Source organism: Micromonospora sp. NPDC000207 (assembly GCF_040300925.1).
GTDB lineage: Bacteria > Actinomycetota > Actinomycetes > Mycobacteriales > Micromonosporaceae > Micromonospora.
Genome location: NZ_JBEPEQ010000033.1, coordinates 1 through 50,020, shown reverse-complemented (window position 1 = coordinate 50,020; position 50,020 = coordinate 1). Strand labels below are relative to the sequence as shown.

Sequence of the window (50,020 nt, the reverse complement as noted above, 5' to 3'; positions counted from 1 at the left end):
CCCCTCCCACCCCCCACCCCCCACCCCCGCCCTCCCGCGCGGACGTCCGCGTTGATCAAGGGATTTGCGTCATCTCCGGGCTGTCCGGTGACGCAAATCCCTTGATCAACGCGCCTTGGGCGCAGGTCGGCAGATCGTTCGGATGTGGAGAGCTGATTCCGGCAGCGTTCGGGCTGACCGGCTTCTACTGGCCGGCACTGCTGCAGGGCGGCAACGGACCACGTGACGCCGGCGGGCTGGGCGGGGTGATTCAGGCGGCTGGCGGGTGATGCAGGCGGCCCAGCGGGGTGATGTGGGGCATCAACTGTGGAGCTGGTCCCACGAACGGGGCGGTGTCGGATTCGCTGGATGTTGGCCTCGGGCCGGTCCTGTTGGACGGGGTTTGCTTCGGAAGCGCTGGATGTTTGCCTTGGGCCGGTCCTACGGATGGGGCAGCTCCACAGTCAATCCGACCGACGTCCCCGGCTGGCATCCCGGTAGCTGAACCGGGTGACATTCTCGACTGGCACCAGGGCAACTTGCCGGTGGGCCGGGCGGCCGGGGGCTGCTCGGCGTCGGGGAGGGGGAGGTCGCAGGGGGTGATCTCCTGAGCCGCTGCGAGTCGCCGCCGGGCGCGGCAGGATGGAGTGCGTGACGACTCCAGAGGCAGTGGGCTACCGGATCGAACGCGACTCGATGGGTGAGGTGGAGGTGCCCGCCGACGCGCTGTGGCGGGCGCAGACGCAGCGGGCGGTGCAGAACTTCCCCATCTCCGGGCGGGGCATCGAACCGGCCCAGATCCGGGCGTTGGCCCAGATCAAGGGGGCGGCAGCCGAGGTCAACGGAGAGCTGGGGGTGATCGACGCGGACGTGGCGGCGGCGATCGCCACCGCGGCTGCGCACGTGGCCGACGGGGGGTACGACGACCAGTTCCCTGTCGACGTGTTCCAGACCGGGTCGGGGACCTCGTCGAACATGAACACCAACGAGGTGGTCGCCACCCTCGCCGGTCGGGAACTGGGCCGGGACGTGCACCCCAACGACGACGTCAACGCCTCCCAGTCGAGCAACGACGTGTTCCCCTCCTCGATCCACCTGGCCGCCACCGAGGCGGTGACCAGGGACCTGTTGCCGGCCCTGGTCCACCTGGCCGAGGCGTTGGAGGCGAAGGCGGCGGAGTTCGAGACGGTGGTGAAGGCCGGGCGGACCCATCTGATGGACGCCACCCCGGTCACCCTCGGCCAGGAGTTCGGTGGGTACGCCGCCCAGGTCCGGTACGGCATCGAACGGCTGGAGTCGGCCCTGCCCCGGTTGGCGGAGCTGCCGTTGGGCGGCACCGCCGTCGGCACCGGCATCAACACTCCGCTGGGCTTCGCCGCGGCGGTGATCGAGAAGCTTCGCGCCTCGACCGGCCTGCCGGTCACCGAGGCCCGTAACCACTTCGAGGCCCAGGGTGCCCGGGATGCGCTGGTGGAGACCTCCGGGCAGCTGCGTACCGTGGCGGTGGGTCTCTACAAGGTCGCCAACGACATCAGGTGGATGGGCTCCGGTCCCCGCGCCGGCCTGAGGGAGCTGCGGATCCCGGACCTCCAGCCGGGCTCCTCGATCATGCCGGGCAAGGTGAACCCGGTGGTCTGCGAGGCGGTCCGGCAGGTCAGCGCCCAGGTGGTAGGCAACGACGCCACGATCGCCTTCGCCGGGTCCCAGGGCGACTTCGAGCTGAACGTGATGCTGCCGGTGATGGCCCGCAACATCCTGGAGTCGATTCGGCTGCTCTCGGCCGCCGGCCGGTTGCTCGCCGACCGGTGCGTGGTCGATCTGGTCGCGGACGTCGAGGTCTGTCTTGCGTACGCCGAGGGGTCGCCCTCGATCGTCACCCCCCTCAACCGGCACCTCGGGTACGACGAGGCGGCCTCGATCGCCAAGGAGGCGCTGGCCAAGCAGGTCTCCATCCGCGAGGTGGTCGTCTCCCGTGGTCACCTGCGCAACGGGAAACTCACCGACGAGCAGCTCGACGAGGCGCTGGACCTGCTCCGGATGACCCACCCCTGATCCGTTTCGGACCGTTCGGGGCGGCCCAGCCGGCAGGTCGGGCCGCCGCGGCCCGGTGGTGGAGCAGCGGTACCGTGCCCCGTCAGCCCTTCTCGGAGGCGGCCTTGCGGGCCCGGTAGGCGCTGACCGCCGCCCGGTTGCCACACCCTGCGTCGCAGAACCGTCGGGACCGGTTGCGGGACAGGTCGACCAGGACGTTGTCGCACTCCGGGTGGGCGCACCTGCGCAGACGGGTCAACTCGCCGCTGCGGACCACGTCGGCCAGGGCCATCGCGGCCTCGACCGCCATCCGTCGGGCCAACGGCGCGTCGCGGGGCACGGCGTGCAGGTGGTACGGCTCGTCGTCGTGCCGGATGAGCTGCGGCAGCGCCTTCGTCTCCCGGAGGAGCCCGTTGACGACGGCGACCGTCTCGTCCTCGTCGGCGTACCAGACGCGACGCAACTGGGGACGCAGTTCGCGTACGGCGCGCAACTCCGCCTCGGTCCGGTCGTGTCGACCGGTGAAGCCCTGCGCCGTGACGAAGGCGGCCAACGTGGTGACGTCGGGTAGCCCCTCGCTTCGGCCGGCAGTGTTGACCAGGGCGGCGGCGGTGACCAGCGCGCACTCTGTGTCATGGGCGAACAGCAACTTGACTCCCGTCGTGGGGGACACCTAGCGTCATCGCCGAATCGTAGATCGCTCATGACGGCTCGCCGAGTCGAGGAGATTCGATGCATTCCCGTCCGGTAGTCGGTCTCGGTCTCGTCCTGGTGCTGCTCTCCGCCCTGACCTTCGCCACCTCCCCCATTTTCGCCCGGTCTCTGATCGACGCCGGATGGTCGCCCGAGGCGGCGGTGATCGCCCGGGTAAGCGTCGGCGCCCTGGTGCTCGCCGTGCCGTCGGCGATCGCGTTGCGCGGTCGGTGGTCGGTGTTGCGTCGCAACCTCGCCGCCATCGGACTCTTCGGGGTGCTCGGGGTGGCGACGGCGCAGGTCTGCTTCTTCTATGCGATCCGGTACCTGCCGATCGGGGTGGCCCTGCTGGTGGAGCACCTCGCCGTCGTCCCGGTGGTCCTCTGGATGTGGCTGGCGTACGGTCAGCGTCCACGTCGTCTGACGGTGGCCGGCGCGGTGGTGGCCGTGCTCGGCCTGGTGTTCGTCCTGGACCTGACCGGCGCGACCCGGATGGACCCGGTCGGGGTGCTCTGGGCGTTGGCGGCGGCGGTGGGCCTGGCCGGCTACTTCGTGCTCTCCGAACGGATCGACGGCGAACTGCCGGCGGTGGCCCTGGCCACCGGTGGAATGGCTGTCGCGGCCGTCGTGCTGGGGCTGCTCGGGGCCATCGGGTTGGTGCCGTTGAACGTCAACTTCGGCGAGGTCTCCTTCCTCGGGCAGCCGACCAGTTGGCTGGTGCCGGTCGCCGGGTTGTCGCTGGTCACGGCGGTGGTGTCGTACCTCACCGGGATCGCCGGCACCCGGATCCTCGGTGCCCGACTGGCCTCCTTCGTCGGGCTGATCGAGGTGGTGTTCGCGGTTCTCATCGCCTGGCTGGTCCTCGCCGAGCTGCCCACTCTCGTCCAGCTCTTCGGTGGTGTCCTGATCGTCGGCGGGGTGGTCCTGGTCCGGTTGGACGAGCTGCGGGGCGTACCGACCGTCGGCGGGGTCGACCTTCCGTCGCCGGAGAAGGCGACCACCCGCAGCGGGCCCTGACCGTCGTCGGGGCTGTTCGGCCCCGGGTGGCACCCTTGCCTGCATGCTGACCCACATCGTGTTCGACGCCGACGAGACCCTGCTCGACCTGCGCTCGGCGGTCACCGGGGGGCTGGAAGCCGTACTGGGTCGGATGCGGCAGCTCGACCCGGCGGCGGCCGAGGTGACCCTGGGGGACCTGGAGTCGGACTGGGATGCGGTCTTCGACGGGATGAGCGCCGCCCCGGTCGCCGAGATCAGGCGGGCCGCGCTGACCCGGTCCGTGGCCCGGGCCGGACTCGACGAACACCTCGACGCGATCGCGGACCTCTTCTTCGAGCGACGCTACGCGCTCACCCGTCCGTTCCCGGACGTGCTGCCCGCCCTGGCCACCCTGCGACGGCACCACACGCTCGGCTTCGCCACCAACGGCAACAGCCGGGCAGAGCGGTGCGGCCTGGCGGGTGAGTTCGCGTTCGAGGTGTACGCCCACGAGGACGGCCTGCCGAAGAAGCCCGCCCCGGAGTTCTTCGGGGCCGTCGTGGCGGCGGCCGGGGTCGCGCCGGACCGGATCGTGCACGTCGGTGACTCACCCGCCCACGACGTCGTCGCCGCCCGACGGGCCGGCCACCGCGCGGTCTGGCTGAACCGGGCGGGCCTGCCCCGCCCGGCCGACCTGCCCGCCGACGCCGAGATCGCCACCGTCACCGAACTGGCGGCGGTCGTCGCCGAACTGTCGGCCGGTTAGCCGGGGACGCCGCCGGTCACCGGTCCAGCCCCGCCCGGTCAACGCGGCGCGGACCTCCTGCACCAGCGCCGGAAACTCCCGCTGCGACCGACGGGCGGTCACGGGCAGGACCAACCACCCCGCGCGGGAGAGGTGATCGTCGCCGGGGTCGCCCCGGCCCGACAGCGGGTTCCCCGATGTGGCGTACCGGATGGCGACCCGGAACTCGGGCCAGGCCAGGTGCGCCGACACGGCGAGGCCGGACGGCAGCTCGACGGGGTGCCGGGACACCGGCCGGGGCAGTCCGGTCAGGGTCAGCCGGACCCGCAGGTGTGACTCCGTCGGGGACCGGGCGGTCGGGTCGGCCAGACCGAAGACCCAGCGGGCCCGCCGTCCGCCAGGCCGGTCGCCGTTGCGCCGCAGCAGGGCGTCGAGCGCGTCCGGCGTGGTGAGCCCGCGTCGCAGCAGGGAGTCGACGACACCGACGGCGAGCACCGGTTCGAGCCACACCGCCGTCTCCCAGGCCGCCTGGGTCGGATCCGTGCGGGGCGGGCCGTCCCCCCGCTCCGGCGGGCACCCCACCGGTGGCGACGGGTGGGGGTACGAGCAGGAGTGCACCCGGAGTCCCTGCTGGCGGCGGATTCCGGCCCGGGGCGGGACGAGGACGTGGACGTCGTCGCCGAAGCCGGCGGCGTGCTCCACCCCGTGCAGGTAGGCCGCCGAGGGGCCGGCGACGGCCGCGCCCGCTGGTAGTTGGAGGGCGACCGCCCGGCAGGCGAGACGGTGGTCCTGCGGCAGGCGGGAGTCGGCGTACACGTCGCGGCGCAGTCGCACCCACTCCGTTCCCCGGAGCCGGTACGCGGTGAGCAGACCGCGGCGGACCACGTCCGACCCACGGAACACCTGCCAGGCGAGTTCCTTCGGTCGATCGGTGTGCAGTGGCATACCGGCAGCCTGCCGCTCGTGACCCGCCGTCGGACACCCCTGTGGACAACCGGCGCTCCACCCGTCACCCGCCCCTGTGGACAACCCCTGATCGACAGCCGGAGTGTGGTATCAGGCGAGGGCGGCGGCGATGGTGGTGGCGGCGGCGCACACCTGCCTACCCACCTCGTCGACGTCGAGCGGGGCCAGGGCCACCACCCCCACGCTGGCCTCCAACCCGGGGACCCCGAGGACCGGCGCGGCCACCCCGTACGCACCGGCCTGCAACTCCCCGGCGGTGGTGACCGGCCCGGCGAGGCCGTCCCGCCCGGCGAGGATGGCCTGCCCGGCGGCACCACGGTCCAGCGGGTGCCGGACGCCGGCCCGGTACGCCACGTGGAACGTCGTCCAACTCGGTTCCACCACGGCGAGGGCCACTCCCTCGCCCCCCTCGACGACCGTCAGGTGGGCGGTGGCACCGGACTGCTCGGCGAGGCGGCGCAGGGCGGGCAGGGCCCCCTCGGCGAGCAACGGCTGGGCGCGGCGGGCCAGGTGCAGCAGCCCCGCCCCCAGGCGCAGCCGACCCTCGGTGTCGCGTCGCAGCAGGCCGTAGCCGGTGAGCGGGCCGACCAGCCGGTACACGACGGCCCGACCGACGCCGAGCCGGTTCGCCGCCTCGGTGACCGTCAGCCCGCCGGGGGCGTCGGCGACCAGATGCAGCAGTCGAAGCCCCCGGTCCAGCGTCTGAGCCGATTCGCCACCGACCGGGGAGAGGGTCGGATCCACTCCAGGAGCGTACGACCCGGTTCCGGGAACACTGGCCAAGTCACCGACAGCTACCCTTGTGCGGTGACACTGCGCCTGTACGACACAGCGACCCGAACGGTCCGGGACTTCGTTCCCCGGCAAGCCGGCAGGGTGAGCGTCTACCTGTGTGGTCTCACCCTACAGGCGGCACCGCACATCGGGCACCTCCGCTCCGGCGTCAACTACGACGTGCTCCGCCGGTGGTTGCAGGCCAAAGGCCTGGAGGTGACCTTCATCCGCAACGTCACCGACATCGACGACAAGATTCTGGTCAAGGCGCAGGAACAGGGTCGCCCGTTCTGGTCGATCGCGTACGCCAACGAGCAGATCCTCGCCGAGGCGTACCGGTCACTCAACGTGTTGCCGCCGACCTACGAGCCCCGGGCCACCGGACACGTCCCGGAGATGCACGAGCTGATCGCCCGGCTGATCGACGAGGGGCACGCCTACCCGGCCACCGACGGCTCCGGGGACGTCTACTTCGACGTCGCCTCCTGGCCGGCGTACGGTGCGCTCTCCGGTCAGTCCCCGGCGGACATGCAGTCCGCAGGGGACGCCCCGGACCGGGGCAAGCGCGACCCCCGGGACTTCGCCCTGTGGAAGGGGGTCAAGCCGGGCGAGCCGACGGACGCCTACTGGCCGTCGCCGTGGGGGCGGGGTCGTCCGGGTTGGCACATCGAGTGCTCGGCGATGTGCTGGCGTTATCTCGGTCCGGAGTTCGACATCCACGGCGGTGGGCTCGACCTCACCTTCCCGCACCACGAGAACGAGATCGCCCAGTCCCAGGCGGCCGGGTTTCCGTTCGCCAGGTACTGGGTCCACCACGGGCTGCTCAGCCTGGACGGGGCCAAGATGGGCAAGTCGGCAGGCAACGCCCTCGACCTGGCCTACGTCGCCCGGCTCGGGGTCCGCCCGGTCGAGCTGCGGTACTACTTCGCCGCCGCCCACTACCGTTCCCGGATCGACTACACCGAGGACAACCTGCGCGACTGGGCTGCCGGTTACCGCCGCCTGGAGGGCTTCGTGCAGCGGGCCACCGAACGGGTCGGCGCGGGCGGACCCGGCGAGCTGCCGGACGGCTTCGTCGCCGCGATGGACGACGACCTCAACACCTCCGCCGCCCTCGCCGTTCTCCAGGAGTACGTCCGGGAGGGCAACAACGCCCTGGCCGTCGACGACGCTGTGACCGTACGCACCGCGCTGGCGGCGGTCCGGGGAATGCTGGATATCCTCGGGGTCGACCCCCTCGACCCGGTCTGGTGCGGTGGTGGCCGGACCGAGGATCTGCGCGACGTGGTGGACTCCCTCGTCGCGTTGGCCCTGGAGCAGCGCGCGCAGGCGCGGGGTCGCAGGGACTGGGCAGCTGCCGACGCGGTACGCGACCAGCTCAAGCAGGCCGGTGTGGTGGTCGAGGACACCCCGCAGGGACCGCGTTGGACTATTGGAGAGCAGGACTGATGGCCGGCAACTCAGAGCGCCGTGGCCGGCGACTGACAGCGAAGAAGGGCGCCGCCAAGGGCTCCGGTGGCAAGAACCGGGACTCCCTGGCCGGGCGGGGGCGTACGCTGCCCGCCGACGAGCGTCCCTGGCACAAGGGTTACTCGGGCACCGAGCAGCTTCCCCAGCGCACCGCCTGGAAGCAGGACAAGGAGCGGCGGGCCGCCGCCGAGGAGGGGCGGGCCCCGAAGGTCGGGCAGCCCGGCACCAAGGACACCACCTGGGGCAAGGGCAGCCGGGCCGGGGTTCCGTTCAAGCCCGGCCGGAGCAGGGCTCCCGCCGGTCGGGGCGGTGCGGGGCGCAGTGGCCCCCGGGTCGCACCGGGACGTAAGTCCAACCCGGCCAAGGACACCCCGGAGCTGCTGGTCGGCCGGAACCCGGTACTGGAGGCGCTGCGCGCCCAGGTGCCGGCGACGGCTCTGTACATCGCGCTCGGCATCGACATCGACGACCGGGTCAACGAGAGCGTCCGGACGGCTGCCGACCGGGGTATCGCCCTGCTGGAGATCAGCCGGGCCGAACTGGACCGGATGACCGGTGGCGTGCTGCACCAGGGCATCGGGTTGCAGGTGCCCCCGTTCGCGTACGAGGACTTCCAGGACCTGATGACCGCCGCGCTGGAGCAGACCGCTCCGCTGTTGGTGGCTCTGGACGGGGTGACCGATCCGCGTAACCTCGGCGCGGTGATCCGTTCGGCCGCCGCCTTCGGCGCGCAGGGGGTGTTCGTGCCCGAGCGGCGGGCCGCCGGGATCACCGCGACGGCCTGGCGGACCAGTGCCGGTGCGGCGGCCAGGGTGCCGGTCGCCCAGGTCACCAACCTGACCCGGTCGCTGAAGGCCTGCCAGAATGCGGGCTTCATGGTCGTCGGGCTGGACGCCGACGGCGACACCGACCTCTACGACCTGGAGGCGGCGGTGGGTCCGCTGGTGGTGGTGGTCGGCTCGGAGGGGCGTGGGCTGTCCCGTCTGGTGGGGGAGACCTGCGACCTGACGGTGAGCATCCCGATGGTCTCGGAGGTGGAGTCGCTCAACGCCAGCGTCGCCGCCGCTGTCACCCTGGCCGAGGTGGCCCGCCGCCGCGCGAGCGCCTGACCGGCGGCTCCCCGGGGGCTGGGGCCGTGGGGGGACCGGAGCCGGTCACCGCAGACAGAACGAGAAGGGGTGGTACGCCGTCAGGCGTACCACCCCTTCTTCGTCGGTGCTGATCCGTCGGTGCTGATCAGATCCGGTGGCCGGTGGCGGCGTTGAAGACGTGGCTACGTCCGGTGCGCGGCTTGACGAACACGGTGTCGCCCATGTTCGGCATGGACCGGCGGTCGGTCCGCACCACGAACCGCTCGTTGGAGCCGTCCAGGGCGGCGTGGCCGTAGATGTTGGCGTCCGAGCCGAGGTCCTCGACCAGCTCGACGACGACCGGCAGGCCACCCTCGGTCGGGCTGACCAGGTCGCAGTCCTCGGGGCGGAAGCCCACGGTCACCTTGTCGTTGCCACCCTCGGAGCGGGCCGCCGCGACCTGCTCCCGGTTGAGCGGGACCAGCATGTCGGCGAAGGAGGCACCCTGGTCACCGAGCGCGACGGTCTTGATGTTCATGGCGGGGGAGCCCATGAACCCGGCGACGAAGACGTTGGCCGGGGTGTCGTAGAGCGCCCGGGGGGTGTCGACCTGCTGGAGGACACCGTCGAGCATGACGGCGACCCGGTGACCCATGGTCATGGCCTCGACCTGGTCGTGGGTGACGTAGACGGTGGTGACGCCGAGGTTGGCCTGCAGCGACGCGATCTGGGTACGGGTCTGGACCCGCAGCTTGGCGTCGAGGTTCGACAGCGGCTCGTCCATGAGGAAGACCTGCGGCTCGCGGACGATGGCCCGGCCCATCGCGACCCGCTGACGCTGACCACCGGAGAGCGCCTTCGGCTTGCGGCCGAGGTACTCGTCCAGCTGGAGGAGCTTCGCGGCTTCCTTCACCCGGCGGTCGATCTCCGCCTTCGGGGTCTTGCGCAGCTTGAGCGCGAACGCCATGTTCTCGTACACCGACATGTGCGGGTAGAGGGCGTAGTTCTGGAACACCATCGCGATGTCCCGCGCCTTCGGCGGCAGGTGGGTGACGTCGCGGTCGTCGATGTAGATGGCGCCGTCGTCGACGTCCTCCAGCCCGGCGAGCATCCGCAGGCTGGTGGACTTGCCGCAGCCGGAGGGGCCGACCAGGACGAGGAACTCCCCGTCGCCGATCTGGAGGTCGAGCTGGTTGACGGCGGGCCGCTCGGTGCCCGGGTAGATCCGGGACGACTTGGCGTAGGTGACCGTAGCCATGAAGTGACGCTTCCTCTCACCGGCAGGAACGTGCCGGACGATCCGAGTAAGGGAGCGACCGGCACGTTTCCGCGCCGGCCCACGGGCGACACCGGGGTGTCGTCCGTGTCACTGAACCGTAAACGCCTTTCACGTTCCTGCCAAGGTGGGACGTCCACCGACGGGATACACCGGTAGGGCATATCGGACACTCGGGCACGGCCAGGCATCAATCGTCACCGACGATTGCAGCGTTGGCGGACCGCTATCCGTTACGCCGGGTCAAGAAGACGACGTTTCCGGTGGTGGGAGGGCCTGGGAGGCGGGATATCGAGACGCCAGTCGCTATGCTGACGGGCGAACGATCGGCTGAGGCTCGCGCCTGCGCCGATCGGGCCCCTGTAGCTCAGCTGGCCAGAGCACCCGCCTTGTAAGCGGGATGTCGCCGGTTCGATCCCGGCCGGGGGCTCCACGGTGAAGGGGCGCCCCGTCGACGCGGGCGCCCACCCCCCGGCCCACCTGCGGGGGTGCCCGCCGGGCGGGTGGTCACGGAACACCCGGTGGGCCGCTGGGCTCCCGCCCGCCGACCCGGCTCCGCCGTCGGGTCGAGGTGGTCGGGCGGGCGTGGTGCAGGGGAGCGCTGAGCCGCTCGGCCATCCGTACCGTCAACTCGCTGTCGACGAGCGGCCTGTTGACCTCCCCGGCGACCGCCAGTGCCGGGGTGGAGACCGACCGCCAGATTCCGACGAGCCCGGCGCCGAGCCCGACCAGGGCCACCGCGCCCCGGGCGACAGGCGAACCGCTGGCCGCGACGGCGCTCACCCCGACCACGACGAGCAGGACGGCCAGCAGCGGCACCAGCACCGGGACGAAGATCCCCCGGACCGCCTCCACCACCAGCCGCCGGTCCCTGATGATCAGGTTTCGGGCGACGTGGGCCCAGTCGTCCTCGTCGAGCAGGTCCCGAGGGTGCAGGCTGCCGGTGAGGACGCTGCGCCAGCGTTCCCCCTGGTCCCGGAGTCCACCGGCGAGGCGGGCCAGGTCGGTCGCCGGGTCCGGACCGGCCGCCGCCGCCCGGACCGCCCGGGTCCAGGCGGCAAGCGACCGACGGACCACCCCGGCAGCGTACGGCGGCAGGACCGCACCCAGCTCCTCCAGCCAGCGGGAGATCTCCGCCTGCCGTTCGGTGAACCGGGGCAGCAGCGGATCCCGGTGGCAGTCACGGGCGGTGTCGGCGAGGGAACGGCCGAGCCGGTACGCCCGCCCGATCCGTGGATCGGTGGCCATCGTCCAGCCCAGCACGTCGAGGTTGAGCGCGTCGAGCAGGTGCAGGAGGTCCCCGGTCCAGTCTGCGGTCAGGGCGTCGTCGGCGTCGACCCGGCGGTGGGCGGCGCCGGTGTCCGGCAGCGGCCGAGGGCCGGTCGTCGCCGGCTGCCGGGTACCTGTCAGTCGGGCCAGCTCGGCGAGGGCCACGTCGACCCCGTCCAGGTACATCCGGAGCCGGTGCCGTACCGGCATCTCGGTGAAGTTGGAGAGCTTGCCGGGGTGGACCCCGGGGGCCGCGTCCGGGCCGGGAGGTGTCCGCGTACGCCGGTCCTGGGGTGTGGCGGCGGGGCAGCGTACCTGGTGGAAGGCGTCGGCGAGCCACCAGCCGAGCCGGAGCGCGACCACCGTGCCGGCCCGCTCGACGCCGGTCGGCCCGTGCTGGTCGTGCCGGTCGGCGGGGACCGGCACGACCTCCGTTGCGGGCGGACGCAGGGACACGCCGTTCGACCTCGATTCGTCCGCTGTCAGGGTGCGCTGTTCGCCCACACCCTAGGCCGGAACGAAGCCTCGAATCACCACAAGTCGACTATTGCGCCCCTCAGTGCTCACCGGGTGGCGAGGATGCCCCGGGGGCGGATGGAGCGGACCGGTTCCGCAGCCGCCCCCTCGGCCCGCAGGACGTGGTTGGCCGCGATGATGCCGGTCGCCGCCGACCGCTCCATCAGCGCGCTGGGAAAGTCCGTGGCGATGCCGTCCCCGGCCAGGTAGAGGCCGTCGGCGTCGGTTCGCACCCCCGGGCGGGTGGCGTGGCTGTTCGGAGTGAAGGCCGGTGCCTGCGCCTCCACCCGGGCCCGCAGCTCACGCACCCGCAGCCCGGCGAACTCCGGCCAGAGGACGCCCAGCTCCACCCGCATCCGCTCGGCCAGCTCCTCGGCCGCCACACCCGGGTCGCAGGCGTACGCGTGCAGCTCGACGACGCAACCGCCGGTGCGCTCGGCCCAGATCCTCGGCTCGTTCTCCAGCCGGTGGTAGAGGGTCACCGAATCCAGGGTCGGCTGCCGGGACACCCCGCTGAACACCGCCCGCCGCCGGGACACGTCCCCGTCCAGCCAGTACCGGGCCACCGCGTACGGCGGTCCCGGGGTGCCGAAGGCGGCCATCCGCTCCACCAGTCGCGGTGCCTCCCGGGACAGGTCCGGGGAGGCCCCGACCAGCGCGGCCAACGCCGGAGGATCCACAGCGAGCACCACGTGTCCGGCCGGGTACGCAGTGCCGTCCGCGGTCCGCACCCGCCACCGGTCACCGTCGCGGTGCACGGTCCTCGCGGCGGCCCCGGTGACCACCCGACCGCCGTGCCGTCCGACGTGCCGGGTCAGCGGGGCCCAGATCGCTGTGGCGTAGTCCTCGTCGGGGCAGTCGAAGGCCAACCCCTCCCCGTTGCCGAGCAGGTAGAAGTGGAACTGGGCGACCATCTCGGCGGCCGACATCTCGTGCTCGTGGTTGAAGAACGAGTGCGAGAAGACCTCGAAGAGCATCGCCCGGGCCCGGTCCGGCAGCTTCAGGGAGTCGAGCAGCTCGGCGGCGGTGGTCCCGTCGAGTTCGGCGTACGTGCGGACCGGATCGTAGGTGAGCAGCGGCAGGGCGGCGTCCCGGTCCATCTGCCGCAGGTCGGGCAGGCGGACGCTGGGGCTGCGGGCGAGCAGGGTGAGCAGGTTCAGTGGGGGCGCGGGCGGCAGCCTGCCGAACTCCTCGGTGGGCCACTGCTGCGACAGGATCGGATAACCGGGGATCGGCTTGAGGAACCCCAGCCCGGGGTCGATCCGACGCAGGATCGAACGCCAGTTGTAGTACTGCCGGAAGAACGCGTGGAAACCGTGCTCGACCATCTGCGTACCGTCGGCGAGCTGCTCCGGCCACGCGCCGAGGCGTCCGCCCAGGGTCGACGCGGCCTCCAGGACCGTCACCCGTACGCCCCGTTCGGCGAGCACCACCGCTGCGGACATGCCGGCGATCCCCCCGCCGACCACCACCACGTCGACCGGGTGCCGGACCCGTCGGGGGCCGCCCCCACCGGGGTCGACCCGATGCTGCCGTACCCCGATGAAACGCCCGATCCGCTGCGACAGCGCCATGTGCACCCTCTCGGCCCGATGAAGCCCCAGTCTGCCCCAGAACGTGCCTCCCGACGGGGACAGCACCGGCCGGACGCGCGGGGGCAGCAAAGCCGGACACGCGGGGGCAGCAAAGGCCGGACGCGCGGGGGCAGCAAAGGCCGGACGCGCGGGGCAGCACCGGCCGGACACGCGGGGTCGACCCGGCGGGGTCACCCGCAGCGGCGGGGGCGGTCGGAGGGTGGCCAGACGTACTCCAGGTCGGGTGGGGTGGTGTCGCCGAAGAACGGGCCGTAGTGGTCGGGGTCCTTGCGCAGCAGCGACGACCGGTGGCTGCGGTGCAGGTCGTCCCGGCCCAGCCAGGGCGGCAGCTCACCCGCCTCGGCCAGCTCGGCCTGTCCCCGGATCCGGACCGGACCGCAGGCCTCGGCGAAGTCGGTGGTCAGGGTGGTCGCGCAGGTGTCCGCCCGACCGGGGGCGCACCACACGGTGCACATGTCCAGGCCGTAGCGGACCAGCGCCTCCTCGTACCCGGCCCACATCTTCACCGCCGGGTGGTTGCGCCAGCCGTACCCGGGTCGGGTGAGGCCGCGCAGCACCTGGATGGCCTCCACCCGCTGCTTGCCCAGTCGCTTGACGTCAAGCACACGGGCGCTGGCCAGGAAGTCCGGGTACGGCAGGAACGTCTGCACGCCCCCTGCTCTACCCGTCCTCCGACCCGCCATGCGCGCCAGCACCCAGCCCACCGATCACCACGGCTGTGATCGACCGACTACGATCCGGTCCATGTCGGAGCCCTGGCGTGACATCGCCCGCCGCGCGGTCGGCTCCGGGTTGCGCCTGCGCGCCAACGGTGACCCCCGACCCCACTACGTCATCTGCGGCCAGGACGCGTTGGCGTACCACGTGGTGAAGGGGCTGCTCGACACCGAGCAACGGGCCGACACCGTACGGGTGACGGTGGTCGTGCCGCACCGGCGGCGCTCCGACGGCCCCGACGTCCGGTCGATCAGGGGCGTACGGGTGGTGAAGGCCGACCGGCTGGACGAGGCGACGTTCCGGCGGGTCGGGCTGGCGGGTGCGGAGGGGCTGGCCCTGCTGTCGCAGGACGACGTCGGCAACATCCACGCCGGGTACTGCGCCCAGGCCGTCGAGCCCCGACTGCGGCTGGTGCTGCGGATGTTCAACACCAGCCTGGCCAACGGCGTACGCCAGCTCTTCCCCGAGTCCGCGGTCCTCTCGGACGCCCAGATGGCGGCACCCGCCTTCGTGGCCGCCGCCCTGGGTGAGGTCGCCCCCACCTACTTCCGACACTGGGGCCGGACCCTGCACGTGGCCCGCCGCGCCGACGTACGCCCGGAGGACGTGGTGTGCGGGCTGGCCGACCTCTCCGATCCACAGGACGTCCGGATGCTGCCCACCGACGAGTCGACGGCGGACGTGGTGTTGGCGGAGGCGACCGGCCAGCCGGCCGGGACCGAGCTGGCGGCCCGCCGACTGGTCCGCGCCCGACGGCGGCGGCCGATCCTGACGACCCTCCGGGCGGTACGCAGCTTCGCCACCCGCAAGCTGGGCATCGCCACCCTCGTGGTGCTCGGCGTGATCGCGCTCCTGGGCTACCTGATCTCGCGGGCCGAGGAGGTCTCCCCGGCCGAGGCGCTCTACCTGACCCTGGTCACCACCCTCAGCGGCGCGGATCCGGACACCGAGAAGGACGCCGCCGCGCAGATCATGCAGGTGGTGCTCAACCTGGCCGGGCTGGCGTTGATCCCGCTGATCACCGCTGTGGTGGTGGACGGGATCGTCAACGCCCGACTCGCCCTGCACGCCGGACGCAACCAGGCGGAGCGCTCCGGTCACGTGGTGGTGGTCGGGCTCGGCAACGTGGGCACCCGGGTGATGGCCCAGCTGAACGACTTCGGCGTCGAGGTGGTGGCGATCGACAAGGACCCCCAGGCCCGGGGGGTCTCGCTGGCCCGTCGGCTCGGGATCCCGTTGGTCGAGGGGGACGCGGCGCGGGACGAGGTGCTGCGGGCCGCCTCGATCGAGACCTGTCAGGCCCTGGTGGTGGTCTCCACCGACGACGTGGCGAACCTCCAGGCGGCGCTGAACGCCCGGGCGGTGACCAACGAGTTGCGGGTGGTGCTGCGGCTCTACGACGACGACTTCGCCGAACGGATCTCCGGCGCGTTCGACATCGGGATCTCCCGCAGCGTCGCCTACCTAGCCGCCCCCTCGTTCACCGGTGCGCTGCTGAACCGGGCGGTCATCGCCACCATCCCGCTGGAACGGCACGTCCTGGTCGTCGCGGAGGTGCCGGTGACCGCCGGGTCGGCGCTCGACGGGGCCCCGCTCACCGAGGTCGGCCGACCCGACGGGGTACGCCTGATCGCGCACACCCCGGTCGGTCAGGTCGTCCAGTCCGCCGTGGACTGGACACCCGACGCGCGGATGGTGATCAACGCCGGTGACCGGCTGACTGTGGTCTCCCGGCGGGCGGGACTGAGTTGGCTGCTGCGGCAGACCTCCCCGCCCCCGCCGGCCCTGCCGTCCTCGTCGTCGGTCGTCCCCGAACCCCGCCCCGCCGACGACCCGTCCTGACCCGTCCGGCCTACGTGGGCACGGGGCATCCTCGGGAGACGGAGTGACAGTCACCGGCGGAGCGGGTTCAGGGCGTACCAGAGGGTGCCGAGGGCGAGCACGCCGAACCCGGCGAGGACGCTGACAGTAGGCAGTGTGACAGCCAGGACCAGGCACCCGACCAGCCCCGACACGGCCAACAGCCGCAGGGGGAGCCTCCGGTCGGGGTCGCGGCCGAGGGTCAGCGCCGCTGCGTTGGTGATCGCGTAGTAGACCAGCACGGTGCAGCTGCTGAAGCCGATCGCGTCCCGGACGTCACCGAACGCCACCACCACGACGAGGACAGCCGCCACCGCCAGTTCGGCCCGGTGCGGCACCCGGTGCCGGGGGTGTACGGCTGCGAGCGCCCCGGGCAGGTCCCGGCGGCGGGCCATCGCCAGCAGGGTCCGGGACACCCCGGCGAGCAGGGAGAGCAGCACCCCGGTCACCGCCACCGTCGCCCCGGCCCGGACCAGCCAGCTCAGTCCGGGTGCCCCGGAGACTGCGACGACCTCGGCCAGCGGGGCGGTGGCGGTGGCGAGCCGGTCGGTGCCGAGCACCCCGAGGGCCACCGCCGCCAGGGTCAGATAGATCGCCAGGACCACCCCGAGCGCCAGGGGCACCGCCCGGGGGATGGTCCGGGCGGGGTCCCGGACCTCCTCGCCGAGGGTGGCGATCCGGGCGTACCCGGCGAAGGCGAAGAAGAGCAGGCCGGCGGCGGTGAGCACGCCCCGCAGGCCGGTGCCGTCGAGGGTGCCGAGCCGGTCGACGGAGAAGTCCCCGCCGGTCACCCCGGTCACCGCCACTGTGGCGAGCACGACCAGGGTGAGCGCCACCAGGATCCGGGTCGCGACAGCCGTCCTGCCGATGCCGCGCAGGTTCACCCCGGTCACCGCCAGGACCGCCGCGACCGCCGCCGGTCGGGCCTGCTGCGGCCACAGGTACGCCCCGACGGTCAGCGCCATCGCCGCACAGCTCGCCGTCTTGCCGACGACGAACGCCCACCCGGCGAGGAACCCGGCGAACGGGTTGAGCCGTTCCCGCCCGTACACGTAGGTGCCGCCGGACTCGGGGTAGCGGGCGGCCAACCGGGCCGAACTCGTGGCGTTGCAGAAGGCGACGGCACCGGCGAGGGCCACCGCCACCAGCAGTCCCGTCGCCCCGGCCGAGGCGGCGGCGGGGGCGAACACCACGAAGACGCCCGCGCCGAGCATCGACCCCAACCCGACGACCACCGCATCGGGTACGCCCAGTCGCCGGGCCAGGTGCGTCACGGGGGAAGGTTACGGGGCGGATGTGAACGGACGATCGACGTCGCGTAACCGGCCGGGCAGCGGCAGGGTGTCCCAGGGCACCCGGTGCAGGATCCGGTCCAGCAGGAGGCCGACCAGGAGTCCGGCCACCGAGTCGGTCAACCAGTGCCACCCCAGGTAGGTGGTGGTGCACAGGACCACGACCGGGGGGACGATCCGGACGGCCAGGACTACCCGGTGCGGCAGCCCCCGCCCGTAGGTCCGCAGCACCGGGGCGAGCAGCAGCGCGAGGACGCCGTACCAGACGATGGCGTTGGCCACGTGTCCCGACGGGTACGACTGGGCGAAGCGCAGCGGCAGGTCGCTCTGGAACAGGGGGAGGGTCTGCTCCACAGGCAGGAACGGCTCCTTGACGCTGGCGCTCGGCGCCGGTCGGGCCGTCCACACCTTCAGCGGGCCGACGGTGAAGGTGGTCAGCGCGAACGCGGCCACCGGCACCAGAAGGGGGCGTACCGAGCGGAGCCGGACCGCCAGGAGCACCGCCAGGGCGGCCCCGATCGCCGTCAACGGGCCGCCCTGTCCGAGATGGTTGAGGACCATCGCGGCGGTGAAGGCGGCCGGGGGACGGTGCGCGGCGGCCCACTCGTCGACGGCCCGGTCGAGGCCGAAGAGGTGGCCGGTGGCGAGCGATACGGTGATCGCGACGAACCCGACGACGAGCAGTACGTCGAACCACCACCCGGCCGGTCGGACCGGGCGTAGCCGGACTCCGGGCCGTACCTTCGGGGTGTCGTGCACCCGATCACGCTACCGGCCCGGGCCGGATCCGGCGGCGGCTGTGTGCCGAACCACGATTAGCGGCGATGTCTGCGGTCAGCAGTCAGACTTGTCCCGTGCGGATCACCTCAGCCCTCGTGGACCCGGCACTGCTCGACCTGCCCTGGTCGACACCGCTGGCGGACTGGCCGGCGCGGCACCTGGTCGCGCTGCCGCAGGGAATCTCGCGGCACATCGTGCGTTTTGTCCGGCTCGGCGAGTACGTGTACGCGGTGAAGGAGACCGGCGAGCGGGTCGCCGAGCGGGAGTACGACCTCCTGCGGGCGCTGGAGCGGATCGACTTCCCGTCGGTCGAGGCGATCGCCATCGTGGCCGACAGGCAGTCCGACGACGGTGAACCCCTCGACCCGGTGTTGATCACCCGTCACCTGCAGTTCTCCCTGCCCTACCGGGCGCTGTTCTCACACACCCTGCGCCCGGAGACGATGGGCCGACTGCTCGACGCGCTCGCCGCCCTGATCGTCCGGATGCACCTGACCGGGTTCTTCTGGGGCGACTGCTCGCTGTCGAACACCCTGTTCCGCCGGGACGCCGGGGCGTTCGCCGCGTACCTGGTGGACGCCGAGACCGGGGCGTTGCACAGGTCGCTCTCCAACGGCCAGCGCGGCGAGGATCTGGAGATCGCCCGGGTCAACATCTTCGGCGAGGCGTTGGACCTCCAGGCCGCCGGGCTGCTGCACGAGTCGATCGACCCGGAGGTGGTCTGCGAGGAGGTCGTGAAGCGGTACGAGCGGCTCTGGCACGAGATCACCTACGAGCAGCAGATCGAGCGGGAGGCCCGGCACGACATCGAGGGCCGGATCCGCCGCCTCAACGAGCTGGGCTTCGACGTCGCCGAGGTGGCGATGTCCACCATCGACGACGGGCGGTACCTGGTGCGGCCGAAGGTCGTCGACGCCGGGTACCACACCCGTCGGCTGATGCGGCTGACCGGCCTTGACGCCGAGGAGAACCAGGCCCGCAAGCTCCTCAACGACCTGGACGCCTACCGGGCCGAGAGCGTCCCCCTCGCCGAGCAGCAGGCCGCTCACCGGTGGCTGACCGAGGTGTTCGAGCCGGTGGTCCGGGCGGTCCCGGCGCACCTGCGGCGCAAGTTGGAGCCGCAGGAGCTCTTCACCCAGATCATCGAGCACAAGTGGTTGCTCTCCGAGCGGGCCGGCCGGGACGTCGGGATGCGTCCGGCGGTGCAGTCGTTCCTCTCCGAGGTGCTGGTGCACCGCCCCGACGAGCAGGCGGTCCTCGGCGTCGACCTGACCTCCGCCGGCTGACCCCGGCACTCACTCCACCCAGGAACCGGCCCGCATCACCCGGAGCACGTTCAGGTCGTCGTCGAGCACCACCAGGTCGGCGCGGAGCCCGGCCCGCAACGCGCCCACCCGGTCGCCCAGGCCGATCGCCCGGGCGGGGGTGGTCGCCGCCATCCGGGCCACGTCGACGAGGGCCATCCCGGCGTCGACCGCGTGCCGCAGGGCGGCATCCATCGTCAGGGTGCTCCCGGCGATGGCACCGGGTTCGGTGTTCGCGCCGGGTTCGGTGTTGCGACTGGGCTCGGCGTTCCTGTCGGGGTCGGCGTTCCGGCCGGCGGAGAGTCGGGCCGTACCGGCGGTGACGGTGACCGCCTGGCCGCCCAGCTCGTACTCGCCGTCGGCCATTCCGGCGGCGGCGATGGCGTCGGTGATCAGGGCGCACCGGTCCGGTCCGGCGGTCGAGACGGCGAAGGTGAGCATCCCGTCGTGCAGGTGCACCCCGTCGGCGATCAGCTCACAGACCACGTGCGGTGCCTCCAGCAGCGCCACCACCGGCCCCGGATCGCGGTGGTGCATCCCACGGACCCCGTTGAACAGGTGGGTGCCGACGCTCGCCCCGGCCGTCAGGGCGGCCCGGGTCTGCTCGTACGTGGCGTCGGTGTGACCGATCGCGGCGACCACCCGGTGCGCGGTGAGCAGCTCGATCGCCGCCACCGCGCCGTCGCGTTCCGGGGCGATGGTGACCATCCGGACGGCACCCTGCCCCAGCTCGATCAGCTCGGCAAGTTCCCGGGTGGACGGATCCCGGAGGAACTCCGGGTTCTGCGCCCCGCACCGTCGCGCCGACAGGTACGGCCCCTCGAAGTGGATGCCGGCGAGCACCCCCTCGGCGACCAGCGGGGCGTACGCGGTGGTGGCCGCCCGCATCAGCTCGATCGGGGAGCTGACCAGGCCGGCCAGCAGGGTGGTGGTGCCGTGTCCCAGGTGGAAGGCCGCCGCCGCCCGGGCCGCATCGGCGTCGCCGGTGGTGAAGGTGTGCCCGCCTCCGCCGTGGGTGTGCATGTCCACGAAGCCGGGGAGGATCCAGTGCCCGTCGCGCACCGACGGGTACTCGGCGACGGCGGTGATCCGGTCGCCGTCGATCTCCACGCAGCCCTGGCGGATCACACCGGCCGGGGTCACCACCTTGCCGTTCACCCGCAGGACCATCAGCTCTCCGTCTCTCGATGCGACTCCGGACAGGTCGGTGCGCTCAGCCGTGACGCTTGTCCTCGGGCACCGTGTCGAGGGCGAGCAGCGCCGCGCCGAGGCAACCTGCCTCGTCGCCGAGGGCGGCGGGCACCAGCAGGGGCTCCCGGTGGAAGGTCAACCGTTCACGCAGCGCCGCCCGGAGGGGGCCGAGGAGTTGGTCGCCGGCGCGGGCCAGTCCGCCGCCGAGGACGATGGTGCTGACGTCGTACAGCGCCTGGCCGGTGGCGAGTCCGTCGGCGAGGGCCTCCACCGCATCCCGCCAGACCCGTTCGGCGACCGGGTCACCGGCGGCGGCCCGGGCCGCCACCCCGGCGGCGTCGACCGGGCCCGCCCCGTCGGCGGGCAGGGTCAGTTCGGCGTACCGGCGGGCGATCGAGGCGGCCGAGGCGAACGCCTCAAGGCAGCCACGCCGACCGCAGCCGCAGGGTGGGCCGTCGGGGCGTACCAGGATGTGGCCGATCTCCCCGGCGGCACCGTGCGCGCCGGCGGCGGCCGACCCGTCGGTGACGTGCGCGCCCGCGATGCCGGTGCCGATCGCCACGAACAGGACGTGCCCGGCGTCGCGTCCCGCGCCGAGCCGGGCCTCGGCGAGGCCGCCGACCCGGACGTCGTGTCCGAGGGCGGTGGGCAGGCCGAGTCGGGCCACCGCCAGCTCCCGCAGGGGTACGTCCCGGAATCCGACGTTCGCCGACCAGACTGCGACCCCCCGGGCGGTGTCGACCACCCCGGGCACCGCGATGCCGACAGCCACCGGGGAGTAGCCGGTGGCGCGGGCCCGGTCGGCGAGCCCCTCGGCGACGTCCAGGATCGTGGCGACGACCGCCTCGGGGCCGCGTTCGGCACCGGTGGGGTGCCGCTGGGCGTGCACGACGGTGCCGTCCGGGCGGACCAGGGCGCACTTCATGCCGGTGCCGCCCACGTCGACGGCGACGGCGACGGCGGGTGGGGCCTGCTCCGAGTCCGAGGACGAAGTCCCCGCCTCGCCGTCGATCACGTAAGCACCACCGAGCGGCGGAGGTGACGCGGGGCGTCCGGGTCGAGCCCCCGGCTGGTGGCCAGCTCCACCGCGAACCGTTGGGCGAGGATCAGGTCGGCCATCGGGTCGACCGGGGTCCGCCCGGCGGACCAGCGTCCGAGCACAGTGCGGTAGCCGTGGGTGCGGCTGTGCGCGAAGGCGGCGCCGGTGGCCGCGACGTCCTCGGGCAGCCCGGCGGGGAGGTCACCGAAGGCCCAGACGAGCCGACCCGGGGTGGCGATCGAGATCGGCCCGTGCCGGTAGTCCATCGCCGGGTACGACTCGGCCCAGAAGCTGGCCGCCTCCCGGCACTTCAGCGCGGCCTCGTGGGCGAGGCCGACGGTCCACCCCCGGCCGAGGAAGGTGACCTGCCCGACGAGGACCGGGTCGATGGGCAGTGAGGCCCGGACGGCCACCTCGGCGTCGGCGACCAGCGCGCCGACGTTGTCGCCGAGGTGTGCCCGGAGCAGGGCCAGGGCGGTGGTGGCGAACCTGGTCTGCACCACCGACCGTTCGTCGGCGAAGGGCAGCGGGGCCACCGAGTCGGCCAGTTCGGCGGCGGGGGAGTCGGGGTCGCCGACCACGACGGTGGTGGGCACCCGGCCCCGCAGGGCGGTGAGCAGGTCAAGCACCTCGGTCGTGGTCCCGGAGCGGGTGATCGCGATCAGGCGGTCGTACCGGCGGCCGGTGGGGAACTCGGAGGCCTGGAAGGCGTCGGTCTCGCCCTGGCCGAGCTGCTCCCGGCGGGCGGCGTACGCCATCCCCATGAACCAGGAGGTGCCGCACCCGACGACGGCTACCCGTTCGCCGGGTCGGGGCAGGTCGGGAAGGGTGCCGGCGAGGCGGGCGGCCTCCCGCCAGCATTCGGGCTGACTAGCGATCTCCGCGTGGACGTGGGCCATCGGGAACTCCTTGCGGGGAGGTCGGTACGCGACACCGCACCGAGGGGTGCGGTACCACTGTGGTGCGCGGCAACCACTCCGTTGCGCGATCCGGATCGTGCGTCTGTCCGCCTGTGTGCACAGCCTGTCCATTGATGTGCACAACATGGATTGATGTGCACAATATGGCTCGTAACGGCCATCTTTCGAGCACTATTCTGCTTGAATGCCGACGATCCGGCAACCGGACGGCGGATCGCGCAGCGGGAGGTTTTGCGCGAGGCTAGTTTCGCGCACTACTGTGCACGCAATCGATCAGCGACCGTGCTGTCACTGGAGGCCCCCGGTGGACCGTTACGCCAGATGGAACGCCCTGCTGGAGATGCTGACCGACAGCGGACGGGTCAGCGTCGAGGAGGCCGCCGAGCGGCTCGACGTCTCCCAGGCCACCATCCGACGTGACTTCGACCAGCTGGCCCAACAGCAGATGATCACTCGTACCCGGGGTGGGGCTGTCGCAAACGGCGTCTCGTACGACCTGCCGCTGCGCTACAAGACCGCCAAGCACTCCGCCGAGAAGCAGCGGATCGGGGCCGCCGCCGCCGCGCTCGTCGCCCCCGGCTGCGTGGTCGGGCTCAACGGCGGCACCACCAGCACCGAGGTGGCCCGTGCCCTCGCCGTCCGACCGGACCTCAACACCAACGCCGAGGGTGCCCAGCTCACGGTGGTCACCAACGCGCTGAACATCGCCAACGAACTGCTGGTCCGATCCCGGATGAAGGTGGTCGTGGCCGGCGGGGTGGTCCGCCCCAAGTCCTTCGAACTGGTCGGCCCGCTGGGTGGGGCGCTGCTGCGCGAGGTCACCCTCGACGTGGCCCTGCTCGGGGTGGACGCCGTCGACCCCCACCTCGGGGCCGCTGCCCACCACGAGGGGGAGGCGGCGATGAACAACCTGATGGTGGCCCGCGCCAAACGAGTCGTGATCATCGCCGACTCGTCCAAGCTGGGTGGGCACGCCTTCGCCCGGATCTGCCCGGTGGACCGGGTCGAGACGCTGATCACCGACTCGGGGGCCGCCCCGGAGATGGTGGAGGCGTTCCGCGCCGCCGGGGTCACAGTCGTCTGTGCCTGACACCCCCCGTCGGCGGTGGCACCCCACCGGTGACCACGCCCACGCGGTCGGTTGATGCGCGACACGTCGGGCCTGGTTACGCTGGTCACCCCGGTTGGCGTCGGCGTGCCGGCCCGTCCCCGCAGGAGCGCCATGCAGCAGCCCGACGCCCCTTCGCACACCGGCGTCGGCGCTGTGCCGCCGCATCCCGGGTCCGACGCTCCCGTGACGGACCCCGAGGGCGGGGCGTCGAGGCGTACCGGGGTGGGGGTTCCACCGCCGCGCAGCGCGCCGGAGGTCGAACAGGTTCCGGCGACCGACGGCCCGGCACCCAGCCCGTCCGTCGATCCTGCGGAGAGCGCCACCGACGAGGGGGCCGACCCGACCACCGGCACCGGCGGGCTCACCGATCGGGAGCAGCGGATCCTCGCGTTCGAGCAGCAGTGGTGGCGGCACGCCGGTGCCAAGGAGCAGGCGATCCGGGACACCTTCGGGCTCTCGGCGACCCGGTACTACCAGCTGTTGAACGCATTGCTGGACAATCCGGCCGCGCTGGCCGCCGAGCCGCTGCTGATCGGCCGACTCCGGCGCCTGCGCTCCTCCCGGGCCCGCAACCGCCGCCGCTGACCGGCCGCCCGCGTCACCTCCACCCCGGCCCGCCGCCGCTGACCGGGGCCGCCTGCGCGGGCTGCTGCCCTCCCGGGCCCTTCGGTATGACGACCGACCCCCGTCCGTTCGAAGTGTGCCGTTTCGAACGAGCGGGGGTCGGCGGTCGGAGCGTGGGTCGGAACAGGTTGCGGGTCGGTCAGAACGCGGGGAGGACCGAACCCTGGTACTTGTCCTCGATGAACTTCTTGACCTCGGCGGAGTGCAGCAGCTCCTCCAGCTTCACCACCCGGGGGGCGTCCTGGTCACCGTCGCGGACCACGACCAGGTTGGCGTTCGGGTTGTTCTCCGGCTTCTCCAGCGCCAGGGAGTCGGTGGAGGGCTTGAGCCCGGACTCGATGGCGTAGTTGCCGTTGATCACCGAGGCGTCGGTGTCGTCCAGGCTGCGCGGCAGCTGCGCCGCCTCCAGCTCCCGGAACTGGAGCTGCTTGGGGTTCTGGGCGATGTCCCGCTGGGTGGCGGAGGTGCCGGCCCCCTCGTTGAGGGTGATGATGCCGTGCTGGGCGAGCAGGTTCAGCGCCCGGCCGGAGTTGGTCGGGTCGTTCGGGATCGCCACCACCGCACGCTCCGGCAGCTCGGCCACCGTCTCGAACTTCTTGGAGTAGAGGCCGAGCGGCTCGATGTGCACGGGGGAGAGCGCGGTGAACTGGTAGCCCTTGGCCTGCTTCTCGGTCTCCAGGTACGGCACGGTCTGGAAGTAGTTGGCGTCGAGCTGCTTCTCCTCCAGCGCCCGGTTGGGCTGGACGTAGTCGGTGAACTCCACGATCTCCAGGCTCAGCCCGGCCTGCTCGGCCAGGTTGTCCTTGATGTAGGTGAGGATCTCGCCGTGCGGCACCGGGCTCACCCCCACCTTCAGCGGAGAGTCCGGCGAGGCCGCGCTGCTCTCGTCGCTGTCGGAGCCGCAGGCGGCCAGACCCAGGACGAGCGCGGTCGCGGCGAATACTGCGGTGATGCGTCGCACGATGTGCCTTCCTTCGTGATTTCTCGGGCGGACCAGCCGAGGGGTCGGCTGGTTCATCTGTGTGCCAGGCGACGGGCGATCACGTCACCGGCCATCTGGACGAACTGAACGAAGACCACCAGGAGCACCACGGTGGCGATCATGATGTCGTTCTCGAAGCGCTGGTAGCCGTAGCGCAGGGCAAGGTCACCGAGGCCGCCGCCGCCGATCACCCCGGCCATCGCGGAGTAGCCGATCAGCGCGACCATGGTCAGGGTGAGCCCGGCGACCAGCCCGGGTCGGGCCTCGCGCAGCAGCACCTTCCCGACTATCTGCCGTCGGCTGGCCCCCATCGCGTGGGCTGCGGCGATGACGTCGCGGTCCACCTCACGCAGGGCGGTCTCCACGATCCGGGCGTAGAACGGGATCGCGCTGACTGTCAGCGGCACGATCGCGGCGGTGGTCCCGATGGTGGTGCCGACGACCGCCCTGGTGAACGGGATGATCGCGACCAACAGGATGATGAACGGCAGCGACCGACCGATGTTGACCACCAGGCCGAGGAGCAGGTTCACCGGCCGGGCCGGCAGGAGGCCGTCGGAGTCGGTGAGCACCAGCGCGACGCCGACCAGGAGGCCGCCGACGGCGGCGAGCAGGGACGCGACCCCCACCATGTACGCGGTCTCGCGCAGCCCCTGGAGGAGCAGCTCGACGAGATCGTCGGCGATCATGCCGGCACCTCCACGGTGAGTCCGGCGGCCCGGAGGTGCTCCACGGCCGGTGCGGTCCGTGCCGCGTCCCCGGGCAGGGCCAGCCGGAGCCGACCGGCCCGTCCGCCGGCGAGCTGCTCCACGGTCCCGGTGATGATCTGCACGTCGAGGTCGAACCGGCGGGCCAGGTCGGCGACGAAGGAGCTGTCCGATCCGGTGACCGTCACGTCGACGACTGTGGCCCCGGGGAGGTCCGGTGGTGGACCGAGGGGGAACACCTCGGCGGCCAGTTCCGATCCGGGGCGGGCGATCAGCTGGGTCACCGTCCCGGACTCGGTGATCCGCCCGTCGCGCATCACCGCCGCCGAGTCGCAGAGCCGCTTGACCACGTCCATCTCGTGGGTGATCAGCAGGACGGTCAGACCGAGTCGCTGGTTGAGGTCGCGCAGCAGCCCGAGGATCGACCTGGTGGTCTCCGGGTCCAGGGCCGAGGTGGCCTCGTCGGAGAGGAGCACCTTGGGGCGGCCGGCGAGGGCGCGGGCGATGCCCACCCGTTGCTTCTGCCCCCCGGAGAGCTGGGCCGGGTAGGCGTGCGCCCGGTCGGTCAACCCGACCAGGTCGAGCAGTTCGGCGACCCGACGGGCGCGCTCGGCGCGGGGGACGCCCATCACCTCAAGTGCGAAGGCGACGTTCCCGGCGGCGGTACGCGAGGTGAGCAGCGCGAAGTGCTGGTGCACCATGCCGATCCGCTGCCTGGCGGCGCGCAGGCGGTCGCCGCCGAGGGCCGTCAACTCGACCCCGTCGACAGTGACCCTTCCCTCATCGGGCCGTTCGAGCAGGTTGACGCAGCGCAGGAGGGTACTCTTGCCAGCTCCACTGCGGCCCACCACGCCGAAGACCTCACCGGCGCGGACCGCGAGGCTGACGCCGTCGACAGCGACGACCGACCGCCCTCTGGCGTGGTACGTCCGACGTAGTCCGTCCAGTCTGATCACGTTTGGGGTCCTCGGGGATAGGTTTTCCGGGCAGGGGGAAATCCCGATAATGCCTAGTGGTTTAGTAGGTTAATCTGAGATTCGCTCTTTGGCGACCCAAGGTGAGGCGGAACACGCTCTGACCGAGCGGCCCCCACCACACCCACCGGACCGGCACTCGCCCCCCGATGGGGTGGACGAGGACCGCCCCGCCCGGCAGACTCCGGCACGTGGTGAGTGCGGTACGGCTGGAGCCGGTGGACGAGCGGAACCTGGAGCCGTTGCTCTCGGTGGCCGCCGCCGAGGCCGAGCCGGACGACGTCATGCCAGCGGTCGAGGCCCCGGCCGGCTGGTCGATGGCCCGTCGGGAGGCCTTCCGTGACTACCACCGGGCCAACTTCCCCGGTCTCGACGGACCCGCCCGGACCCGGATGTACGCCATCCTGACCGGGGGCGAGGTCGTCGGGATGATCCGGATGACCTGCTGTGACGAGCCCGCAACCGTGGAGACCGGCCTCTGGCTGGGGCGCTCCGCCCGAGGTCAGGGCCTCGGCGCGGCAGCCCTACGGCAGCTGCTGGACGTCGCCGCCGCAGCCGGGATGCACACCGTGGTCGCCGAGACCACCAGCGACAACACCGGTGCCCTGTCGGTCCTGCGCAAGCTCGGCGCGAAGCTGCGCGACGACGGCGACCGGGTGCACGCCGAGATCTCCCTTGACACCCCCCAGTCCTGACCCGGGACCGACGTCAGAGCCCGTCCGGTCGCCCCCGGGACCGGCCTCAGAGCTCGCCCGGTCGCCCCCGGGTCACCAGTCCCGCCACCGGTCGGTCAACTCCGACCGGTCGAGGCTCCGGCGCCCGGTGAGCCCGTCCACGTCCACCCCCGCCTCGTGTAGGGCCGCGTCGACGTAGTCGGCGAACGCCTCCCGCTCGCCGGTCTCGATCCGGCCGTGCTCGTCGTTCACCTCGTTGAGGGCGGTCACCACCCGCTCGACCACCGCCCAGGCCTGCTCGTCGGAGGCCGGGTCGATCGTCCGGAGATCGGCGTCGTACCGGTGCAGGGCGGCCTCGGCGGCATCCACGAACGCTGTCGGCCAGAGCCGCTCCGCGTACGCCCTGCGAGGGTCGAGCAGGCCGGCGGAGACCGCCACGGACTGCTCCTGGACGGCACGACGCCACCGTACGGTCGGCTTCTCGATCATGGCGCGGACCGTACCGCCCGGGTCCGACACGACCACTGCATCAGGGGGTGTGCTTGTCGGCGTACGCGGCGAGCCAGGCGACCTGGTCCGGGTCGAGGGACGGGCGGACCTGGCGGCGGGCGGTGGCGACGTGCTCGGCGGTGACCGTGGAGGCGGTCAACGACTCCCGCATCGCGGCCAGCGCCGCCTCCCGGACCAGGGCCGCGCAGTCCGCCGCCGAGAATCCGTCCAACTCCTCGGCGAGCGCCGACAGGTCGACGTCGTCGGCCAGCGGGACGTTCCGCGAGGCGGCCTTGAGGATCTCCACCCGGGCCTCGGCGTCCGGTGGCGGCACGTAGACCAGCCGCTCCAGCCGCCCCGGACGCAGCAACGCCGGGTCGATCAGGTCGGGCCGGTTGGTCGCCCCGACCACCACCACGTTGCGCAGCGACTCCACCCCGTCCAGCTCGGTGAGCAGGGCGGCGACCACCCGGTCGGTGGTGCCCCCGTCGGTGGCCTGACCCCGGGTCGGGGCGAGGGCGTCCACCTCGTCGAGGAAGACCAGGGTGGGGGCGGCCTCCCGGGCCCGACGGAACAGCTCCCGGACCGCCCGTTCGCTCTCGCCGACCCACTTGGAGAGCAGCTCCGCGCCCTTCACCGACAGCACGTTCGCCCGACCCGACCCGGCCAGGGCGGTGACCAGGAACGTCTTGCCGCACCCGGGCGGCCCGTAGAGCAGGACCCCACGCGGCGGCTGGACGCCCAACCGGGCGAAGGTGTCGGGATAGGTCAGCGGCCAGAGCACCGACTCGGTCAGCTTCTCCTTCACCTCGACCAGGTCACCGACGTCGTCGAGGGTGACCTTCGCGACCTCCAGGGTCGACGACGCCATGGTGGTGGGGCGGACCACCTCCAACGCGGCGGTGAAGTCGGCCATCGCCACGGTGGGGGTGGAGTCGGTCTTCTGCCGCAGCGCCGCGCGTACCCCCGCCTCCCGGACCAGGGCGGCCAGGTCGGCGGCGACGAATCCCGGGGTACGCCCGGCGACGTCGTCCAACCGGACGTCGTCGGCGAGCGGAACCTGCCGGGTCAGGACGGTCAGCTGCTCGCGTCGCAGCGCCGCGTCCGGCAGCGGCACGGTGATCCGCAGCGACAGCAGGTCCGGGGCGCGCAGCGCCGGGTCCACCGCCTCGGGGCGGCCGGTGGTGCAGACCACCGCCACCCCGGCCCGCAACAGATCGGTGACCAGCTGCCGGAACACGGTGGCGACCGGGCCGGGCTCGTCGGCCGGGGCCAGCGCCTCCACGTCGGTGACCAGCAGGACGGCGGGTTCGCCGGTGGTGACGTCGGTGGCGGCGGCACGCAGCCGCTCGGCGGCCGACTGGTTGCTCAGGGCCGCCACCTCGGGCGCCCACACCGGGCGTACCCGGGCCTTCACCTCCGCCGCGACCGCCCGGACCAGCGCCGACTTCCCGGACCCGGCGGGACCGCTGAGCAGGACGCCGAGCGAGACGGTGGTGTTCAGCCGACCCAGCACCTCCCGGTGGTGGAACCCGAGGTCGAGCAGTTCGGTGAGCTGTTCGGCCTGGGAGCGCAGGCCGGGCAGGTCGTCGACGGAGGGGGTCCACTCGGCGTCGGCACCGTCGAGTGTCACGTCGGTACCGGACTGTCCGCCCGCCCTGCTGTCGTCGCCCGGTCGGCCCCGCTCGGCGAGGCCGGACCGTTGCCTGTCACCCAGCCCGGTGATCCGGGAGACGTCGGAGGCGGGAACTGCCGATCCGTGGGTGGCCGGTCCGTGCTCCCAGCCGACCAGGGTGTCCATGGTGACCAGGCCGCCGCACTCCGGGTCGGCGGTGACCACTGTGAGCAGGGTGCTGGTCCAGGCGTACCCGACGGTGTTGGCCAGGCTGCGTCGGGCCGCCTCGACGAGGGTCCGGGCCGAGGCGTCCGGAAGCACGTCCTGGGGGAGGAGCGACACGTCGTCACCCTCGGTGACCATCTTGCCCAGCAGGGCCAGCCGGAGCATCTCCGGGGAGACCACCGCCGCGATCTCCGCCGCCCCGGCCACCGTCACCCGCTCGGCCGGGGCCACCGGGATCGGGGTCACTGTGACCTGACCGCCGTCGCGGATGCCGAGGTTGCCCAGCATCAGGTCGTCGGCGTACAGCAGGACGGCGCTGGCTGTCGGTTCGGCCTTCGCGACGATGCCGGCCGTGGTCCGCCGACCGGACAACCGGACCGGGTCGCCGGGCCGCAACGCCAACGCGGTCAGGACCTCGGGATGCAGTCGTACGATGCCCCGTCGGGCGTCCAACGCCGCCGGTCGCAGGCTCGCGGTCAGGGTCAGTTCGGGTTGTGCCACGGCCCGACAGTAGCCGCCGGTGGCACGTCGTGCCCGGTCACGGGGTCGGATCGCCGTGCAGCAACGAGGGGTTGCGCCGGATCATCTCGGCCAGCCGCGCGGCCGGGTCCCCCGTCGCCCCGTCCTGGTCGGTCTGCCACGGCGGGGTGGTCCGTACCGGGATCGGCCAGGGCTGCGCGGGTGCCGTCTCGGGACCACCGAGCCGCATCGGGTACGTCTGCCCGCTGTGCTCCACCCGCAGGGTCACGGTGACCCCTGGGTGGTCGAGGAGGGCCCGGCGTACCGCCTCGGCCACCGCCTGGACCGGGTCGGGACCGGTGGACTTGACGGCGGCCCGGCCACCCGCCGCCTCGATCGCCGGGACGGACCCCCGCGCGGCCTCCCGGCGCGGCAGCGTCCCGGGCCGGTCGGGGCGCTCGGCCCCGACGGGAGGCCCGGAGGCCGCTGTGGGTGCGTCGACCCGCCCGGACACCGGGCCGCCCCCGGAGGCCGGGCGGGCCGTGCCGACCACCACCCCGGTGGGCCGGTCGGCGGGCTCGCCCTGCACAGGCCGGATCGCCCCGCCCACCGCCGGTGCCCCGGTCCGGTCGGCCGCCCCGGCTCCGGCGGGGCCCGCCGAGTCGGGCAGCGGCCGGGCGTTGTGCCCCCCGGTCGGCTCGGCCGCGCGTCGCAGCGCCTCCTCGCGTCGAGCCATCCGGGCCAGTGTCTCGTCCAGATCACCTCGCACGCCGTACCTCCTCCACAGTGATCCGGCCGGACGGCTCAGGCCCGCGCTTCCCGGGTCGCCCGGTCCAGGGCCCGGTCGAGGACCACCAGCAGGGCGTCTCGCACGGAGAGGCGATCCCGGGCGTCGAACTGTACGAGGGGCACCTGCTCGTTGACTGCCAACGCCCACCGGATCGAGTCGAGATCGTGGGCGAGCCGACCGTTGAAGGCGTTCACCCCCACCACGAACGGCAGTCGGGCCCGCTCGAAGTAGTCGATCGCTGGGTAACAGTCGTCCAGGCGGGCGCTGTCCACGACGACGAGCGCGCCCAGGGCACCCCGGGCCAGGTCGTCCCACATGAAGCCGAACCGGGACTGCCCGGGGGTGCCGAACAGGTACAGCTTCAGGCTCTGGTCGATGGTGACGCAGCCGAAGTCCATCGCCACCGTGGTGGTGGTCTTGTCCGAGCCGACGCCGGGTTCGTCGATGCCGATCCCGGCGGTGGTCATCACCGCCTCGGTGGTCAGCGGGGCGATCTCGGAGATCGCGCCGACAGTGGTGGTCTTGCCCACCCCGAAGCCACCGGCTACCACGATCTTGACCGGGATCGGGGCGCTGCCCGGGTGGGTTCGACCGCCGGGCGCACCCCCCTCACCCGGTCGGTACGGCGGCGGCGCGTCGGGCAGCTGGCCGGCGGGAGCGGCCGGTACGGCCGGGGCGACGGCTCGACCGGTGACCGAACCCGTCGGGGCGTATCGGCCGGGGGCACTGTTGGCGGCGAGCCCGCCCTGCGGGGGAACCGGCCATTCAGGAGATCGCACGGAGTCCATCAATCACTCGCAGGATGAGGTTGGGGTCGTGGATGTCCACGACGTCGCTGACGTGCACGTCAAGGTGACCGGAGGCGCGGAGGTCGCCGACGAGGACGCGGGTGACGCCCAGGTGCAGCCGGGTACGTGCCGAGATCTCGGCGACCGACAGCGGCTCGACGCAGAGCGCCATGATCGCTTGGAACTCGGGTGCGAGTCGGCTGACCGACTCGACCCCCCAGGCCGGGTCCCGGGCGGTCACCTGGGTCTCCAGGCCGATCGCCGGGTCGGCTCCGGTGACCCGACCGGCGGTGAGCACGAACGGCCGCAGCTCCGGCGGACCGGCCGACTCGGGAACCGGGGCGGGCGTCGGGTCGGCCGCCGGGGTCCTGGCCGAGCCCGGGGACGAGCCCCGCAGGTAGGGCCGGATCCGGAAGGTCCGCTCCGGCTCCGGTTCCTCGCCGGGCAGGTCCCCGGTCATTGCTGAACGGCGTTCTTCAGCTCGGCGATGAGACGGGGACTCAGGGCGCTGCCGGCCCGACCGGCGAAGAGGGTCATCTCGTACGCCACGGTGCCGAGGTTCGCCGACCGGTCGGCGACCACGCCGAGCACGGAGCCGCTGCTGATCGAGCTGATCAACAGGTAGCCGTCGGCCATGTCCACGATGACCCGGTTCAGTCCGCCCAGGGCGTACCAGCTCGCCGCCCCGCCCGCGAGGCTGGTCATCCCGGAGACCACGGCGGCGAGGCGTTCCGCGTTGGACCGGTCCTTGATCGCTGACATGGCCATCAGCAACCCGTCGGAGGAGACCGCGATCGCCTCCATCACCCCGGCGGTGCTGGAGGTGAAGGAGTCCAGCAGCCAGTTGAAGGTGCGCGCCTCCGGGCTGAGGTCCCCGGCGTGGCTGTGGTGGTCGACGTTCTCGTGTACGTGGGGGCTGCTCACCGTGTGGTTCCTTCTTCTGTTTCGCGGGAGGGACGGACTTCGCGCAGAGCCCGGGCCACGCCGGTCTCGAACGCGTTGATGAGGTCGCGGACCTCGGCCGGGTCGCCGGGGTTCTCCGGGGGGGCCTGCCGGGGTGGGGAGACGGTCAGGTTGGCGCCCGGCACCCGCCGGGTCAGCTTCGGCGCCTCACCGGACCGGACCGGGGGTCGGGGGGCCGCCCGTTCGATGGAGGTGACCGGGGCGATCCGGTCGGCCGGTACGGCTCGCGGCGTCGGGTCGACCCGCTCGGCCGGTAGGGTCCGTCGGACCGGCGTGGCCGGCAGGGCATCGAGTTCGGTCCGGCTCTGCTGGTGGGCCCGGCGTACGCCCGACTCGAACTGTTCGACCAGCGCCCGCGCGGCGGCCGGATCCGCGCCGGTGGCATCCACCGGGGCGACCCGTGGTGGGGCCTTGGGCAGGCTGGCCCCGGGGACCCGTTGCCGGATCCCCGTCATCCGGGCGGCCCGCCCCGACTGGTCGGGGGCGATCTGGAGCACCCGGGCCCGGACCGGCTCGGCCGGGGGCGCTGCGGCCGGCGGGGTCACCCGGTCCGCCTCGGGCTCGGTGCCCTCCGGCGTGGTGTCCGGCTCGACGGTGCCGAAGGCGTCCCAGGACTCGGCGGCCTCCAGGCTGCGGGTGGCCCGGCTGAGCAGGGTCGGGTCGAACCCGGGAAGCGCCGTGGGATCGATCACCGGCCGGGACGGTCCGGCACCTACCACGGCGAGGGCCCGTCCGGCCCGGGGCAGCTCGGGGTCGGGGCGGCGGCGGGAGGTCGCGTCTGTCGGTTCCGCCCGGGCGGGCAGGGCGGCCCGGGCGGGGGCCGGAACGCCGGGGCGCTCACCGGCGTCGACGACCACCGACGACCGGGTCAGTTCGAGGGTGGCTGTCACCCCGCCGCCGGTCGTGGCGACCAGGGCGACCGACCAGCCGTGCCGACGGGCCAACCGGCCCACCACGAACAGCCCGAGCACCTCGGTCGGCGCGAGGTCGAGGCGCTCGCGCCGGGTGAGTCGGGCGTTCTCCTCGGCCAGCCGGTCGTCCTTCATGCCGATCCCGTGGTCCACCACGGAGAGGGTGGCGCCCTTCTCGGTCAACTCACCGCTGACCGTCACGCGGGTGTGCGGCGGGGAGAAGACCGTGGCGTTCTCCATCAGCTCGGCCAGGGTCAGGACCAGGTCACCCACGACCGCCGGGGCGGCCGAGACACCGGCGGGGAACTGGACGTCCACCCGGGTGTAGTCCTCGATCTCACCGAGGGCGAGTCGAACCACGTCGGCCAGCGGGACCGGGGCGATGTGGGCGTCGTCGCCGGTGGCCCCGGAGAGCACCACGAGGCTCCCCGCGTTACGCCGCAACCGGCTGGAGATGTGGTCGAGCCGGTAGAGGTGTTCCAACCGACCCGGGTCGGCCTCCTGCCGTTCCAGGCGGTCGATCAGTGCGAGCTGTCGACCGACCAGGTTCTGGGTACGCCGACCGACGTGGCCGAACATCTGCGCCACGTTGCGGCGACTCGCCACCTGCCGCTCGACCAGGCGGGCGGCGGTGGACTGCACCCGTTCGAAGGCGCGGGCCAGGTCGCCCACCTCGTCGCGGGCGGCCACGTCGACCGGGTCGAGGCGGATCGGCTGGGCGGACTCGGCCTCGTCGTCGGAGACCCGGACCAGTTCGGACTCGGCGACCCGGGCGACCCGGTCGGCGGAGACGGTCAGACGGGTCAGGGGCCGCGCCACCGCCCGGCCGATGGCCAGCGCGAGCAGGATCACCGCGAGGACGATCGCGTTGATCACCACGCCGACCCAGACCGCGGCGGAGATCGCCGAGTCCTGTTCGGCGCGTACCTCGGCGGTGATGTCGGCGACCAGCTTCTTCTCGACGAACTGTCCGAGCGTGATCAGGGAGGAGATGGTGGGGAAGAGGTTCTCCGCCTTCAGCGACCTGACCGCTGCCAGCGGGTCGGCGGCGCTCTGCTCGATGAAGCCGGTGCTGGTCCGGTCGGCGAGCGCGAGCTGTTCGAAGACCAACAGGTCCAGCTGTTCGGCGGTGAGCAGGCCGAGGGTCTGCTCGCTGCCCTGTTGCAGGACGGCCATGTTCGCCACGTACGCCGTGGCGAGCTGTTCGCTGGGGCGGTCGGCGACGAGCACGATGAGGGCACCACCGGTGCTCAGTCCCTCACTGTTGCGCAGGATGCCGTCCAGGGCGAGGACCTGCCGACCGGCGGCGCTACGGGTGTCGACGTCCTGGCGCAGCCGCAGCGACTCGATCAGGGCCAGGTTGACCGGCCGGTATCCGGCCAGGATCCGCTCGGGGCTGGCCTGACCGGCCAACATGGCCGTCCGGACGGCTGTCAGCTGCCGGACCCCGTCGAGCGCCGCGTCCACCTCGTCCGGCAGGTCGTCACCGAGGTCGGCACGCAGGTCGGCGACCTCGTCGTCCACAGTGGTGATCTGCTGGACCAGGTCCGTACGGGGGGCGTGGCCGAGGAGGAGACCGACGGCGAGCAGCCGTTCGCGCTGGAGCTGTTGGAGCAGTGTCCCGACCCGGCCGGCGATCTGGACCGAGCTTTCGATCTCCCCGGCCCGCTGGGCGACGCCGACCCGTTCCCACACCACCGGGACGGTGAGCGTCACCATGCAGACCAGCGGCACCGTGACCAGCAGCGCGAGCTTGCCCCGGATCCGGAGCCTACCGAGCAGCATCGAACGGCCTCCACCGGTTGTCCCCACTCTGCCCGACCGGCTGGAGCACCGGCGTCAGCTGGTCCCCGGGGCCGCGACCGGCGGCCGGTGCCACAGTCCGACCGGTTCCGGGCGGGGTGGGCTCGGCGGCTGCGTCGGAGCCCCCGTCGGTCGGGTCGTCCCGTCGACGGGTCACCCAGATGCTGGTGACCAGGCCGGCCAGGAGAAGCCCGGCGAACCCGCCGGAGCCGAGGATCCGCCGGTTGTCCCGGTCCAGGTCGCCGATCCGCATCTCCAAGAGCCTGTCGAGTTCGTCGAGGATGACCGGTTGGAGCTGGTTGGCGGCGGCCTGCGCGTCGGCGCGGGCGGCGCTGAGCCGTTCCACGTCGACTGTGGGCACCCGACCGGTCGGCTGGGAACTCACCGCCATGCTCTCCACCGCCTGCTGGTACGTGTCGAACGGGGTGAGGACGCTCGCGCCGAGGTCGGTGCTCTCCGAGTTCTCCACCGCCGCCCGCAGGTTGTTGACCAGGTCGTTGGCGGGTTGCAGGGCGGCGAACCGCAGGGTGGCCAGCTCGCTGAGGCTGCTGGTCCGCTCGCTCGCGGGGCGGGTCTGCATCAGGACGGCCAGGTCGACGAGGCGACCGGCGGCGATCATCGCCTCGGGCATCTCCTCCCCGACGCCGTCCTGGAGGAAGTACGAGTCGGAGCCGGAGTCCCGGACCAGACCGGAGCTCTCCCGTACCTTGCCGTGCAGGGCCAGCAGTAGGTCGGTGGCCTCGCCGTACGCGGTGAAGACGGCTTCGGGGTCGAGGATCGACCGGTCCGGCAGCCCTTCCAGCTTCGCCCGCAGCCCGGCCCACCGCTCACTGGTGCGCAGCTCGGCTCCGATCCGGGCGTCGACCGCTGCGGCCTCCTCGACCGCCCGGTCCAACGACTCCCGGGACTGCGGCTGTCCGGCCACGGCGGCCGACTGCGCCTCCACCAGTGCGTCGGTCACCGGTCCGAGGACCCGCAGGTACTCGACGCCGAGGCGTTCCTGCTCCAGCACCCCGCGGTCGGCGTCGATCTCCTGGTACGCCCGTACGACGAGGAACGCCACCGGCAGCAGCAGCACGGTGGCGAGAAGCAGCGGCAGTGTACGGCCCGGCATGGTCCAGGGCCGTCGACGGACCCGCGGAGCGGGAACGGTCATGGTGGTCTCCTCCAGCGGTGGCACAGGGTTCGCGGGACGGCGTCGGTCCCATGCGCCGGACCGGAACCTAATCGACTGCCGATATCCAGACAGAGAGACGTTCAGGGTCAGTTTTGCGTCACTTCGAGTGATGTGACGCTGGTTCGAGGGTGCCGACACGGTGCGTACTGTTGTCGAGGTGACATGAGAGCTTCTACGACACTTGATGCGGATAGTGTGAATTCACAAAATCCGTAATCCTGCCGGTGACCTGCTGGCCGACCTTGTGCGGATGACCTCTTGCGGCTGACGATCGGCCCAACAGGACAGCCGTACGGCGGATCTCAGCCAACGCTCAGGATCCGGGCCGTACCGTGTGGCGAATGAGATCGCCGTTGTCGGCTGCGCGGATTCGCCGTGCCCTGCCCACCGGCCGCCGAGCCGTCGCCGCCTCGGTGGCCGTCGTCCTGTTGGCGGCGGTCGCGCTCTGGGCGGCCTGGCCGGACCGGTCGGGGTTCACCACCGAATCCGCCATGGTCACAGTCCGCTCTGGACCCGACGGCGACGAGCCTGTCGACCTGGACACCACCTTCTACCTACCGGACGACGCCTCGGCCGACAGGCAGGTGCCGGCGGTCCTGCTCGCCCACGGCTTCGGTGGCACCAAGGACTCGGTCCGGGTCGACGCCGAGGACCTGGCCGCGCGCGGGTACGCCGTCCTGACCTGGACGGCACGGGGGTTCGGCCGCAGCGGTGGCCAGATCCACCTGGACAGCCCGGACCACGAGGTCCGCGACGGTCAGCGGTTGCTGGACTGGCTGGCCGCCCGACCGGAGATCCGCACCGACGCCGAGGGCGACCCCCGGGTGGGAGTGGTCGGCGGCTCGTACGGCGGCGGTCTGGCGCTCCTGCTGGCCGCGCAGGACCAGCGGGTCGACGCGATCGTTCCGATGATCACGTGGAACGACCTGTCCCGCTCCTTCCTGCCGGAGAGCACCGGCGGAGACCCCACCGACGGCGTGTTCAAGTCCGGCTGGGCCGGCATCTTCTTCGGCGGCGGCGGGAACACCGGCTCCGGTCCGGCCGGGATCTCCGGGAACACCGCCGCCGAGCAGCCCGAGGGGGCACCGGCCTCGGCCGGTCCGCCCAGCCCGATGCCGGGACAGGGGCCGGGAACCGGCAGCGGTGGGCCGAACGTCGGCGGCATCCCGGACCCGGCCTGCGGCCGGTTCGCCGCCGACGTCTGCGCCGCGTACCAGCGCATCGCTGCCACCGGCCAGGCCGACCAGGCCGCCGTCGACCTGCTGCGCCGATCCAGCCCGGCCGGGGTGCTGGACCGGATCGAGGCCCCCACCCTGCTGGTGCAGGGCGCGGCGGACACCCTGTTCCCGCTGGCCGAGGCGGACGCCAACGCCCGGGGGATCGCCGCCAACGGCACCCCGGTCCGGGTCGCCTGGTTCACCGGCGGGCACGACGGTGGCGAGGGGCCGCGTACCGACTCCGACCGGGTGAAGTTCCTGACCGCGCAGTGGCTGGACCACTACGTCGCGGGCAAGGGGGACGCCCCGGGCGACGACTTCACCTTCTCCCGGATCGCCGGCTTCGACGCGCTCGACCGGGGCCTGGTGGCGACCGGGTACCGCAGCGCCGACTACTCCGGGCTGGCCGGGGACGACCGACGTGAGGTGACTGTGACCGGCCCGCCGCAGCCGGTGGCCAACCCGCCCGGCGGGAACCCGGCGGCGATCTCCTCGGTGCCTTTCGCCGGTTCGCTGAGTTCGCTGCTGAGCGGGGTGGCCGGAGACATTCCCGGGCAGCACGCCCGGTTCGAGAGTGAACCGTTGACCGAGGCCGTCGACGTGGTCGGGTCGCCGACAGTGCAGATCCGGGCGGCGTCGGCCACCGGGTCGGCGGTCCTGTTCGTCAAGCTCTACGACGTCGACCCGGAGGGCGGGGCCACCCTGCCCAGCGGCCTGGTCGCCCCGGTGCGGCTGACCGACCTCCCGGCGACAGTCGACGGTGCCGACCCGGTCACCGTCACCCTCCCGGCGATCGTGCACCGGGTCGAGGCCGGACACCGGATCCGGGTGGTGGTCGCCACCTCCGACCAGGGGTACACCACCCCGATCGAACCGGCAGTGCACACAGTGGCGGTCGGCGACACCCCGGTCGGCCTGCCCACGGTCGTCGCCGACCCGATCCCCACCGAGGCGGTGCTCTGGCGGTGGGCGCTGGTCGGGCTGCTCGCCGCGATCGCCGTCGGGCTCGTCGTGGTCGTCACGGTGGTCCGGCTGCGGCACCGTCGCCAGGACAGCTCCGTCCACCCGGAGTACGCCGGGACCCCGCTGGCCGTACGGAACCTGCGCAAGGCGTACGCCGACGGGTTCGTGGCGGTGTCGAACGTGGACTTCGAGGTGCACCCCGGTCAGGTGGTCGGTCTGCTCGGCCCGAACGGTGCCGGCAAGACCACCACCCTGCGGGTGTTGATGGGGCTGACCCAGCCCACCGCCGGGGAGATCTACGTCTTCGGGCACCGGCTGGTGCCCGGCTCCCCGGTGCTGTCCCGTATCGGCGCGTTGGTGGAGGGCCCCGGGTTCCTGCCGCACCTGTCGGGGCTGGAGAACCTGAAGGCGTACTGGCGGGCCACCGGGCGACCGTGGGAGGACGCGCACTTCGACCAGGCGTTGGAGATCGCCGGGTTGGGCTCCTCGGTGCACCGCAAGACCCGTAAGTACAGCCACGGGATGCGCCAACGACTGGCCATCGCCCAGGCCATGCTGGGGCTGCCGGAACTCCTGGTGCTCGACGAGCCGACCGACGGGTTGGACCCGCCGCAGATCGCCGAGATGCGTCGGGTCCTGCAGCGGTACGCCACCGACGGGCGGGCGGTCCTGGTCTCCAGTCACCTGCTGGCCGAGGTGGAGCAGACCTGCACCCACGCGGTGGTGGTGAACAAGGGTCGGATCGTCGCCTCCGGTCCGGTCGAGGAGATCGTCGGAGAGTCGCCGAGCGTGCTGTTCGACGTCACCGACCCGGATGCGGCCAGGGCGGTACTGGACGGCCTGGACGGGGTCCGGGTGCTGCCCGACGCGGAGGGGGCACTGGTGGTGGACACCAACGGCACCGCCCGCAGCGAGGTGGTCGCCGAGCTGGTCCGGGCCGGGGTCGGAGTGGACCGGGTGGTGCCGCGACGCCGCCTGGAGGATGCGTTCCTCGCCCTGGTCGGCGAGAACTCTCGGGGAAGCGGTGACCGGTGATGGGTGAGACGTCGACGAGTGCCGGGACCCGGCCGGCGGCAGCCGGCACCCCGGGTGCCTCGGTCGGGGCGGCGGCAGGCTACCGGCCGTCTGCCACCCTTCCGTTTCGGGCGGAGTTCCGTCGGCAGGCGTCGCGGCGGCGTACCCAGTTGGCGCTCGGTTTCATGGTGCTGCTGCCGCTGATCATCCTGATCGCCTTCCAATTCGACACCGGGGACGACGACCGCCGCAGCGGGGGCGAGTTCTCCAGCCTGGTCGAGCTGGCCACGTCGGGCGGGTTGAACTTCACCCTCTTCTCCATCTTCGTCTCGGCGTCGTTCCTGCTGGTGGTGGTGGTGGCCCTGTTCTGCGGCGACACCGTGGCCAGCGAGGCGAGCTGGGGGAGTCTGCGGTACCTGCTGGCGGTGCCGATCCCCCGGGCCCGACTGCTGGCGGTGAAGCTGGTCGTCGCGCTCACCTACTCGGCACTGGCCCTGCTGCTGCTCGCCGGCACCGCACTGCTCGTCGGCACCCTCAGGTACGGCTGGTCGCCGCTGCGCAGCACCGTCGCCGCCCAGCTCGACCCCGCCGAGGGGCTGCTGCGCCTGCTCGGCGTGCTCGGCTATCTGGCGGTCGTACTCCTGGTGGTGGCCGGGTTGGCGTTCCTGCTCTCGGTGATCACGGACGCCGCTCTCGGCGCTGTCGGCGGGGCGGTCCTGCTCTGGATCCTGTCGAGCATCCTGGACCAGATCACCGCGCTGGGTGTGGTGCGCAACTTCCTGCCCACCCACTACGCCAACGCCTGGTTGGGGCTGCTGTCCACCCCGGTGCAGACCGACGACCTGGTCCGGGGTGCGTTCTCGGCGATCTGTTACGCCACGCTCTTCTGGGGCCTCGCCTTCTGGCGCTTCACCCGCAAGGACGTCACCAGCTGAGTTCCACTTCGGCGCCCGTCCCCGGTCCCGGGGGCGGGCGCTGTCGTGTCTTCTCCGGCGCCCATCCAGGCCCTCCGCGTTCCAACGATCGGGAACCGTCCATGGGAGCGTTCCCACGGAGAGGGAAACTTATCGACGTTGTTAAATCGGAACGGCAGTCTGATGACCCCAAGGTGCTCCCCGTCACGGAGGTGTCAGATGAACGCCGACCGCTTCGCCCAGCCGGTGCTCTCCCTTTTCCGCATGGTCATCGGACTGCTTTTCCTGCTCCACGGTGCGTCCTCGCTCTTCGGCCTCTTCGGGGGTGCCCGGGGCAGCGGAAACGCGGTGCCGATCGGCGAGTGGCCAGGCTGGTGGGCAGCCCTGATCCAGGCGGCCTGCGGCGCACTGGTCCTCGTCGGCCTCTTCACCCGCCCCGCCGCGCTGCTCGCCTCCGGCTCGATGGCGTACGCCTACTTCGTGGTGCACCAGCCCGAGGCCCTGCTCCCGCTGCGCAACAACGGTGAGCTGTCGGTGCTGTTCTGCTGGTCGTTCTTCCTGATCGCCGTCCTCGGCCCCGGCCGGTACGCCCTCGACACCCTGTTGCGTCAGCGCCGTGCCGCCCTGGCCCCCGAGGTCGCCGAGCCCCGCCCGGTCCCCGCCTGATCCGTGCTGCTCCCCGTACCACCACCGCGATCGAGGGGCCTGCGTCGGCGGCGGAACTCCGACGGTGCAGGTCCTCGATCGTTGTGTGCGACTGGAGCCAGCCGGAGTGTCAGGGCCTCAACGACGCCTGTGGGGGTGGAACGACTCTGTCGAGCTGTCGCTCAAGGCTGAGTGGATCGTCGAAGAACTCGACGTCGCTGACGGTTCGGAGTTCGGCGACGATGGCGGCTGACCAGTCCTGTGCCGATCCGGCCAATGCCGCGACCCGACTCTCTCTCGCGACGGTCGAGAGGCCGAACACGTGGTAGCAGTGCTCGGCGGCCTGGTCGGGATCGCGCAGGCTGACAGCCTGGACGTAGGCGGCCTTGCCGTCGTCCGCGACCCGGAGCGTGACCGACCGGCTGCGCCCCGACTCCAGTGGAATCGGTGCGTCTCGCTGGAGCTTGCGGTTGCGGCCGGCCCAGACGGTGACTCGATCGGTCACCCGGTCGACGAACCTCGTACCGGCTTGGCGTGGCGCGAGCCATCGAAGCTGATCGGCCCGCAACGAAGCCTGCGCGACATCGAGCACCAGCCTGCCCAGGTCCTGAGCGGTTCCGAAGGTGGAGATCTCACCCGGCACCGCGTTGACGCCGTTCAGGTCGTCTCCTGCCATGATCTCGGTGAATGCCTCGGCCGCACGTCCGGCAGAGAGATTCACCCCCGCCAGCGCCAGCAGGGACGCCGCAGCGGCGCGATCGGTCACTCGGTAACCGGACCCCATCGGTTCGACGAGTACCCGTACGCCGTCACCGTCGCCGTAGGTCAGCGGAAGATCTACCAACAGGCCATCGCCGTACGGGTGCACGACAGTGCCGTCGTTGACGGCCCGAAGGAGCATGCCGATGACGGTCGTGGCATCCACGATCATTCCCTCCTCACGGCTCTCGCCAGATGAAGTCGTCCCCGATCGCGATGAAACACTCCGCAGCGAAGGCTTCCAGGATCGCACGGTACGTGCCGGGTGCGACCCTTGGTTGCAACGGGACGAAGGGGATGTCGTCAGGTTCGTAGGCCTTCTCGTCACCCCCGCCGGGCTCACTCCGGTGCTTGTGGGTGCCAGAGAAGGGGCGATGTGGGGTGTTCAGGCACAACCTGCGGGCGGAGAATCCCCATCGCCCATCGCCGATGAGATACTGAAGGGTGGGCTCGCTCGGCTTCAGTTCGTTGACGGTCATGCGAAGTCGGCAAGGGGCCAGCGCGCTGATGGCAGTATCGACTCGAATGATTCCGTTCTTGATCACGGAGCCTTTGGTGGCCCAGGTGACACCACCCACGGTGACGGCTTTCGAAAGCGGCGACAGGAGGGCGCCGAGGTTGGCGGCCGTCATCAACTGCGACATCTGCCGACTCACATCCGTGCCCTTCTGCGGCTGACTGCTGCCATCGAGAGGCGAGGCGCTTTCACTCGCGTACGAGAGTCGCACATTATCGAAGATGGTCGTGATCGTGAGATCCGACTCGCTGGACGAGAGCCGTCGGAGTGCTGGCATTCGCCTGAGGTCGAGCCGTGGCCGAGTTACCTGGGCTGCTCCACGCCGAACCGGCGTTCGCGCCGGCTGGAGTCTGACATGCAGTGGTTCCAGCCGGCGCGGTCGGTCGGGCTTCGTCCGGTGTGCCGGTCAGCTACAGACCCGCCACTGGTCGCCCTCCTGGACCACCTGGAAGACCTCGGCCTCGCTGTCCCAGGAGACGTGCACCTCGGCCCGGCTGTTGCCGTTCGACGTGCGTACCGAGGTGTTGGTGATCCGGTAGCTGCCCTTGTCCGGCTCGGCGGCCCACTCCCGGGCGAACTGCTCCTCGGTCACCCGGTTGCGGACCGCGCCGCAGAGCCGGTCGTAGGCGGCCGGGTAGTTGCCGGCGTTGGCGTCGTCCAGATAGCCGGTGACGGCGTCCCGGGGTCCTGAGGTGGCGTCCTGGACGGTGCGGAACAGCCAGAAACCACCGCCGACAGCCCCGCCGCAGCAGAGCAGGGCGACGATGGCCCCGACGATGATCAAAGTTTTGGCGGTCTGGCCCATCCCACTCTTCTTCGGCGGGGGTCCGGGCATTCCGGGTGGAGGATAGTAGGTCACCCTGGCAGCGTAGAAACCCCAGGCCACCCCGGGTGAACGAGCCGCCCCCCGGGGACGGGCGGTCGGGTCCCCGGACCTTTCAGATGGTCCGAAGGTAGCCGCGTACCTGGTCGCGGGTTTGTCGACCATTCCTGCTCGTTCACCAACGTCGCGGTGTAGGCGCCACCGGCCACCCCACCCAGCTCCAGCAGTCTTCCCAGGACCTCCTTCGGGCCCTCGAACCTCCAGAGCCGGAGAAAGGACGACTCCTGTTCCTGCCGCCGATTCCGCCTGCGGCGATGGTTCACCACTCGATCACGGGGTCGAGGAAGGCGCACTGGGTGGCGACCATCATCGGCAGGTTCGCCGCGACCTCCTGGGCGATCTCGTGGGCGTCGCCCCGGTCGACGTCCTCCTCGTCGTCCTGGGCGGCCAGATACTCGCAGGCCGCCCAGAGGTTCGGGTGGAGGAAGGAGAACGCCCACATCACGTAGGCCGTGTTGTGGACCGCGACCCGGGGCTGCCCGTGGTGGCCCATCCGGTGGTACTCCGGCTCCTCGGGCGTGGTGCCCAGCCCCTCGGCGGTCGGGAAGAGCCGGTACCTGCGGAACACCGGCTCCAACGGGCCGTCCGGGTCGAACTCCAGCAGCAGGCCCCGGCGGACCAGACCGGCCACCAGTTCCTCGACGTCGGGACTCGGATCCGGTGCGGCGCTGATGGTGCGGACCAGCTGCGTCCGGTCGACCTGGAGCTTCGAGTGTGCCCTCACGTCGAGGTGGGCGAAGCCGTACGCGCCGAGCTCTGCTTCGGTCAGGTCCACCACGTCACCGCCGAGGTGGACCTCGAAGGTCTCCGGTACGAGGTCGGGCGGACGGACGTACCGGTGCTGTGGGCCGAGGCTGAAACCGACGGGGACGATCACACCTGGCACGCTGACTCCCTCCCTGCGGAGGCCGGTGGGCTCGGTCGCCGCCCTGTCCGGCTGCGGCTCAGTCGGTCAACGAGCGACCCCGGGTGACCGCAGCGGTCACCCGAGGACGCCGATGTAATTGCGGGCGGCATCGGAGCTGCCCTGGATGAGGTGGAGCGCCTCGCCGAGACGTTGCCGGCTCTGTTCGGCGCGCCCGATCGCCTCGGTGAGCGCCGGATGCCCGGTTCCGGCGGCGACGGCACGCAGGCGGACGAGGGTCTGCTCGGTCTGTTCGAGGCTGGACCGGATCTGGCCGACCACCACGTCGCCCTGCTCGGTGGCCTGGATCAGCGCGGCCTTGACCTGCTCGATGCTCGCCATGCCAGCCCTTCCCGGTCGGCGGCGTTCGGGTGTCGTCGAGGCGGTGCGATGGAGCTGATCGCTGCGTCGCGGCACACTCTATCGAAACAGGTGGATCGAAGTCTCGCTTTGAGTCGCCACTGCGACACTCAGCGTCTTCGGTGTGACCGATCCGTCACCGGGTGCGGCTCACACGGTGGGAAGGCCGGGTGGCGGAGGCCGCCGCCGGTCGTAGACTCGGCGGCACAACTGAATACCTCATCCAGAGGGGCTGAGGGATACGGCCCGACGACGCCCCGGCAACCACCCGCACCATGACGCTCGCCGACGAGCGGACCGCGGGCAGGTGCCAATTCCGTCCCCGCCGCAGGGTGCGATGCGGGGAAAGATGAGAGGAAACGATCTCCAGTGACGTCGACCCTCGCCTCCGGCATCGACACCACCACCAGCCCCGCCCGCGCCCTGGTCTGTCGGGCCTGTCACGCGCGCTACCCGCTCGCCGCCCAGCACGCCTGTTTCGAGTGTTTCGGCCCCCTGGAGGTCGACTACGACCTCGCCGCGCTCGGTCGGGTCACCCGCGAGCAGATCGAGGCCGGTCCGAAGAACATCTGGCGGTACGCCGCCCTGCTGCCCGCCGGACAGGACCCGACGACCCGGGTCACCCTGGACCCCGGGTTCACCCCGCTGGTCGCCGCCGGGAACCTCGCCGCCGAACTGGGCATCACCGCTGACCTCTGGGTCAAGGACGACAGCGCCAACCCCACCCACTCGTTCAAGGACCGGGTCGTCTCGGTGGCCCTGACCGCCGCCCGGTCGCTGGGGTTCACCCGGTTCGCCTGTGCCTCCACCGGGAACCTGGCCAACTCGGTCGCCGCCCACGCGGCCCGGGCCGGATCACCGTCGGTCGTCTTCATCCCCGGCGACCTGGAGCCCGGCAAGATCCTCACCACCGCCGTGTACGGCGGGGAACTGGTAGCCATCGACGGCTCGTACGACGACGTGAACCGGCTCTGCGGTGAGCTGGTGGAGACCGACGAGTTCGAGGACACCGCGTTCGTCAACGTCAACGTCCGGCCGTACTACGCCGAGGGCTCCAAGACCCTCGGGTACGAGGTGGCCGAGCAGCTCGGATGGCGGATTCCGGCGCAGGTGGTCATCCCGATGGCCAGCGGTGAGCTGCTCACGAAGGTCGACAAGGCGTTCAGCGAGCTGGTGGAGATCGGCCTGGTCGAGGCCCCGCCGAACGGGTGGAGGGTCTTCGGTGCCCAGTCCGCCGGATGCAACCCGATCGCCACCGCCCTGCACGCCGACACCGACACCATCACCCCGGTCCGGCCGACCGGGATCGCCAAGTCGCTCAACATCGGCGACCCGGCCGCCGGCCTGTACGCCCTGGAGGCGGTCCGCCGGACCGGCGGGTGGATGGAGTACGTCGACGACGACGAGATCCGCGCCGGGATCCGGCTGTTGGCCCGTACCACCGGGGTCTTCGCCGAGACGGCGGGCGGGGTGACGGTGGCGGTGCTGCGCAAGCTGGTGGAGTCCGGTCGGCTCGACCCGACCGCCGAGACGGTGGTGTTCAACACCGGCGAGGGACTGAAGACGATCGACGCGGTGGCCGGTGAGGTCGGCCCCACCCACCGGATCAAGCCGTCCCTGCGCGCGGCCCGGCAGGCTGGTCTGCTCGGCTGACCCGGGTCGTCCACCCGGGCGGGTGCGGTGTCCTCTGTATGGGGGATACGGCCGATCCGGCGGGTAACCGGTTTTTCGCCCTGAGTACGAAAAACCTGTCGCCTAGGGGTTGACGCCCGGTTTCGGACGGCGCAGGATTGCCGATGCGGGAGGGCGTTTCGCCGAAGACTTTCGAGTTCTTGCGACCCCAACGCCGGAGGCGTTGTGCGATCGTCCCTCCCGACCAACCTCCTTCGGGCCAGCGAGTAAATCGCTGGCCCGAAGTTCGTTTCTGCCGCAGGCTGCGATGCATGGCCATCACGATCAGCCCGTTCGACGCCGACGATCCGGCGGCGATCGAGGCGGCGTACCGGATCGGTGCCGCCGCCGAGCGAGTGGACGTCCCCGATCTCCCGCCCCTGTGCTGGCAGTCCTTCGAGGGCACCGTCCGGCACCCGATGCCCGGGCGTCGGCAGCTCTGGGCGCTGGCCCGGCTCGACGGCGAGCCGGCCGGGTACCTCAGCGTGGAACTGCACGAGCTGGACAACCTCGACCTGGCCACCAGCGAGCTGGTCGTCGACCCGGCGTACCGGCGGCGGGGTGTCGGGCGGGCCCTGCACGGGCACGCGCTGGGGCTGGCCCGCGAGAACGGCCGCAAACAGCTCATCTTCGGTGTCGTGTCGGCGCTCCCCGGGGGCGAGACCCGGCCGGAGCCCGGCACGGCCTTCGCCACCGCGATGGGGGCGACCCCGGCCCTGCTGGAGGTCCGTCGTCGGCTCGACCTGCACCGACTGGACTCCGCCGGGCTCGACGCGGCGGCAGCCGAGGCGCAGGCCCACGCCGCCGGGTACGAACTGGTCCGCTGGGGCGGGCAGACCCCGCCGGAACACCTCGCCGACATCGTCTACCTCGACGGCCGGATCCTGATCGACGTCCCCCTCGGTGACCTGGGGTGGGAGCCGGAGAAGGTGGACGCCGACCGGGTCCGGGGGACCGAGCGGGCGCTGGCCCTCCGCGGGCACCGGCGGTACCAGCAGGGCGTTCGACACGTTGCCTCCGGCCGGGTGGTCGCCTGGACGGTGCTGGAGTTCAGCGCCTCGCCCCCCTGGCACGCCTACCAGCAGATCACCATCGTGGACCCGGAGCACCGGGGCCGTCGGCTCGGCCTGCTCGCCAAGATCGCAAATCTGCGGTACGTCCTCACCCGAGAACCCGGGCTCCGGTACGTCGACACCTGGAACGCGGAGGTCAACACCCACATGATCGCGGTGAACGAGCGGATGGGGTTCCGGGCTGTCGACGCCTGGACGGAGTGGCAACAGACCCTCTGACTTGTGACACCGGTCTACAGAAGTGGCCGCCATCTGTTGCATGATGGCGGGCATGACGGAGACCCCGCACCCCCTGTACGACCGGCACGCCGACACCCTCAACCGGGCGCTCACCGCGATCACCGACCGGGGCTACTGGTCCGCGTACCCCGAGTCCCCCAGCCCCCGGGTGTACGGCGAGACCGCCGCGGCCGACGGGAAGGCCGCCTTCGAGGCGTACCTCGACGGCGACTTCCCCCTCGACCAGCCCGGCGCCGGTGAACGGACCGCCACCGAGTCCAGTCCCTTCGGGCTCAAGCTCGGGGTGCGGTACCCGCACTCCGACGCGGAGACCCTGGTCGCCGCCGCCTCGGCCGCGCTCCCGACCTGGCGGGACGCCGGTCCGCAGACCCGGGCCGGTGTCTGCCTGGAGATCCTCGCCCGACTTCACGAGCACGTCTTCGAGCTGGCCAACGCGGTGCAGTTCACCACCGGTCAGGCCTTCGTGATGGCCTTCCAGGCCGGTGGCACGCACGCCTTCGACCGCGCCCTGGAGGCGCTCGCCTACGGGTACGCCGAGATGACCCGGCACCCGGGGACGGCCGGCTGGGAGAAGGCCGCCGGCAAGGGCGACCCGCTGCGGATGACCAAGAGGTTCCACGTGGTGCCGCGCGGAGTGGCCCTGGTCGTCGGCTGCAACACCTTCCCGACCTGGAACTCGTATCCCGGGCTCTTCGCCTCGCTGGTCACCGGGAATCCGGTGATCGTCAAGCCGCACCCCCGGGCGGTCCTTCCCCTGGCCATCACGGTCCGCTACGCCCGCGAGGTCCTCGCCGAGGCCGGGTTCGACCCCAACCTGATCCTGTTGGCCCCGGAGGCCCCCGGCGAGAAGCTCGCCTCCACCCTGGCCCTGCATCCGGCGGTCAGGATCGTCGACTTCACCGGCTCCACCGAGTACGGCGACTGGCTGGAGGCGAACGCCCGGCAGGCGGCCGTCCACACCGAGAAGGCCGGGCTGAACGCGGTGGTGGTCGACTCCACCGACGACTTCGCCGGGATGTGCCGCAACCTCGGTTTCACCCTGACCCTCTACAGCGGACAGATGTGCACCACCTCGCAGAACATCCTCGTCCCGGCCGGTGGCATCGAGACCGACCAGGGACACAAGAGCCTCGACGAGGTGGCCGCCGGGATCGCCGGTGCGATCGGCAAGATCACCGCCGACCCGGCCCGGGGAGTGGAGCTGACCGGGGCGATCGTCAACGAGGGGGTCCTGGAGCGTCTCGCCGAGGTGGCGGGCGTCGGTGAGACCGTCCTGCCCTCCCGGGCTGTCGAACACCCGGCCTTCCCGGACGCAGTGGTCCGGACCCCGACCCTGGTCAAGCTTGCGGCGGACGCCGTCGACACGTACGGCCGGGAGTGGTTCGGGCCGATCTCGTTCGTCATCGCCACCGACTCCACCGCCCACAGCCTGGAGCTGTTGAGGTCCACGGTGGGGGAGAAGGGCGCGTTGACAGCCGCCGTCTACTCGACCGACCCCGCCGTCCTGGACGCCGTCGAGGCCGCCGCCGTCGAGGTCGGCGTGCACCTGTCGGCCAACCTGACCGGAGGGGTCTTCGTCAACCAGTCGGCGGCCTTCTCCGACTTCCACGGCAGCGGGGCCAACCCGGCCGCCAACTCCGCACTCACCGACGGCGCGTACGTCGCCAACAGGTTCCGCATCGTCCAGTCCCGCCGCCCCGCCTGAAGTGTGTGAGGAGGGGCCTCTCCTCTGGAAAGGGGCCCCTCCTCACCTCCACCGGCGGCGGGTGCCCTCGTGGTGGACCGGTCAGGCCGAGCGGCGCATCTGCATCTCGGTCAGCTCGGGGATCCTCGGGTGCGGGACGCGTACTCCGGTGTCGACGAAGCCCAACCGCTGGTAGGCCCGGACCGCCCGGTCGTTGCCGACCACCACCTCCAGCATCAGCTCCGGGCGACCACACGCCTGTGACCAGGCGGCCACCCCGTCGATCAGATCGGCGAGCAGTCCACTGCCGCGCCAGGCCGGGGTGACGTAGACGGCGAAGACCACAGTGACGTCGGGCTCACCCGGCAGCACCGTGCCGCCGGCGTGCCCGACGAGTCGACGGTGCCGCTCGGGGACGC

Annotated in this window: 43 protein-coding genes, 1 tRNA gene, 2 pseudogenes and 1 riboswitch; of the genes and pseudogenes, 17 read left to right on the top strand and 29 right to left on the bottom strand. The window is 72.0% G+C overall.

From position 1 onward, the window contains the following. Positions 1–621: 621 nt before the first annotated feature. The gene (locus ABT336_RS10995) at positions 622–2,031 is read left to right on the top strand and encodes a class II fumarate hydratase (protein ID WP_350896360.1); all 1,410 of its coding nucleotides are present in this window, start codon (positions 622–624) and stop codon (positions 2,029–2,031) included. Between the two features lie 82 nt (positions 2,032–2,113). Here the strand turns inward: ABT336_RS10995 and ABT336_RS10990 are convergent, their stop codons facing one another. Continuing rightward, positions 2,114–2,659 carry a CGNR zinc finger domain-containing protein gene (locus tag ABT336_RS10990; RefSeq protein WP_350896359.1) on the bottom strand — a complete coding sequence of 182 codons (546 nt, stop codon included), beginning with the start codon at positions 2,657–2,659 and terminating at the stop codon, positions 2,114–2,116. A gap of 83 nt (positions 2,660–2,742) precedes the next feature. Between ABT336_RS10990 and ABT336_RS10985 the strand changes: the two genes are divergently transcribed. Both ABT336_RS10985 and ABT336_RS10980 read left to right on the top strand, forming a co-directional pair. Continuing rightward, the gene (locus ABT336_RS10985) at positions 2,743–3,720 is read left to right on the top strand and encodes an EamA family transporter (RefSeq protein WP_350896358.1); all 978 of its coding nucleotides are present in this window, start codon (positions 2,743–2,745) and stop codon (positions 3,718–3,720) included. 43 nt (positions 3,721–3,763) lie between these two features. Further along, complete coding sequence (locus tag ABT336_RS10980) at positions 3,764–4,447, top strand: HAD family hydrolase (RefSeq protein ID WP_350896357.1); 684 nt, start codon at positions 3,764–3,766, stop codon at positions 4,445–4,447. A gap of 1,035 nt (positions 4,448–5,482) precedes the next feature. On the opposite strand, the gene ABT336_RS10975 is transcribed toward ABT336_RS10980, so the two are convergent. Continuing rightward, positions 5,483–6,136 (bottom strand): IclR family transcriptional regulator, encoded by a 654-nt coding sequence (locus tag ABT336_RS10975; protein ID WP_350896356.1) that lies wholly within the window; start codon positions 6,134–6,136, stop codon positions 5,483–5,485. 63 nt (positions 6,137–6,199) lie between these two features. On the opposite strand from ABT336_RS10975, the gene cysS reads away from it, so the two are divergent. Both cysS and rlmB read left to right on the top strand, forming a co-directional pair. Continuing rightward, positions 6,200–7,615 (top strand): cysteine--tRNA ligase, encoded by a 1,416-nt coding sequence (gene cysS / locus ABT336_RS10970; protein ID WP_350896355.1) that lies wholly within the window; start codon positions 6,200–6,202, stop codon positions 7,613–7,615. Further along, positions 7,615–8,745, top strand: a complete 1,131-nt coding sequence (gene rlmB / locus ABT336_RS10965) for a 23S rRNA (guanosine(2251)-2'-O)-methyltransferase RlmB (protein ID WP_350896354.1) — start codon at positions 7,615–7,617, stop codon at positions 8,743–8,745. Before cysS ends, rlmB begins: the two co-directional genes overlap by 1 nt. Before the next feature lie 127 nt (positions 8,746–8,872). On the opposite strand, the gene ABT336_RS10960 is transcribed toward rlmB, so the two are convergent. Continuing rightward, on the bottom strand, positions 8,873–9,964 hold the full coding sequence (locus ABT336_RS10960; RefSeq protein ID WP_350896353.1) for an ABC transporter ATP-binding protein: 1,092 nt from the start codon (positions 9,962–9,964) through the stop codon (positions 8,873–8,875). Positions 9,965–10,338: 374 nt separating this feature from the next. On the opposite strand from ABT336_RS10960, the gene ABT336_RS10955 reads away from it, so the two are divergent. After that, positions 10,339–10,415 (top strand) — tRNA-Thr (locus ABT336_RS10955). A 74-nt stretch (positions 10,416–10,489) separates the two neighbouring features. Here the strand turns inward: ABT336_RS10955 and ABT336_RS10950 are convergent. The 3 genes from ABT336_RS10950 to ABT336_RS10940 all read right to left on the bottom strand — a co-directional run bounded on the left by ABT336_RS10950 (position 10,490) and on the right by ABT336_RS10940 (position 14,012). Beyond that, positions 10,490–11,707 carry a hypothetical protein gene (locus ABT336_RS10950; RefSeq protein WP_350896352.1) on the bottom strand — a complete coding sequence of 406 codons (1,218 nt, stop codon included), beginning with the start codon at positions 11,705–11,707 and terminating at the stop codon, positions 10,490–10,492. 107 nt (positions 11,708–11,814) lie between these two features. Further along, entirely contained in the window at positions 11,815–13,341 is a 1,527-nt protein-coding gene (locus ABT336_RS10945; protein ID WP_350896350.1) for an FAD-dependent oxidoreductase, read from the bottom strand. 191 nt (positions 13,342–13,532) lie between these two features. Next, the gene (locus ABT336_RS10940) at positions 13,533–14,012 is read right to left on the bottom strand and encodes an MSMEG_6728 family protein (protein ID WP_350896349.1); all 480 of its coding nucleotides are present in this window, start codon (positions 14,010–14,012) and stop codon (positions 13,533–13,535) included. Between the two features lie 94 nt (positions 14,013–14,106). Here ABT336_RS10940 and ABT336_RS10935 point away from each other — a divergent pair, with 94 nt between their 5' ends. After that, positions 14,107–15,921: a potassium channel family protein gene (locus tag ABT336_RS10935; protein WP_350896348.1), complete on the top strand. Its 1,815-nt coding sequence runs from the start codon at positions 14,107–14,109 to the stop codon at positions 15,919–15,921. Between the two features lie 50 nt (positions 15,922–15,971). On the opposite strand, the gene ABT336_RS10930 is transcribed toward ABT336_RS10935, so the two are convergent. Both ABT336_RS10930 and ABT336_RS10925 read right to left on the bottom strand, forming a co-directional pair. Beyond that, positions 15,972–17,213 carry an APC family permease gene (locus tag ABT336_RS10930; RefSeq protein ID WP_350896347.1) on the bottom strand — a complete coding sequence of 414 codons (1,242 nt, stop codon included), beginning with the start codon at positions 17,211–17,213 and terminating at the stop codon, positions 15,972–15,974. Positions 17,214–17,222: 9 nt separating this feature from the next. Next, complete coding sequence (locus ABT336_RS10925) at positions 17,223–17,990, bottom strand: phosphatase PAP2 family protein (protein ID WP_350896346.1); 768 nt, start codon at positions 17,988–17,990, stop codon at positions 17,223–17,225. A gap of 65 nt (positions 17,991–18,055) precedes the next feature. Between ABT336_RS10925 and ABT336_RS10920 the strand changes: the two genes are divergently transcribed. Further along, positions 18,056–19,297 carry a DUF4032 domain-containing protein gene (locus ABT336_RS10920; RefSeq protein ID WP_350896345.1) on the top strand — a complete coding sequence of 414 codons (1,242 nt, stop codon included), beginning with the start codon at positions 18,056–18,058 and terminating at the stop codon, positions 19,295–19,297. Between the two features lie 9 nt (positions 19,298–19,306). On the opposite strand, the gene ABT336_RS10915 is transcribed toward ABT336_RS10920, so the two are convergent. The 3 genes from ABT336_RS10915 to ABT336_RS10905 all read right to left on the bottom strand — a co-directional run bounded on the left by ABT336_RS10915 (position 19,307) and on the right by ABT336_RS10905 (position 22,444). Further along, positions 19,307–20,338, bottom strand: a complete 1,032-nt coding sequence (locus ABT336_RS10915) for an N-acetylglucosamine-6-phosphate deacetylase (protein ID WP_502891153.1) — start codon at positions 20,336–20,338, stop codon at positions 19,307–19,309. A 190-nt stretch (positions 20,339–20,528) separates the two neighbouring features. Beyond that, complete coding sequence (locus ABT336_RS10910; RefSeq protein ID WP_350896361.1) at positions 20,529–21,518, bottom strand: ROK family protein; 990 nt, start codon at positions 21,516–21,518, stop codon at positions 20,529–20,531. Beyond that, positions 21,518–22,444, bottom strand: coding sequence for an SIS domain-containing protein (locus tag ABT336_RS10905; protein ID WP_350896343.1), 927 nt, complete (start codon positions 22,442–22,444; stop codon positions 21,518–21,520). The genes ABT336_RS10910 and ABT336_RS10905 overlap by 1 nt, the downstream gene beginning before the upstream one ends. 325 nt (positions 22,445–22,769) lie before the next feature. Here ABT336_RS10905 and ABT336_RS10900 point away from each other — a divergent pair, with 325 nt between their 5' ends. Both ABT336_RS10900 and ABT336_RS10895 read left to right on the top strand, forming a co-directional pair. Then, positions 22,770–23,555, top strand: a complete 786-nt coding sequence (locus ABT336_RS10900; RefSeq protein ID WP_350896342.1) for a DeoR/GlpR family DNA-binding transcription regulator — start codon at positions 22,770–22,772, stop codon at positions 23,553–23,555. Between the two features lie 132 nt (positions 23,556–23,687). Then, positions 23,688–24,161, top strand: coding sequence for a DUF3263 domain-containing protein (locus tag ABT336_RS10895; RefSeq protein WP_502891152.1), 474 nt, complete (start codon positions 23,688–23,690; stop codon positions 24,159–24,161). Positions 24,162–24,339: 178 nt separating this feature from the next. Here the strand turns inward: ABT336_RS10895 and ABT336_RS10890 are convergent, their stop codons facing one another. Genes ABT336_RS10890 through ABT336_RS10880 form a run of 3 tightly spaced genes read right to left on the bottom strand, consistent with a single transcriptional unit; the run spans position 24,340 to position 26,845 of the window. Further along, a complete protein-coding gene (locus tag ABT336_RS10890) occupies positions 24,340–25,161 on the bottom strand; it encodes a MetQ/NlpA family ABC transporter substrate-binding protein (RefSeq protein WP_350896340.1) in 822 nt (273 codons plus the stop codon). Between the two features lie 53 nt (positions 25,162–25,214). Then, positions 25,215–25,871, bottom strand: coding sequence for a methionine ABC transporter permease (locus tag ABT336_RS10885; protein ID WP_350896339.1), 657 nt, complete (start codon positions 25,869–25,871; stop codon positions 25,215–25,217). Further along, the gene (locus ABT336_RS10880) at positions 25,868–26,845 is read right to left on the bottom strand and encodes a methionine ABC transporter ATP-binding protein (protein WP_350896338.1); all 978 of its coding nucleotides are present in this window, start codon (positions 26,843–26,845) and stop codon (positions 25,868–25,870) included. Before ABT336_RS10880 ends, ABT336_RS10885 begins: the two co-directional genes overlap by 4 nt. 209 nt (positions 26,846–27,054) lie before the next feature. Here ABT336_RS10880 and ABT336_RS10875 point away from each other — a divergent pair, with 209 nt between their 5' ends. Beyond that, on the top strand, positions 27,055–27,558 hold the full coding sequence (locus ABT336_RS10875) for a GNAT family N-acetyltransferase (RefSeq protein WP_350896337.1): 504 nt from the start codon (positions 27,055–27,057) through the stop codon (positions 27,556–27,558). A 72-nt stretch (positions 27,559–27,630) separates the two neighbouring features. On the opposite strand, the gene ABT336_RS10870 is transcribed toward ABT336_RS10875, so the two are convergent. The 9 genes and pseudogenes from ABT336_RS10870 to ABT336_RS10835 all read right to left on the bottom strand — a co-directional run bounded on the left by ABT336_RS10870 (position 27,631) and on the right by ABT336_RS10835 (position 36,736). Then, positions 27,631–28,026 carry a hypothetical protein gene (locus ABT336_RS10870; protein ID WP_350896336.1) on the bottom strand — a complete coding sequence of 132 codons (396 nt, stop codon included), beginning with the start codon at positions 28,024–28,026 and terminating at the stop codon, positions 27,631–27,633. A gap of 40 nt (positions 28,027–28,066) precedes the next feature. Then, positions 28,067–29,629: pseudogene (locus tag ABT336_RS10865) on the bottom strand (AAA family ATPase); the annotation flags it as partial. Between the two features lie 141 nt (positions 29,630–29,770). Beyond that, positions 29,771–30,367: pseudogene (locus ABT336_RS27500) on the bottom strand (AAA family ATPase); the annotation flags it as partial. Positions 30,368–30,404: 37 nt separating this feature from the next. Next, positions 30,405–31,094, bottom strand: a complete 690-nt coding sequence (locus tag ABT336_RS10860) for a hypothetical protein (protein WP_350896334.1) — start codon at positions 31,092–31,094, stop codon at positions 30,405–30,407. 35 nt (positions 31,095–31,129) lie between these two features. Continuing rightward, a complete protein-coding gene (locus tag ABT336_RS10855; RefSeq protein WP_350896333.1) occupies positions 31,130–31,903 on the bottom strand; it encodes a GTP-binding protein in 774 nt (257 codons plus the stop codon). Further along, on the bottom strand, positions 31,881–32,363 hold the full coding sequence (locus ABT336_RS10850) for a DUF742 domain-containing protein (protein WP_350896332.1): 483 nt from the start codon (positions 32,361–32,363) through the stop codon (positions 31,881–31,883). The genes ABT336_RS10855 and ABT336_RS10850 overlap by 23 nt, the downstream gene beginning before the upstream one ends. Further along, positions 32,360–32,827: a roadblock/LC7 domain-containing protein gene (locus ABT336_RS10845; RefSeq protein WP_350896331.1), complete on the bottom strand. Its 468-nt coding sequence runs from the start codon at positions 32,825–32,827 to the stop codon at positions 32,360–32,362. The genes ABT336_RS10850 and ABT336_RS10845 overlap by 4 nt, the downstream gene beginning before the upstream one ends. Next, the gene (locus ABT336_RS10840) at positions 32,824–35,562 is read right to left on the bottom strand and encodes a sensor histidine kinase (protein ID WP_350896330.1); all 2,739 of its coding nucleotides are present in this window, start codon (positions 35,560–35,562) and stop codon (positions 32,824–32,826) included. Before ABT336_RS10840 ends, ABT336_RS10845 begins: the two co-directional genes overlap by 4 nt. Beyond that, a complete protein-coding gene (locus ABT336_RS10835; protein ID WP_350896329.1) occupies positions 35,549–36,736 on the bottom strand; it encodes a hypothetical protein in 1,188 nt (395 codons plus the stop codon). The genes ABT336_RS10840 and ABT336_RS10835 overlap by 14 nt, the downstream gene beginning before the upstream one ends. 362 nt (positions 36,737–37,098) lie before the next feature. On the opposite strand from ABT336_RS10835, the gene ABT336_RS10830 reads away from it, so the two are divergent. From ABT336_RS10830 to ABT336_RS10820, 3 genes are all read left to right on the top strand, one after another. Next, on the top strand, positions 37,099–39,972 hold the full coding sequence (locus tag ABT336_RS10830) for an alpha/beta fold hydrolase (protein WP_350896328.1): 2,874 nt from the start codon (positions 37,099–37,101) through the stop codon (positions 39,970–39,972). Continuing rightward, positions 39,972–40,886, top strand: coding sequence for an ABC transporter permease (locus ABT336_RS10825; protein WP_350896327.1), 915 nt, complete (start codon positions 39,972–39,974; stop codon positions 40,884–40,886). The genes ABT336_RS10830 and ABT336_RS10825 overlap by 1 nt, the downstream gene beginning before the upstream one ends. A 198-nt stretch (positions 40,887–41,084) precedes the next feature. Next, complete coding sequence (locus ABT336_RS10820; RefSeq protein ID WP_350896326.1) at positions 41,085–41,531, top strand: DoxX family protein; 447 nt, start codon at positions 41,085–41,087, stop codon at positions 41,529–41,531. A gap of 109 nt (positions 41,532–41,640) precedes the next feature. On the opposite strand, the gene ABT336_RS10815 is transcribed toward ABT336_RS10820, so the two are convergent. The 5 genes from ABT336_RS10815 to ABT336_RS10795 form a co-directional block, all read right to left on the bottom strand. Then, complete coding sequence (locus ABT336_RS10815) at positions 41,641–42,435, bottom strand: hypothetical protein (RefSeq protein ID WP_350896325.1); 795 nt, start codon at positions 42,433–42,435, stop codon at positions 41,641–41,643. A 13-nt stretch (positions 42,436–42,448) separates the two neighbouring features. Then, positions 42,449–42,997, bottom strand: coding sequence for a hypothetical protein (locus ABT336_RS10810; protein ID WP_350896324.1), 549 nt, complete (start codon positions 42,995–42,997; stop codon positions 42,449–42,451). 195 nt (positions 42,998–43,192) lie between these two features. Next, complete coding sequence (locus ABT336_RS10805; RefSeq protein WP_350896323.1) at positions 43,193–43,645, bottom strand: Rv0361 family membrane protein; 453 nt, start codon at positions 43,643–43,645, stop codon at positions 43,193–43,195. 283 nt (positions 43,646–43,928) lie between these two features. Next, positions 43,929–44,555 (bottom strand): hypothetical protein, encoded by a 627-nt coding sequence (locus tag ABT336_RS10800; protein WP_350896322.1) that lies wholly within the window; start codon positions 44,553–44,555, stop codon positions 43,929–43,931. A gap of 96 nt (positions 44,556–44,651) precedes the next feature. Continuing rightward, the gene (locus ABT336_RS10795; protein WP_350896321.1) at positions 44,652–44,915 is read right to left on the bottom strand and encodes a hypothetical protein; all 264 of its coding nucleotides are present in this window, start codon (positions 44,913–44,915) and stop codon (positions 44,652–44,654) included. A gap of 234 nt (positions 44,916–45,149) precedes the next feature. Beyond that, positions 45,150–45,289: riboswitch (SAM riboswitch) on the top strand. Between the two features lie 13 nt (positions 45,290–45,302). Between ABT336_RS10795 and thrC the strand changes: the two genes are divergently transcribed. From thrC to paaN, 3 genes are all read left to right on the top strand, one after another. Next, the gene (gene thrC, locus ABT336_RS10790) at positions 45,303–46,586 is read left to right on the top strand and encodes a threonine synthase (protein WP_350896320.1); all 1,284 of its coding nucleotides are present in this window, start codon (positions 45,303–45,305) and stop codon (positions 46,584–46,586) included. Between the two features lie 290 nt (positions 46,587–46,876). After that, complete coding sequence (locus ABT336_RS10785) at positions 46,877–47,896, top strand: GNAT family N-acetyltransferase (protein WP_350896319.1); 1,020 nt, start codon at positions 46,877–46,879, stop codon at positions 47,894–47,896. Positions 47,897–47,948: 52 nt separating this feature from the next. Then, positions 47,949–49,622 (top strand): phenylacetic acid degradation protein PaaN, encoded by a 1,674-nt coding sequence (gene paaN, locus ABT336_RS10780; protein WP_350896318.1) that lies wholly within the window; start codon positions 47,949–47,951, stop codon positions 49,620–49,622. Between the two features lie 81 nt (positions 49,623–49,703). Here paaN and ABT336_RS10775 read toward each other — a convergent pair. Next, on the bottom strand, positions 49,704–50,020 hold a 317-nt coding region (locus ABT336_RS10775; protein WP_350896317.1), incomplete at its 5' end, for a GNAT family N-acetyltransferase.

Excerpts from the sequence above, each read along its gene's own strand:
- ABT336_RS10995 (WP_350896360.1), top strand. The coding sequence starts at position 622 with ATGGAGTGCGTGACGACTCCAGAGGCAGTGGGCTACCGGATCGAACGC.
- ABT336_RS10985 (WP_350896358.1), top strand. The coding sequence starts at position 2,743 with ATGCATTCCCGTCCGGTAGTCGGTCTCGGTCTCGTCCTGGTGCTGCTC.
- ABT336_RS10980 (WP_350896357.1), top strand. The coding sequence starts at position 3,764 with ATGCTGACCCACATCGTGTTCGACGCCGACGAGACCCTGCTCGACCTG.
- rlmB (WP_350896354.1), top strand. The coding sequence starts at position 7,615 with ATGGCCGGCAACTCAGAGCGCCGTGGCCGGCGACTGACAGCGAAGAAG.
- ABT336_RS10960 (WP_350896353.1), bottom strand. The coding sequence starts at position 9,964 with ATGGCTACGGTCACCTACGCCAAGTCGTCCCGGATCTACCCGGGCACC.
- ABT336_RS10945 (WP_350896350.1), bottom strand. The coding sequence starts at position 13,341 with ATGGCGCTGTCGCAGCGGATCGGGCGTTTCATCGGGGTACGGCAGCAT.
- ABT336_RS10935 (WP_350896348.1), top strand. The coding sequence starts at position 14,107 with ATGTCGGAGCCCTGGCGTGACATCGCCCGCCGCGCGGTCGGCTCCGGG.
- ABT336_RS10920 (WP_350896345.1), top strand. The coding sequence starts at position 18,056 with ATGTCTGCGGTCAGCAGTCAGACTTGTCCCGTGCGGATCACCTCAGCC.
- ABT336_RS10915 (WP_502891153.1), bottom strand. The coding sequence starts at position 20,338 with ATGCACACCCACGGCGGAGGCGGGCACACCTTCACCACCGGCGACGCC.
- ABT336_RS10905 (WP_350896343.1), bottom strand. The coding sequence starts at position 22,444 with ATGGCCCACGTCCACGCGGAGATCGCTAGTCAGCCCGAATGCTGGCGG.
- ABT336_RS10895 (WP_502891152.1), top strand. The coding sequence starts at position 23,688 with ATGCAGCAGCCCGACGCCCCTTCGCACACCGGCGTCGGCGCTGTGCCG.
- ABT336_RS10885 (WP_350896339.1), bottom strand. The coding sequence starts at position 25,871 with ATGATCGCCGACGATCTCGTCGAGCTGCTCCTCCAGGGGCTGCGCGAG.
- ABT336_RS10870 (WP_350896336.1), bottom strand. The coding sequence starts at position 28,026 with ATGATCGAGAAGCCGACCGTACGGTGGCGTCGTGCCGTCCAGGAGCAG.
- ABT336_RS10855 (WP_350896333.1), bottom strand. The coding sequence starts at position 31,903 with ATGGACTCCGTGCGATCTCCTGAATGGCCGGTTCCCCCGCAGGGCGGG.
- ABT336_RS10850 (WP_350896332.1), bottom strand. The coding sequence starts at position 32,363 with ATGACCGGGGACCTGCCCGGCGAGGAACCGGAGCCGGAGCGGACCTTC.
- ABT336_RS10840 (WP_350896330.1), bottom strand. The coding sequence starts at position 35,562 with ATGCTGCTCGGTAGGCTCCGGATCCGGGGCAAGCTCGCGCTGCTGGTC.
- ABT336_RS10835 (WP_350896329.1), bottom strand. The coding sequence starts at position 36,736 with ATGACCGTTCCCGCTCCGCGGGTCCGTCGACGGCCCTGGACCATGCCG.
- ABT336_RS10830 (WP_350896328.1), top strand. The coding sequence starts at position 37,099 with ATGAGATCGCCGTTGTCGGCTGCGCGGATTCGCCGTGCCCTGCCCACC.
- ABT336_RS10825 (WP_350896327.1), top strand. The coding sequence starts at position 39,972 with ATGGGTGAGACGTCGACGAGTGCCGGGACCCGGCCGGCGGCAGCCGGC.
- ABT336_RS10820 (WP_350896326.1), top strand. The coding sequence starts at position 41,085 with ATGAACGCCGACCGCTTCGCCCAGCCGGTGCTCTCCCTTTTCCGCATG.
- ABT336_RS10795 (WP_350896321.1), bottom strand. The coding sequence starts at position 44,915 with ATGGCGAGCATCGAGCAGGTCAAGGCCGCGCTGATCCAGGCCACCGAG.
- ABT336_RS10785 (WP_350896319.1), top strand. The coding sequence starts at position 46,877 with ATGGCCATCACGATCAGCCCGTTCGACGCCGACGATCCGGCGGCGATC.
- paaN (WP_350896318.1), top strand. The coding sequence starts at position 47,949 with ATGACGGAGACCCCGCACCCCCTGTACGACCGGCACGCCGACACCCTC.